At 65.4% G+C, this 57,671-nt stretch carries 45 protein-coding genes and 1 pseudogene (2 of these 46 cut by a window edge); 19 read left to right on the top strand and 27 right to left on the bottom strand.

Annotated elements, in window-relative coordinates; genetic code table 11:
* Nucleotides 1-773 carry the 3' portion of an MBL fold metallo-hydrolase gene (locus tag A6E15_RS14980; RefSeq protein ID WP_076147369.1) on the top strand. Its footprint begins 223 nt before the window's first position, so 773 of the gene's 996 nt are visible here — the last part of the coding sequence; its start codon lies beyond the left edge, outside the window; the stop codon is at nucleotides 771-773.
* Here A6E15_RS14980 and A6E15_RS14975 read toward each other — a convergent pair.
* The 3 genes from A6E15_RS14975 to A6E15_RS14965 all read right to left on the bottom strand — a co-directional run bounded on the left by A6E15_RS14975 (nucleotide 746) and on the right by A6E15_RS14965 (nucleotide 4,365).
* Nucleotides 746-1,735 (bottom strand): TIGR03617 family F420-dependent LLM class oxidoreductase, encoded by a 990-nt coding sequence (locus tag A6E15_RS14975; RefSeq protein ID WP_076147367.1) that lies wholly within the window; start codon nucleotides 1,733-1,735, stop codon nucleotides 746-748. The genes A6E15_RS14980 and A6E15_RS14975 overlap by 28 nt on opposite strands.
* Nucleotides 1,736-1,806: 71 nt before the next feature.
* On the bottom strand, nucleotides 1,807-2,745 hold the full coding sequence (locus tag A6E15_RS14970; protein ID WP_076147365.1) for a D-2-hydroxyacid dehydrogenase: 939 nt from the start codon (nucleotides 2,743-2,745) through the stop codon (nucleotides 1,807-1,809).
* 3 nt (nucleotides 2,746-2,748) lie between these two features.
* Nucleotides 2,749-4,365 carry a class I adenylate-forming enzyme family protein gene (locus A6E15_RS14965; protein WP_076147364.1) on the bottom strand — a complete coding sequence of 539 codons (1,617 nt, stop codon included), beginning with the start codon at nucleotides 4,363-4,365 and terminating at the stop codon, nucleotides 2,749-2,751.
* Between the two features lie 177 nt (nucleotides 4,366-4,542).
* Between A6E15_RS14965 and A6E15_RS14960 the strand changes: the two genes are divergently transcribed.
* Both A6E15_RS14960 and A6E15_RS14955 read left to right on the top strand, forming a co-directional pair.
* Nucleotides 4,543-5,691, top strand: a complete 1,149-nt coding sequence (locus A6E15_RS14960) for an acetyl-CoA acetyltransferase (protein ID WP_076147362.1) — start codon at nucleotides 4,543-4,545, stop codon at nucleotides 5,689-5,691.
* Complete coding sequence (locus A6E15_RS14955; RefSeq protein WP_076147360.1) at nucleotides 5,688-6,113, top strand: Zn-ribbon domain-containing OB-fold protein; 426 nt, start codon at nucleotides 5,688-5,690, stop codon at nucleotides 6,111-6,113. The genes A6E15_RS14960 and A6E15_RS14955 overlap by 4 nt, the downstream gene beginning before the upstream one ends.
* A gap of 19 nt (nucleotides 6,114-6,132) precedes the next feature.
* Here A6E15_RS14955 and A6E15_RS14950 read toward each other — a convergent pair whose 3' ends face one another.
* A complete protein-coding gene (locus A6E15_RS14950; RefSeq protein ID WP_076147358.1) occupies nucleotides 6,133-7,155 on the bottom strand; it encodes an FAS1-like dehydratase domain-containing protein in 1,023 nt (340 codons plus the stop codon).
* Nucleotides 7,156-7,616: 461 nt separating this feature from the next.
* Here A6E15_RS14950 and A6E15_RS14945 point away from each other — a divergent pair, with 461 nt between their 5' ends.
* The 8 genes from A6E15_RS14945 (at nucleotide 7,617) to A6E15_RS14910 (ending at nucleotide 17,772) form a co-directional block, all read left to right on the top strand.
* A complete protein-coding gene (locus A6E15_RS14945) occupies nucleotides 7,617-8,390 on the top strand; it encodes an SDR family NAD(P)-dependent oxidoreductase (RefSeq protein WP_076147356.1) in 774 nt (257 codons plus the stop codon).
* A 137-nt stretch (nucleotides 8,391-8,527) separates the two neighbouring features.
* Nucleotides 8,528-10,105, top strand: a complete 1,578-nt coding sequence (locus tag A6E15_RS14940; protein ID WP_076147354.1) for a class I adenylate-forming enzyme family protein — start codon at nucleotides 8,528-8,530, stop codon at nucleotides 10,103-10,105.
* 42 nt (nucleotides 10,106-10,147) lie between these two features.
* Nucleotides 10,148-11,443: an MFS transporter gene (locus A6E15_RS14935; RefSeq protein WP_076147352.1), complete on the top strand. Its 1,296-nt coding sequence runs from the start codon at nucleotides 10,148-10,150 to the stop codon at nucleotides 11,441-11,443.
* A gap of 90 nt (nucleotides 11,444-11,533) precedes the next feature.
* A complete protein-coding gene (locus A6E15_RS14930; protein WP_076147350.1) occupies nucleotides 11,534-13,078 on the top strand; it encodes a molybdopterin-dependent oxidoreductase in 1,545 nt (514 codons plus the stop codon).
* Between the two features lie 221 nt (nucleotides 13,079-13,299).
* A complete protein-coding gene (locus A6E15_RS14925) occupies nucleotides 13,300-14,715 on the top strand; it encodes an ABC transporter substrate-binding protein (protein WP_245800584.1) in 1,416 nt (471 codons plus the stop codon).
* 104 nt (nucleotides 14,716-14,819) lie between these two features.
* A complete protein-coding gene (locus A6E15_RS14920; protein WP_076147346.1) occupies nucleotides 14,820-15,773 on the top strand; it encodes a carbohydrate ABC transporter permease in 954 nt (317 codons plus the stop codon).
* Nucleotides 15,770-16,642, top strand: a complete 873-nt coding sequence (locus A6E15_RS14915) for a carbohydrate ABC transporter permease (protein ID WP_076147344.1) — start codon at nucleotides 15,770-15,772, stop codon at nucleotides 16,640-16,642. The genes A6E15_RS14920 and A6E15_RS14915 overlap by 4 nt, the downstream gene beginning before the upstream one ends.
* A gap of 44 nt (nucleotides 16,643-16,686) precedes the next feature.
* Nucleotides 16,687-17,772: an ABC transporter ATP-binding protein gene (locus tag A6E15_RS14910; protein ID WP_076147342.1), complete on the top strand. Its 1,086-nt coding sequence runs from the start codon at nucleotides 16,687-16,689 to the stop codon at nucleotides 17,770-17,772.
* Nucleotides 17,773-17,778: 6 nt separating this feature from the next.
* Here A6E15_RS14910 and A6E15_RS14905 read toward each other — a convergent pair whose 3' ends face one another.
* The 4 genes from A6E15_RS14905 to A6E15_RS14890 form a co-directional block, all read right to left on the bottom strand.
* A complete protein-coding gene (locus A6E15_RS14905; protein WP_076147340.1) occupies nucleotides 17,779-18,354 on the bottom strand; it encodes an RDD family protein in 576 nt (191 codons plus the stop codon).
* A 74-nt stretch (nucleotides 18,355-18,428) separates the two neighbouring features.
* Nucleotides 18,429-18,710, bottom strand: a complete 282-nt coding sequence (locus A6E15_RS14900; protein WP_076147338.1) for a hypothetical protein — start codon at nucleotides 18,708-18,710, stop codon at nucleotides 18,429-18,431.
* A 220-nt stretch (nucleotides 18,711-18,930) separates the two neighbouring features.
* The gene (locus tag A6E15_RS14895) at nucleotides 18,931-20,181 is read right to left on the bottom strand and encodes an acyl-CoA dehydrogenase family protein (RefSeq protein ID WP_076147336.1); all 1,251 of its coding nucleotides are present in this window, start codon (nucleotides 20,179-20,181) and stop codon (nucleotides 18,931-18,933) included.
* Nucleotides 20,182-20,316: 135 nt separating this feature from the next.
* Entirely contained in the window at nucleotides 20,317-21,465 is a 1,149-nt protein-coding gene (locus tag A6E15_RS14890; protein ID WP_076147334.1) for a thiolase family protein, read from the bottom strand.
* Between the two features lie 161 nt (nucleotides 21,466-21,626).
* Here A6E15_RS14890 and A6E15_RS14885 point away from each other — a divergent pair, with 161 nt between their 5' ends.
* Nucleotides 21,627-22,412 (top strand): SDR family NAD(P)-dependent oxidoreductase, encoded by a 786-nt coding sequence (locus A6E15_RS14885; RefSeq protein WP_076147332.1) that lies wholly within the window; start codon nucleotides 21,627-21,629, stop codon nucleotides 22,410-22,412.
* Nucleotides 22,413-22,448: 36 nt separating this feature from the next.
* Here A6E15_RS14885 and A6E15_RS14880 read toward each other — a convergent pair whose 3' ends face one another.
* The 3 genes from A6E15_RS14880 to A6E15_RS14870 form a co-directional block, all read right to left on the bottom strand.
* Nucleotides 22,449-23,885: an amidase gene (locus A6E15_RS14880; protein WP_076147330.1), complete on the bottom strand. Its 1,437-nt coding sequence runs from the start codon at nucleotides 23,883-23,885 to the stop codon at nucleotides 22,449-22,451.
* A gap of 160 nt (nucleotides 23,886-24,045) precedes the next feature.
* Entirely contained in the window at nucleotides 24,046-25,266 is a 1,221-nt protein-coding gene (locus A6E15_RS14875) for an acyl-CoA dehydrogenase family protein (protein ID WP_076147328.1), read from the bottom strand.
* A gap of 21 nt (nucleotides 25,267-25,287) precedes the next feature.
* On the bottom strand, nucleotides 25,288-26,925 hold the full coding sequence (locus tag A6E15_RS14870) for a long-chain fatty acid--CoA ligase (RefSeq protein WP_084177375.1): 1,638 nt from the start codon (nucleotides 26,923-26,925) through the stop codon (nucleotides 25,288-25,290).
* A gap of 191 nt (nucleotides 26,926-27,116) precedes the next feature.
* Between A6E15_RS14870 and A6E15_RS14865 the strand changes: the two genes are divergently transcribed.
* Entirely contained in the window at nucleotides 27,117-28,739 is a 1,623-nt protein-coding gene (locus A6E15_RS14865; RefSeq protein WP_076147324.1) for an acyl-CoA synthetase, read from the top strand.
* A gap of 21 nt (nucleotides 28,740-28,760) precedes the next feature.
* On the opposite strand, the gene A6E15_RS14860 is transcribed toward A6E15_RS14865, so the two are convergent.
* The 4 genes from A6E15_RS14860 to A6E15_RS14845 all read right to left on the bottom strand — a co-directional run bounded on the left by A6E15_RS14860 (nucleotide 28,761) and on the right by A6E15_RS14845 (nucleotide 32,693).
* The gene (locus A6E15_RS14860) at nucleotides 28,761-29,924 is read right to left on the bottom strand and encodes a CaiB/BaiF CoA transferase family protein (RefSeq protein WP_076147322.1); all 1,164 of its coding nucleotides are present in this window, start codon (nucleotides 29,922-29,924) and stop codon (nucleotides 28,761-28,763) included.
* 81 nt (nucleotides 29,925-30,005) lie between these two features.
* Entirely contained in the window at nucleotides 30,006-30,938 is a 933-nt protein-coding gene (locus A6E15_RS14855; RefSeq protein ID WP_076147320.1) for a ferritin family protein, read from the bottom strand.
* Nucleotides 30,939-31,008: 70 nt separating this feature from the next.
* Nucleotides 31,009-32,445 carry an APC family permease gene (locus tag A6E15_RS14850; protein ID WP_076147318.1) on the bottom strand — a complete coding sequence of 479 codons (1,437 nt, stop codon included), beginning with the start codon at nucleotides 32,443-32,445 and terminating at the stop codon, nucleotides 31,009-31,011.
* Nucleotides 32,442-32,693, bottom strand: a complete 252-nt coding sequence (locus tag A6E15_RS14845; protein WP_076148384.1) for a hypothetical protein — start codon at nucleotides 32,691-32,693, stop codon at nucleotides 32,442-32,444. The genes A6E15_RS14850 and A6E15_RS14845 overlap by 4 nt, the downstream gene beginning before the upstream one ends.
* A 191-nt stretch (nucleotides 32,694-32,884) precedes the next feature.
* Here A6E15_RS14845 and A6E15_RS14840 point away from each other — a divergent pair, with 191 nt between their 5' ends.
* Entirely contained in the window at nucleotides 32,885-33,622 is a 738-nt protein-coding gene (locus A6E15_RS14840) for a 3-hydroxyacyl-CoA dehydrogenase family protein (RefSeq protein WP_076147316.1), read from the top strand.
* 424 nt (nucleotides 33,623-34,046) lie between these two features.
* Here A6E15_RS14840 and A6E15_RS14835 read toward each other — a convergent pair whose 3' ends face one another.
* Both A6E15_RS14835 and A6E15_RS14830 read right to left on the bottom strand, forming a co-directional pair.
* On the bottom strand, nucleotides 34,047-34,844 hold the full coding sequence (locus A6E15_RS14835) for an enoyl-CoA hydratase/isomerase family protein (RefSeq protein ID WP_076147314.1): 798 nt from the start codon (nucleotides 34,842-34,844) through the stop codon (nucleotides 34,047-34,049).
* A gap of 509 nt (nucleotides 34,845-35,353) precedes the next feature.
* A complete protein-coding gene (locus A6E15_RS14830) occupies nucleotides 35,354-36,421 on the bottom strand; it encodes an anthranilate phosphoribosyltransferase (protein WP_076147312.1) in 1,068 nt (355 codons plus the stop codon).
* A 173-nt stretch (nucleotides 36,422-36,594) separates the two neighbouring features.
* Between A6E15_RS14830 and ahbB the strand changes: the two genes are divergently transcribed.
* The 3 genes from ahbB (at nucleotide 36,595) to A6E15_RS14815 (ending at nucleotide 38,957) form a co-directional block, all read left to right on the top strand.
* Complete coding sequence (ahbB, locus tag A6E15_RS14825) at nucleotides 36,595-37,635, top strand: siroheme decarboxylase subunit beta (RefSeq protein ID WP_076147310.1); 1,041 nt, start codon at nucleotides 36,595-36,597, stop codon at nucleotides 37,633-37,635.
* Between the two features lie 99 nt (nucleotides 37,636-37,734).
* A complete protein-coding gene (locus tag A6E15_RS14820) occupies nucleotides 37,735-38,334 on the top strand; it encodes a hypothetical protein (protein WP_084177374.1) in 600 nt (199 codons plus the stop codon).
* Between the two features lie 59 nt (nucleotides 38,335-38,393).
* Nucleotides 38,394-38,957 (top strand): hypothetical protein, encoded by a 564-nt coding sequence (locus A6E15_RS14815; RefSeq protein ID WP_076147306.1) that lies wholly within the window; start codon nucleotides 38,394-38,396, stop codon nucleotides 38,955-38,957.
* 96 nt (nucleotides 38,958-39,053) lie between these two features.
* Here A6E15_RS14815 and A6E15_RS14810 read toward each other — a convergent pair whose 3' ends face one another.
* From A6E15_RS14810 to A6E15_RS21465, 6 genes and pseudogenes are all read right to left on the bottom strand, one after another.
* Nucleotides 39,054-42,128, bottom strand: coding sequence for an FAD-binding and (Fe-S)-binding domain-containing protein (locus tag A6E15_RS14810; protein ID WP_076147305.1), 3,075 nt, complete (start codon nucleotides 42,126-42,128; stop codon nucleotides 39,054-39,056).
* Between the two features lie 341 nt (nucleotides 42,129-42,469).
* The gene (locus A6E15_RS14805) at nucleotides 42,470-43,351 is read right to left on the bottom strand and encodes a 3-hydroxyacyl-CoA dehydrogenase family protein (protein WP_076147303.1); all 882 of its coding nucleotides are present in this window, start codon (nucleotides 43,349-43,351) and stop codon (nucleotides 42,470-42,472) included.
* A 489-nt stretch (nucleotides 43,352-43,840) separates the two neighbouring features.
* Nucleotides 43,841-44,827: an asparaginase gene (locus A6E15_RS14800; RefSeq protein WP_076147301.1), complete on the bottom strand. Its 987-nt coding sequence runs from the start codon at nucleotides 44,825-44,827 to the stop codon at nucleotides 43,841-43,843.
* Between the two features lie 211 nt (nucleotides 44,828-45,038).
* Nucleotides 45,039-46,808, bottom strand: a complete 1,770-nt coding sequence (locus A6E15_RS14795; protein WP_175607287.1) for a Na+/H+ antiporter NhaC family protein — start codon at nucleotides 46,806-46,808, stop codon at nucleotides 45,039-45,041.
* A 199-nt stretch (nucleotides 46,809-47,007) separates the two neighbouring features.
* Nucleotides 47,008-47,772 (bottom strand): IclR family transcriptional regulator, encoded by a 765-nt coding sequence (locus A6E15_RS14790; protein WP_076147299.1) that lies wholly within the window; start codon nucleotides 47,770-47,772, stop codon nucleotides 47,008-47,010.
* A gap of 437 nt (nucleotides 47,773-48,209) precedes the next feature.
* Nucleotides 48,210-48,656: pseudogene (locus tag A6E15_RS21465) on the bottom strand (IS6 family transposase); the annotation flags it as partial.
* An 885-nt stretch (nucleotides 48,657-49,541) separates the two neighbouring features.
* On the opposite strand from A6E15_RS21465, the gene A6E15_RS14780 reads away from it, so the two are divergent.
* Nucleotides 49,542-50,684, top strand: coding sequence for a thiolase family protein (locus tag A6E15_RS14780; protein ID WP_076147297.1), 1,143 nt, complete (start codon nucleotides 49,542-49,544; stop codon nucleotides 50,682-50,684).
* Between the two features lie 163 nt (nucleotides 50,685-50,847).
* Here the strand turns inward: A6E15_RS14780 and A6E15_RS14775 are convergent, their stop codons facing one another.
* The 4 genes from A6E15_RS14775 to A6E15_RS14760 form a co-directional block, all read right to left on the bottom strand.
* Nucleotides 50,848-51,987, bottom strand: a complete 1,140-nt coding sequence (locus A6E15_RS14775; protein WP_076147296.1) for an acyl-CoA dehydrogenase family protein — start codon at nucleotides 51,985-51,987, stop codon at nucleotides 50,848-50,850.
* 129 nt (nucleotides 51,988-52,116) lie between these two features.
* On the bottom strand, nucleotides 52,117-53,685 hold the full coding sequence (locus A6E15_RS14770; RefSeq protein ID WP_076147295.1) for a class I adenylate-forming enzyme family protein: 1,569 nt from the start codon (nucleotides 53,683-53,685) through the stop codon (nucleotides 52,117-52,119).
* Between the two features lie 174 nt (nucleotides 53,686-53,859).
* Complete coding sequence (locus tag A6E15_RS14765; RefSeq protein WP_076147294.1) at nucleotides 53,860-56,010, bottom strand: TRAP transporter permease; 2,151 nt, start codon at nucleotides 56,008-56,010, stop codon at nucleotides 53,860-53,862.
* Nucleotides 56,011-56,022: 12 nt separating this feature from the next.
* Nucleotides 56,023-57,078, bottom strand: a complete 1,056-nt coding sequence (locus A6E15_RS14760; RefSeq protein ID WP_076147292.1) for a TAXI family TRAP transporter solute-binding subunit — start codon at nucleotides 57,076-57,078, stop codon at nucleotides 56,023-56,025.
* 353 nt (nucleotides 57,079-57,431) lie between these two features.
* Here A6E15_RS14760 and A6E15_RS14755 point away from each other — a divergent pair, with 353 nt between their 5' ends.
* On the top strand, nucleotides 57,432-57,671 hold the 5' portion of the coding sequence (locus A6E15_RS14755; protein ID WP_076147290.1) for an acyl-CoA dehydrogenase family protein. 924 nt of this gene lie beyond the right edge of the window; only the first 240 of its 1,164 coding nucleotides appear in the window; its start codon is at nucleotides 57,432-57,434; the stop codon falls past the right edge of the window.

The following is a 57,671-nucleotide window of genomic DNA, read 5'->3' as shown; positions in this document are numbered from 1 at the left end:
CCCACCCCCACAGCGATCACATCGGACAGGTGCCGCTGTTGCGCGAGGCCGGCGCGACCGTCTACGCACCCCGGCCCGTCCTCGAGCAACTCGAGCGCGACCCGGCCGACCTCGCGGCGGGGATCCGCGAGATCGGCCGGTCGGCCGGGTACCGCGGCGAGGCAATCGAGCGCGAGACCGAACGCGCGAAAGCGTCCCTCGAGCGCAATCGCCGGCTGCTCGAGCCCGAGGCGGCGGTGCCGTTCCCGTTCGACGAGTCGGTTACCGTCGCGGGCCGGGAGTTCGACCCGATCCACACGCCCGGCCACCAGGTTCACCACGCCAGTCTGGCGACCGAGGTCAACGGCGAGCGCGTCCTCTTCTCGGGGGACGCGCTCATCGAACCGTTCCGACCGGGCGCGATCAACGTCGGCCTCGACTACGGTGCCTACGACGCCGTCGACGACTTCCACCGCGCGATGGACCGGCTCGAGGGCCGTGCGATCGACCGGGCTTTCCCCGGGCACGGCCCGGTCTTTACCGACTACGAGGAAGCCATCGAGAGTACGCGGTCGGCTCTGGAGTCGCTCACGGCCGAAACCCTCGAGGCGGTCAGCGCCGTCGGGCCGGCGACGCCCCTGGAGATAACCCGGCACCGCAGCGGCGAGGTCCGGCATCCCGCCCAGTTGCTCGACACGCTCGGGGCGCTCGGCACGCTCGAGGGCCGGGGCAGAATCGAGTACGAGGTCCGCGACGGCGCTCGCTACTACTCGTTCAGGAAGGCCTCGCCGTGATCGAGCGGGAGGACGACCCGGTCGGCGATCCCCCCGTAGACCGCCCGCGCCTCCGCGAGTAGTTCCTCGGGCGGCGCTTCGATCGCGAACGTCGACACCATCTCGTCGGTCACGAGGCCGGCCATTTCTTCCCACTTCCCGTCCGTCGAGAGATCGTGTAACTCCTCGCCGACCGAGCGCCAGCCGTGGTGTTCGAGGACGTCGTGGTAGGTTCGCGTACTCCCGTAGAAGGCGATTCGACGGCGCACCTCCCGGCGGGACCGCTCGCGTTCGTCCTCTGTCTCGCCCGTGACGACGAACGGGCTCGCGGAGAGCGAGACGTCCTCGAGGGACCGCTCCCCGCGGTCGGCCCCCTCGGCGACGGTCGGCGCGATGACGTCGTCGGTGTAGCCGGGGGTATTGAAGACGTGCATGTCCAGTCCGTCGCAGAGCTCGCCCGCGAGCCGGATGTTGTACTCGTTGACGCCTGCGATGTAGATCGGGATCTCGGGATGGTCGATCGGCCCCGGATTGAAGTTGTCCGTCATCAGCGAGAACGAGTAGTGGTCACCCTCGTACTCGAGGTCGGCTTCGCCCTGGAACGCGTCGAAGATGTGCCGCAGCGACTCGACGACCTCGCGCAGTCGCGGCCCGGGCGACTCCCAGTCGACGCTGAAGCGGCGCTCGTTGTGGCCTTTGACCTGCGTGCCGATGCCGAGGACGAACCGGCCGTCGGTGTACTGTGCGAGGTCCCAGGCGGTGTAGGCCAGCGCCATCGGGCTGCGGGTGAAAGAGAGCGCGATTCGTGTCCCCTGCTGGATCTCCTCGGTCCGGTCGGCGATCACCGGGTGCGGCAGGAACGCGTCGTTGTCCATCTCGGGGGTCCAGACGCCGTCGAACCCGAGTTCCTCGGCGCGGGCGGCAGCCGCGCCCGAATCGTTCGCCAGTTTCGGTACCATCGCGTCGATGCGAAGGTCTGACATACCCGATGGTCGACGGGTCGACCCTTCAATCTATGGACGGGTACGGCCGCGAGCGGACCGGAAAAAAGCGCTCAGACGACGCGGTTCTCGAGGGGGTCACCGTCGCGGAACCGATCGTAGTTCCGGAGGAAGACGTCGGCACAGCGCTCCCAGTAGTGGGGCGTGCTGCCGGCCATATGCGGCGTCACGAGGACGTCGTCGCGGGCCCACAGCGGCGACGATTCGGGCAGTGGCTCCTCTTCGAAGACGTCAAGCGCCGCGCCGCCGAGGTCGCCCGCCGCGAGCGCGTCGACGAGCGCCGACTGGTCGACGATCCCGCCGCGGGCGATGTTGACCAGCACCGCGTCGTCGGGCAGCGTCGCGAGGGCGTCGGCATCGAGCAGCCCCCGCGTCTGGTCGGTCAGCGGACAGGCGACCACGAGGTAGTCGCTCGCGGCGAGGACCGACTCGAGGCCGTCCGGGCCGTAGATCTCGTCGACGCTCTCGGGCGCGTCGGTCGGGTCCCGCTTGGTCCCGACCACGCGGGCGTCGAACGTCCGGCAGTAGTCGGCCACGTTCGAGCCGATCGCGCCGACGCCGACGATCCCGACGGTTCGGTCGCCGAGTTCACCACCGAGGTAGCGCTCCCACTCGCGTTCGCGCTGCTGAGCGATCGCGCGGTCGAACCCGCGCTCGAAGTGAAGCAGGTACCCCAGGACCTGCTGGCCGATCGGCTTCGCGTGGATCCCCGAGACGTTCGTCAGCGCCACGCCGCGGTCGGCCAGCGCGTCGTGATCGAAGCGGTCGGTCCCGGCGCTGAGCGCCTGTACCCACTCGAGTGCGTCGGCCGCCGCGAGTACCTCGTCGGGGAGCCGGTGGATGACGAGGGCCTCGGCGTCGGCGACCGCCGCCGGAAGGTCGTCCGCGTCCTCGACGTGTTCGAGGTCGATCTCCGGCCGGCGCTCGCGGATCTCGTCGGTGACCAGCGGCCCGCCGCCCGCGAGGACGTGCGGGGAGACGACGACGGTCACGCGTTACTCGTCCCCCTCGCCGTCCTCGAGTTTGTACTTCTGGATCTTGCCGGAGGTGGTCCGGGGGAGTTCCTCGATGAACTCGACCTCGCGGGGGTGTTTGTAGGAGGCGACGTTGTCGAGGAAGTACTCCGTGATCTCCTCGGCCGTGACGTCCTCGCCGGGTTCGACGCCCGGTGCGGTGACGACGAACGCTTTCGGGACCTCGTTGCGGCGCTCGTCGGGAATCCTGACCACGGCACCCTCGGCGACGGCCTCGTGTTCGGCCAGCAACTCCTCGAGTTCGCTGGGGTAGATGTTGTAGCCGGCCGAGTTGATCATGTGTTTCTTCCGGTCGACGATCTCGTAGTAGTTGTCCTCGTCGCGGCGGGCGATGTCGCCAGTCCGGAACCACCTTCCGGAAGACGAGTCTTCCGACTCCCCGCTCGCTTCGCTCGCGGGGACGTCGTCGGTGAAGGCCTCGTCGGTCGCCTCGGGCATTCCGTGGTAGCCCTTCATCACCTGTGGCCCCCGAACGAGGAGTTCGCCTTCCTCGCCGATGGGGACCGTCTCCCCGCTCGAGTCGACGATCTTGGCCTCGGTCATCCGGGTCGGCTGGCCGATCGTGCCGTGGCGCAGGCCGAACGTCGAGTTGCGCTGGGAGTGGGTCGCGCCGTTGGTCTCGGTCAGCCCGTACCCCTCGGCCATCTCGACGCCGGCGGTCTTCTCGAACTGCTCCTGGACCGCGACGGACATCTTGGCTCCGCCCTCGCCGGCCGACTCGAGGCTGGTCAGGTCGTACTCGCCGAAGTCGTCGCTGTTGATCATGTCGACGTACATCGCGGTGACGCCGACGTAGTGGGTGATCCCCTCCTCCTCGATCAGCTTCATCGCGGCGTCGCCGTCCCAGTTGGCCGCGCTGCGCAGGTAGACGCTGCCCCCGCGCACCAGCGGCTGCCAGGCGGTGTGCGTGAAGCCGGTGATGTGATACAGCGGCAGCCAGACGAGGCTCTTGACGGCCTCGCCCTCGAGCGCCTGCTCCTGTGCGAGGACGGAAAACGTCTGGGCGCGGAAGTTGCGGTGGGTCAACTGGACGCCTTTGGGTTTCCCGGTCGTCCCCGAGGTGTACGGCAGCAGCGCCACGTCGTCGTCGGCCCGCTCGACGAACCGCTCCTCGCCGCGGACGTCCGCGAAGGCGTGGACGTCCTCGCCCTCGCCGTCGACCGAAATCACGACCGGATCCCAGTCGATCGTCTCGAGGGCCTCCTCGAGGTAGGGTTCGAGGGCCTCGTGAGTGAGGACGGCCGCGGCCTCGGTGTCCTCGAGCTGGTAGGTCAACTCGCGCTTGCGGTACTGGGGATTGACCGGCGAGACGATCACGCCGGCCTTGAACGCGCCCAGCGCGCCGATCAGGTACGGCGGGCAGTTCGGCAGGTACTGGAGCATGATATCGCCCGGCTCGAGCCCGAGGTCGGCCAGCCCGCCGGCGAAGCGCGCGCTCTCGGCTTTGAGGTCGTCGTGGGTCAGCGTCGTCCCGTGGTACTCGATCGCCGGTGCGTCGCCGTGTAGCCGAACCGTCTCGTCGTGAAGTCGCGCGACGTTCCCCTCCCTCGCACTCTCGGTAACGCTTGCCAAATCCATGCCACACAATATCATTGAGTGATATAAAATAGTATCTATCACTAGACAGCGGGTCCGTCGACACGACGGCTCTCGGTACGGCGTGACACGACCTATGTTATCTCCTACCACAACTTATTTGCGTTCGCTCGAGATATCGGGAGACGATGATACGACCGGTCCGACGGAGGGATACCCGTGGCTGAACCGATCCTCGCGGGCGTCGCCGAGAGCGACCTCGGCGAGACGCCCGACCGGAACTGGCTGGACAACGCCGCCGTCGCGACGGTGCGAGCCCTCGAGGACGCCGGCTGTTCCCTCGACGAGGTCGACGGCGTCGCGGTCGCCGGCGGCGACGACTACATGCCCGCGCTGGTGCTGTCGGAGTACCTCGACCTCGACGAGCCCTCGTTTCTCGAGGGGACCGAGATCGGCGGCTCGTCGTTCGAACACTTCTGTGGCCACGTCCGCGACGCGATGGCCCGCGACGAGGCCGACGTCGTGGTCGTCGCCTACGGCTCGACGAGCAAGACCGGCCCCGGCAGGGACCAGTCGCTCGAGGAGACCCACCCGATCGACGGCTTCGTCCGCCCGACGGGGCTGTTCCGGCCGCCGGGGGCCTACGCGATGGCCGCGCGCCGGCACATGCACGAGTACGGTACCACCGAGGAACAGCTCGCGGAGGTCGCCGTCGCGACCCGCGAGTGGGCCGCGATGAATCCCAAGGCGGCCCAGCGGGAGCCGATCACGGTCGACGACGTCCTCGAGTCCCGGGAGATCGCCGAACCGTTCAACCTGCTCGATTGCTGTCTCGTCTCGGACGGCGGGGGCGCGGTGGTCCTCGTGAGCGAGGAAAAGGCCGCGGAACTGGGCGTGCCCGAGATCGCCGTCGCGGGCGTTGCCTCGACGAGTACCCACCGCCAGGACGTCAGCGAGATGCCCGACATGACGACCACCGGGGCCGCGGTAACCGGCCCGAAGGCCTTCGATCAAGCCGGAATTACCCACGACGACGTCGACGTCGCCGAGATCTACGACTCGTTTACCTACACCGCTTTAGTCACCCTCGAAGACCTGGGCTTCTGCGAGAAGGGCGAAGGCGGCGAGTTCGTCTCGGGCGGGACGACCGCGCCGGGCGGCGAACTCCCCATGAACACGCAGGGCGGTGGGCTCTCGTACTGTCATCCCGGCCACTTCGGGGTCTTCGTCCTCATCGAGGCCGCCCGGCAGCTCCGCGGCGACTACGAGGGCGACCGGCAGGTCGACGACGCCGAGGTCGCCGTCGCCCACGGTACCGGGGGATTACTCTCCTCGAGCAGCACCGTCGTCCTCCGGAGGGAATCATGACGGGGCGCATCGAGGACCGCCGCGAGGAGTGGGACGGGCCGGTCCCGGTCCCGACCGGTGCGACGGCTCCCTTCTGGGCGGGTACCCTCGAGGGCGAACTGCGCTATCAGGCCTGTGACTGCGGTCACCGCCAGCTGTACCCGCGGGCGGTCTGTACCGCCTGCGGGGCCGAGGACCCGCCGTTCGAGGCGAGCGAGGGCGTCGGCACGATCTACACGTACACCGTCTGCCACGTCCCCGGCGAACCCGGCTTCGCCGAGCGGACGCCGTACGTCGTCGGCGCGATCGACCTCGCCGAGGGGCCGCGCCTGCTCGCACTGCTCGACGCCGAGCCCGACGACCTCGAGATCGGTGCTGCCGTCGGGGTGCGGTTCTGGCAGGTCTCAGAGGACGCAGCGATTCCGGTGTTCGTACCGGAGTAAAAGTTCGTACGCGTCTTTTTTACTCGAGGGCGGCCGTCGCCGTCCCGGTCAGCAGCGTCTCGCCGTCGGTCGTCCGGGCCTCGAGTTCCGCTTCTACCGTTCCCTCGTTGATCTCGGCGACCTCGCCGCTCGCGACGACGGTGTCGCCGGGGAAGACCCGGGACTGGAACCGGACGCCGAAGCTCCTCACGTCCCGCAGGTCGAACCAGTTGGCGACGACCCGCGAGGTGACGCCGGCGGTGAACATCCCCTGGCCGAAGACGCTCTCGTTGCCCGCCCCCGTCGCGTAGGGCTCGTCGTAGTGGATCGGGTTGAAGTCGCCGCTGGCTCCGGCGTACTTGACGAAGTGCTTTCGCTCGAGGTCCGCGACGACGACCGTCGGACCGGCGTCGCCGGGCTCTATGCCGCCGACCGTCCGGACCCGCTCGAACTCGTCGACGGTCGGCGAGGGCGTCGCGGGATCCGCTTCGGCGGTACCGCCGTCGGGCTCGGCCGGCTCGCCGTCGCTCGCGGCTCCGTCGGCGTCGTCCTCGGCCGCGCTCTCGTCGCCGTCGTCGATCGCGCCCTCGGTTTCGATCGCCGTCGAGCGGTCGGTCAGGACGAGTTCCCCGTCCCGATCCCGGTACTCGGTCTCGAGGACGGCGAAGGTCATCGTCCCCGCCCGTCCCCCTTCGCGCTGGAAGACGTCCGCGAGGGTGGTCGTCCCCTCGAGGACGTCGCCGACGTAGACGGGCCGTTCGTACTCGTGGGCCTGTTCGCCGTGGATGACGTACTCCGGCTGGAAGGCGAGCTCGAAGCCCTTGCCGTCGACGTCGGCGGGGGTGTACTGCGGGAATCGGGCGACCTGCGAGTAGGTCAGCGGCGCGGGAACGCGATCGTGGCCCCGCTCGGTGGCGACCGACTCGTCGCGGAAGACGGGATCCTCGGCGGTGATCGCCCGCGCGAACTCCTCGACTTTGCCCGGCTCGACCCGGAACTCCTCGGCCGTGACCGTGGTGTCGCCGACCATCGCCTCGAGTTCCTCGATCGGTCTATTCGGCATGGTGTCCCTCCGTGGCTTCTGGGGCGGTCGCGGGCCGGTCGATCGTCGCGTCGCGTCGTACCTCGGTGCTGTGTCCGCGCTTCATTGCCGCCATGGTTTGGGGACATCTGACATAACAGTACCCTTCTCGGACGCCTTCACGACGATCGCTCGAGCGCCCGCACTGCGGTCGAGCTGTCGGTGTCGGGGCCGCCGTCGATACCGAAGTGACGACCGAGATTCCGCCGTCGCGGCGACACGGCGCGCCACGCCCTCCCCAGCCGATTGCGGTCCTCGCTCCCCGACTCGCGGCGTTGCCGTTCGCAACGCTCGGTCGGGCGACAGCGTGCCCCACCGCCTGCCGGCCGGTCGAATAGCTTATACCGGCGGTCGATGAACACGGACACGCTCATGGCAGTGACTATCACACTCGCGTATGGAGAACGGTCGGGAGAACGAACGCGTCTCGCGGAGGGCGACCGATGACGGTCGAGCAGTTCAGCGTCGACGGGCAGACCGCGATCGTCACCGGCTCCTCGAGCGGGATCGGGAAAATGATCGTCGAGCGGTTCGCCGACGACGGCGCGAACGTGGTCGTCACCTCGCGGGAGATGGAGAACGTCCAGCCGGTCGCGGACGCGATCAACGAGAGCGACCGGCCGGGCGAGGCGATCGCGATCGAGTGCGACGTAACGGACCGCGACGCGGTGCAGGACCTGATCGACGAGACGGTCGCCGAGTTCGGCGGGCTCGACATCCTGATCAACAACGCGGGGGCGAGCTTTCAGGCTCCGCCCTCGGAGATCAGCGAGAACGGCTGGAAGACCATCGTCGACATCAACCTGCACGGGACCTTCCACTGCTCGCAACTGGCCGTCGAGTACATGCGCGACAACGGCGGCGGCCGGATCGTCAACTTCGCCAGCGTCGCGGGCACCCGCGGCTCGAAGACGATGAGCCACTACGGCGCGGCCAAGGCCGGCGTCGTCAACTTCACCACCTCCGCGGCTGCCGACTGGGCCGAGGACGGGATCTGGGTCAACTGCATCGCGCCCGGACTGGTCGCCACCGAGGGCGTCCGTACCCAGATGGGCGTCGAGGACGACGCCGCGGAGATCGCCCGCACCACGCCGGATCGAACCATCGGCAAACCCGAAGAAGTCGCCGACCTCGCGCAGTTCCTCGCCAGCCCCGCCTCGTCGTACATGGTCGGCGAGACGATCGAGATCAAGGGCATTCCCCGCCTCGGCGAGTAACGAAGAGTCTCCCCGAGTCCCCCTCGAACCCGCGGTGGCCTCGCAGACGGCCCCGGCCGCGTGGAACGGGCCCGAAACACGAACCGTGTTACCAGTACCCGTATACTTTTCAGGCCGAACGACAAATCAGGGCCAATATGGAGCTCGATATCGTCTCCGCGGAGACGCTCATGGAGTCGCCCTACGACGGCAACGTCGCGAACCTCCTCGAGCGAGCGGTCGCGGAGCATCCCGACACGATCGCGATCGAACACGCCGGCGAGACCATCACCTACCGCGACTTCGGCGACCGCGTCGCGCGGTTCGCCGACGGCCTCCGGGAACTCGGCCTCGCGGCCGGCGACCGGGTCGGCGTCTACATGCCAAACGGCATCGACTTCTGTACCGCCGTCTGGGCCTGCTGTCACGCCGGGATCATCGCCAGCCCGCTGAACCCCGAGTACCGCCGCCGCGAGATCGAGTACCAGCTCGACCACGCCGACGCCGAGGCGGTACTCGTGGAGGGGTCGGCCGACGAGTACGTCCGCGAGGCCGTCGCCGACCTCGAGACCGAGATCGTCAGCGCGACGGCCGGCAGCGATCACCCCTCGCTGCCGGAGCTGGGTACCGACGCCGAGGCGGCGCTCGTCGACCGGGAAGACGAGGACGTCCTCCTCCAGCCCTACACCTCGGGAACGACGGGGAAGCCGAAGGGCGTCCTGTTGACCCACCGCAACTTCCGGGTCCAGATCGCCCAGGCCGTCTCGAGTTACAGCGCCAGCCCGATCAAAGGCGACGGAATCATCGTCCTGCCGATGTATCACATCACGGGGATGATCGGGATGATGGCCTCGCTGTGTGCCGGTCGGACGCTCCACTTGCTTCGACCCGACCAGTGGGACCCCGAACTCGTCCTCCGGAAACTGGACGAACACGACATTCCCTCGTTCGTCGGCGTCGCCGCGATGTTCGTCGACCTGCTCGAGGCCTACGACCCCGACGAGTACGACCTGTCGACGCTGGTCCGGGCCGGACAGGGCGGGGACAAGCTCCCGCGGCCGACCCGCGAGGGGTTCGAAGAGGCCCTCGACGTACCGCTTACCGAGGGATACGGGCTGACCGAGACGACCGCGACGAGCCACACGATCCGGTGGTCGTCGCTCGGCAATCGGCCCGGCAGCGTCGGCCAGCCGGTGGGTCACACCCGGTCGAAGGTCGTCGACGAGGACGGTGAGGAGGTCGATCCCGGCGAGGAAGGCGAGATACTCATCGCCGGCTCGCAGGTGATGAAAGGCTACTACAAGAATCCCGAGGCCAACGAGGAGGTCTTCACCGAGGACGGCTTCTTCCGGACCGGCGACATCGGGACCCGCGACGAGGACAACTACTACTACATCAAGGGCCGCGAGAAGGAGATGATCCTGACCGGGGGGTACAACGTCTACCCCCGCGAGATCGAGGACCTGCTGTACGACCACCCCGAGATCCACGAGGCCGCGGTCTTCGGCGTTCCCGACGAGCGCCGCGGCGAGACCGTCGCCGCCGCGATCACGCCCGCGGAGGGCGCGGAGATCACCGCCGACGACGTCGAGGCGTACGTCCTCGACGAACTCGCGCCCTACAAACATCCCCGTATCGTCGAGATCCGTTCTGAACTCCCCAAGACCGGCAGCGGAAAGATCCGCAAGACGAAGTTGCGCGACGAGATCGCCGACGAACGCGGGCTCGAACCGTGAGTGTCTTACACACGGGCGCTCGAGTCGTCGACCACTGCCAGCATGTCTGAGGAGGCCACCTACTCGACGGGGGAGATCCGGACGATCGCGCTCGCGGTCATCGCGGGCGTCTTCTTCGGCGGCGTCGCGACCGGAGTCGCGTTCCCGACGCTGCCGTTGCTCGACGAGAAGCTCGTCATCTCGGCGGTCATGCTGAGCGTGATCCTCTCGGCCAACCGGATCGGGCGGCTGTTCATGAACACGCCCGCCGGGACGATCATCGACCAGTACGGCGCGCGGACGCCGATGATCTTCGGCCTGTTCACGCAGGCGCTCGCGCCCTTTGGCTACATCGTCGGGCTCAAGACGCCGCCGACCCACCTCGGGACGGTGCCGCTGCTGGGAGACGTGTCGCTGCCGGGGCTGGTCTTCGTGCTGGCGCGGCTGTTCTGGGGGGTCGGCAGCGCCTTCGTCTTCATCGGCGCGTTCGCGACGATCACCTACGTCACGACGGCCGACAACCGCGGCCGCTGGGTCGGCTACATGCGCGGCGGCCAGTCGCTTGGCTTCCCCACCGGCCTCGTCGTCGGCGGCGTGTTGACCGATCTGGCCAGCATGCAGACCGCCTTTCTCGCGGCGGGCGTCCTCGCGCTGGTCGCCGGCATCGTCGCGACGCTCGTCCTGCCCGACGTCCACGGCGGTGCCGACGGGGGCAGAGCCGCCAAGCTCCGGGAGGTCCCCGCCCTGCTCGCGGGCAACCCGACCGTCGTCCTGATCGGCTACGGCAACTTCGCCGTCCGTTTTCTCTGGGGCGGGATCATCCTCTCGACGCTGGCCCGCTACGCCAGCGACTACGGCCTCGAGCTGTCGGCGCTGGGCGCGGCCGGCATCAGCGGGATCGTGATGGGACTGGGCGTGATCACCTCGGGGTCCATGACGATCGTGACCGGCTGGATCTCGGATATGGTCAGCGATCGGACGCTGCTGACGGTCCCGGCCTTTCTCGCGATGGGCGCGGGCTTTCTGGTGATCGCCTACGTACCGACCATCGAGGCGCTGCTCGGGGCGATCGTCCTCGTCGGTGCGGGGATGGGGTCGGCTGCGCCCGCACTGCTCGCGATCATGGGCGATCTCACGCCCGGCGACGAACTCGGGCGGATGGGCGGCGTCTATCAGGTGATGGGCGACGTCGGGCTCAGTCTCGGTCCCCTCGTCGCCATCCCCGCGGTGGATCTCTGGTTCGGCTACCAGTTGACCTACGTCCTCTGTGCGGCGCTCGTCTTCAGTTGCCTGACGATCGTCTCGCTGCCGCTGCTGCGCAACCCCGAGGTCTCGCGGGCGGGCGTGAAAGCGGATTGAGGCCGCCGGGGGCTCGGACCCGTAACCGTCCGTCCCTACACACGTGCGCGAAGCTTTCATGTTCGGGCAGGAGTATTGCTAGATATTACCATGGTGAGGTCACGCGTACGGAGGGCGGTCGTCCGGGTGCGGCCGTGGCTGCCCGCGGTCGCGGTGGCGCTCGCTGCGGGACTGGCCGCCGTCGGTGGATCGTATCTGGCCGTCGGTCGGCGACCGGCGTTCGTCGTGACGCCGTTCGACCGGCTCGTCGTCGCGCTCAGCCCCGACGCGCTCGTCACCTTCGCGATCACCCAGCTCGGGACCCTCGGGCATCACCTGGCGTTTCTGACGGCCATCGGAGTGGCGTGTGCGACCCTCGGGCTGGCCACCCTGCCCGGTGTGGCGGTTCTGCTGGGGAACCGGCCGGAACTCGGCGCGCTGGACCGCGGGCTCGGCATGGCCGTCGTCGGCGTCCTCCTCGGACAGGTCCTGCCGGCCGCGCTCGCGTTCGGACTGACGCGGTCCCGGCCGTCGGCGCTCGGTGCCGCAGCCGGGGTTGGGATCGTCCTGCTCGTAACTGCCGTGGCGGCCGCCCTCGCCGTCGGCGCGGATCGTCCCCTCGGCTCGCTCGAGCGACGACGCGTCCTCGGCTCGCTCGGGGCGGCGATCGGCGTGAGCGCGCTCGCCGTGTTCGTCCGCGGCTCCGGCGAGGAGTCGTTCCCCTCACCGCTCGAGATCCCCGAGGACGCCCGACCCGAGGTCAGAGACGCGCTCACGCGCGCGAAAGAGCGATCGTTCGAGGTGCAGGGTCTCGAGCCGCTCGTCAGTACGGACTTCTATCAGGTCGACATCGGTAACGTCGATCCCGACGTCGACCCCGGGGAGTGGTCGCTCTCGATCACGGGGGCGGTCGCCGAGGAGCGAGAGTACGACTTTGGGGACCTCGAGTCGATGACGCTGGAAGACCGCTTCGTCACGCTGCGGTGCGTCGGCGACCGGCTCAACGGCCGCCAGATGGACACCGCCCTCTGGAGCGGCGTGCCCGTCGCCGACCTGCTCGAGGCGGCGGGTCCCGAGGGCGACCGGGTGATCCTGCACGGTGCCGACGACTACTACAACGAGTTTCCGATCGACGCGCTGTGGCCGGGGCTGTTGGCCTATCGGATGAACGGCCGGCCGCTGCCGCGAGCACACGGGGCCCCGTTGCGCGCGCTCGTGCCGGGCCACTGGGGCGAGATCAACGTGAAGTGGTTGACGGAGATCGAGGTCCGGGACGAGGACACCATGGGCTACTGGGAACACCGCGGCTGGCACGGCACCGGGCCGGTCGAGACGGTCGCCAAGCTCTGGCAGACCAACTATCTGGGAAGCGGCCGGTACGAGGTCGCCGGGCACGCCTACGCCGGCACCAGGGGGATCGAGACCGTCGAGGTGTCGACCGACGGCGGCGACACCTGGACCGAGGCCGAACTCTCGGAGCCCCTGCCCGGCGACGACGTCTGGCGACAGTGGCGACACGAGTACGGGGCCGGCGGGCGCCACGAGGTGATCGTCCGGGCCCGCGACGGGAACGGGGCCCTCCAGATCCCCGAGGAGGACGGCCCGAAGCCGGACGGGGCGACCGGCTGGGTGTCCGAAACCGTCGGCCCGCAATGACCGGGCGGGATCGGGGTGTTCCCCGATCGAACACCGGCAGCCGTCCCGTGACCCGTCCGCGTTCGCGTCCCACACTTATACGAAATTTTATGATAGTCGTCTGGGGAGACGGCTAACGGAGGCGCTTCGGGTGAATACCCTGCATAAACTGGTGGAAAAAACATGAACGTTTATATGGGAGTAGCAGGATGTTAGCAGTGGACAAGAGTGATTGTGAACCAATGACACGGGATTCCATCAACAGGCGACGGGTGCTTACGGGTGCAGGTGTAGGGATCGCTGGGGCAATGGCCGGTTGTCTCGGTGGCGGCGGCGGTGACGACGACGTCCAGTTCCTCACGGACTACTACAACGACGCGTGGCAATCGGTCTGGGACGACCTCGAGCCCCAGTTCGAGGACGAGACCGACATCCCCATGTCTATCGAGGAAGCGGGGATGTCCGGGAGTCAGGAGTCGCGGCTCTCGCAGCTGATTCAGGCGGGCAATCCGCCGGAGGCGAACACCTCCACGTTCGACCAGGTGGCCGACATCTGGGAGACGGACCAGCTCGAGACCGTCAACGACGTCGTCTCGTCGATCGAGGAGGTAAACGGCGAGGTAAACACCAACGCGTTCCTCGGTGAGGACGACAACTTCTACCAGATCCCGCACGGACTGTACGTCTCGAACTTCCAGTACCGGGCCGACGTCTACGACGACCTCGGACTGGACGAGCCGGAGACGTTCAGCGACGTCCTCGAGAACGCCGAGGCGATCAACGACGCCGGCGGCCAGTGGGAGGACATGCGCGGGTACGGGCTGGCAGGGGCGCCGACCGGCAAGAGTCAGGACGAAATGCTCGTCCTGCTCGCGAGCGCGGGCATCTCCGGCATCGGGCTCCGTTGGCAGGACCCGGACGCCCGCGACGAACTCGAGATCTGGTGGCCCGAGGAGACGGTGATCGAGGTACTGGAGTACGTGGACGAACTCTCACAGTACTCGCCCGATCCGACGAACATCGGGTGGGCCAGCTCGCTCAGCAGTTGGGTGCAGGGGAACTACGGCCAGTGTTACCACCTCAACGCGTGGCCGGTCGGCGTCACCGCACAGACCGCCGAAGCAGAGGACAGCGACGCGCTGCGTTCGGTCGCCGAAAACACCGAGATCATCGCGTACCCGATGCAGGACGGTGTCGATCCGAGCGAGAACTGGCTGTCCTCGCCGGCCCCCGACGGCTACCACGTCTTCGCGAACTCCGAGCGGCCGGGCGACACCAAGGAGTGGTTCGAGTGGCTCTACGCCGATAGCATGGAGCGTACCGTGAGCTTCTACGAGACGGACCCCGGTCGGTTCCTCCCGACCTACTCCGACGTCCTCGGCTCGGACGCGTTCCAGAACCAGGACATCTTCCAGGCACATCCGCACCTGCTCGAGAAACTCCAGTACGTTCAGGACGAGATCTGGGGCAACCACTACGACAGCGTCGACGAGGCCAACACCTCCTCGCCGGTGTCACTGTACATGCAGCGACAGTGGTTCTACGGCGAGATGATCAACCGAGTGGTCACCGACTCGATGACTCCACAGGAGGCCTACGACTGGGGCTACGGGCAACTCGAAGAGGCCTTCGCAGAGGCACAGGACACGTTCGGATAATCGATGCCGACCGGCCGATCCGCTTTCGTCCGTGTGAGCGTCGGAGCGAATCGTTCATAACCAACCGTGGGATTAACATACATGCACGCAGAGGAAATCTAGATATGGCCAGTGAAACCGGAGAATCGATACGGCCTGGCAGGGCGTACATTCCGTGGGACGACCTGCCGGTAAAGCGGGAGACGGTCGCGGGAATCGGGACCGTACTTCCGGTCGTCGTCCTGTACTTGCTCATCGCGGTGCTTCCAGTCGCGTTCGCGTTCTGGGCATCGTTACACGAGATCCACACGCTCAATCCGGAGTGGCAGTGGGCCGGCCTCGCGAACTATCGGGAGGTCCTGAACATCTCAACGTTCTGGGGCTCGCTGTGGCGGGGGATCGTCTACATGGTCGGCAGTACCCTCCTCCAACTCGGCGTCGGGCTCTGGATGGCGCTGGTGCTGAACCGCATCACCCGCGGGCAGAAGCTGCTCACCGCGGTGGTCTTTACGGCCTACCTGATCCCGACGATCATCGTCTCGCTGGTGGCGCTGCGGGTGTTCGATCCGGCCGGTGGCGTCTTCCAGATGATCGGCTCCGACTGGCTCGGACTGTGGGGCGGACGGGAGGCCCCGCTGGGTTCCCGCGACTGGGCGATGCGGCTGCTGATCCTCATCGGGACCTGGAAGTTCGCCGTCTTCGTCACCATCTTCACGCTCGCGCAGTTGCGCGCGATTCCCGATCGGTTCTACGAGGCGGCCAAGGTCTGTGGCGCGAACCGGTGGCAGATGTTCCGCGACATCACGCTGCCGCGTCTCATGGGGATCGTGACAGTCGTCGTCTTGCTCCGGTCGGTCTTCATGTTCAACAAGTTCGACATCATCTGGCAGCTCACCGAGGGCGGCCCCGGAAACGCCACGACGACGCTGCCCGTGCTGGCCTACAAGACCGTCTACACGGACCAGGCCTACGGCCTCGCTAACGCGATCGCCGTAGTTATGTTCCTGTTCCTGCTGGCGTCGGCGATCATCTACTTCCAACTCTTCAACCCCAGCGAGGAGGTGGAGACGACGACATGAGTCAAAGCGAACCACCGGGAGGCGTCTTCGGCCTCTCATACGACGGCGAGACGCGCGTCATCGAAGCACTGAAACTCGTCAGCACCGGGATCATCGTTCTCGTCGGTGCGTGGCCGATCTACTGGATGACCCAGTTGGCCTTTACCGAGTACGAGACGGTCGAGGACGCGGTCACCGTCTTCCCCGCGCCGGACATCTTCACGCTGGACAACTTCAACGTCCTGACCGAGCCGGAGATGTACACCTACATGTTCAACACGGTCGTGGTGGCTATCGGGACCATCGTGACGGTCGTCCTCGTCTCGCTGCTCGCCGGTTACGGCCTCGCACGACTGGATTTCCCCCAGAAGGAGAACTTCGCTCGAGTCCTCCTGATCGGCTACCTCTTCAGCCCGATCGTCATCGGGATCCCGCTCTATCAGATCTGGCAGAACATCGGCCTGCTCGGGACTCGCTTCGGGCTCATCATCGCCCTGTCTGCGATCTCGATGCCGTTCGCGGTCTGGCTGATGTGGAAGTACATCATGACGATCCCGGAGGCCCACGAGGAGGCCGCCTGGGTCGACGGCGCGTCCCGGTGGCGGGGCTTCCGCGACGTCGTCGTTCCCCAGTGCCGGCCGGCGATCATCGCCGCGGCGCTGTTTGCCTTCGCGCTCGCGTGGAACGACTTCACGTTCGCGCAGATCCTCCTGCCCCAGACCGACACCACGACGTTCGCGCCCGGTATCCTCCGGGCGATGGGACAGGCGCAGTTCCTGCCCCAGGCCTACCTGATGGCGATTTCACTGGCCATGACGCTGCCGCCGCTGCTGTTTGCCTACTTCATGCAGAGCTACCTGCTGAAGGGGTTCCAGGTCAGAGCCCTCTGAGAGTGCATCACCTTTACAACCAACACCACGAGACATACCAACATATGCCAGATATCGAGATCCGGAACCTGACGAAAGTGTACGAGGAATCGGGCAACAGAATCGTCGCCGTCGACGACGTCGACCTCACCATCGAGGACGGCGAGTTCGTGACGCTGGTCGGTCCCTCGGGCTGTGGCAAGACCACGACCCTTCGCTGTGTCGCGGGACTGAACAAGCCGACCAGCGGGACGATCACGTTCGGCGACCGCGACGTGACCCAAAAGCCCGTCCAGGAACGCAACATCGCGTTGCTCTTCCAGGACATCGCGCTCTACCCGCACATGAGCGTCCAGGAGAACATGGCCTACGGGCTCAAGATCGCCGGCTTCTCCCGCGAGGAACGGATGGCCCGCGTCGAGGAGGCCGCCGAGTTGCTCCAGATCACGGACCAGCTACAGAAGATGCCCGCGGACCTCTCGGGCGGCCAGCAACAGCGGGTCGCGCTCGGCCGATCGCTCGTGCGGGACCCGGAGATCTTCCTGTTCGACGAGCCCATGTCGGACCTAGACGCCAAGCTCAAGGCCGAACTCCGGCCGGTCATCGAGAAGGTGACCGACGAGATCGGCTGCCCGACGCTGTACGTGACCCACGACCAGGAGGAGGCGATGACCATGTCCGACCGCGTCGCCGTGATCAACGACGGCGAACTGGCACAGGTCGCCCCGCCGAAGGAGGTCTACGACGAACCGGCCTCGCAGTTCGTCAGCCAGTTCATCGGCCAGCCGTCGACGCAGTTCTTCGAGGGCAACGTCGGCGCGGTCAACGGCACCGTCGAACTCGACGTCGGCGGCTACGAGTACGACCTCGCCCGCGACGGCCTCGAGGGCTGGGCCGGCGAGGACGTCCGCGTCGGCCTCCGGCCACAGTACATCCAGGTCAGCGACGACCCCGATGTCGGTATCCCGGCGTCGCACCTGTTAGACGAACCGCTGGGCGATGCGACCCACAGCTTCTTCGACACGGAGTTCGGCGAGATCGTCGTCGTTACCGATCCGGACTTCGACGGCAACGGGAAGGAGTACAGCCTCGTCTTCGACGACGAGTACATTCAGCTGTTCGACGACGATTCCGGCGTCCGGATCGCCTGATACCGGTTAGTTCTTTTCGTCGCAGTTCGCTCGAGCGGCCGCGCTCGTGTCCGCGTCGGCAGCCACCGCCGTCTCGAGGTTCGCCGGTGCCGTCGAGCGAACGACGATCGTGCCGGCGGCGAGATCGCCGACGCGTCGGCCGTCGGTCACCAGCGCCGAGACGAGCCCGAGTACCAGCGGCGGGACGCCGAGTAGATCGACGTACAGACCGAGGTTCCGGACGGCGCTGGCCCGGAGCGTACACTCGCGGCCGTCCGCCATGACGACAAGTAGGCCGCGGTTTACCTTCCCGGGCGTCCGCCCGTAGCGCCACTCACAGACGAACGAGTAGGTGACGTAGAGCGGCAAGAGTGCGACCAGCGAGAGGAAGACGACGTATCCTCCGAGCGCCTCGTAGGACTCACTGAAGACCACGCTCGCGGCGTAGATCAGCGGGAACTCGAGGAGGACGTAACAGACGAACAGGTCGATCGCCGCCGCTCCGGCGCGGGCGAGCAACACGTCCCGGTCGTCCGCGGTGTCGACTCTCGGAGCCGGTTGTCGCCGGGTCGGGAGGAACCCGTCCAGCGTCCAATCGATCACGGTGCGACCGCCTCGGCGTTCATGCGGGAGTCATTCAGTAGCGGACGGGAAATAGCTGCCGTCGTCCGACCGCGTTACTCCATCCGGATATCCGTCCGCAACGTCACGAGGAAGTAGGCGAAAAGAGCGAGCGTGATTCCGCCGAACACCTGCGAATCGATCGAGAGGTAGCCGTCGATCTGGTACAGCAGGACGCTGGTGACCGCCAGCACGAGGACGGCACCGAGCGTCCGCCACCGCTCGAGCGTCTTCTCGACGGCGATTCCTGCCGTGGACTTCTCGACCGCGTCCGACGCCTTGCGGATGTTCTCGAGCCCCGCGCTATCGGATTTGCGTGATGTGGTATCTCCACTCATATAGTGTCGTTATTCCCACCGAGGAGTAAATATCTATGGGTGTAGGTGACACGGTTTCGACGTCGGAGCCGCGCGCAAATACGGGCCGGCCGACGACTCGGCGTTGGCGCTCTCGATATCGAGACGACGGGACGAAACCGCCGACGGCGACACCCCTCGAGTTGCCGCCGTCAACGTGTCATGGGAACCGGCGGTGAGACCGGCGCGCTCGACGCGAGCGTTACTCTTTGAGTTCGTCGTGTCGCAGGTTCTCGTCGAACTGGAGGGTGTTCTCGATCTCGGTCTCGTCTACGTCCTCGAACGCCCAGCGGGCGATCGAACGGCGGTGGACCTCGTCGGCCCCGTCGACGATACGGAACGCGCGGACGTTCTCGTAGAAGTGTGCGATCGGGATGTCCTTCCCGATCCCGTTGCCGCCACAGCACTGCAGCGCGAGGTCGATCGTATCGTTGGTGACGTTCGCGGTGAACATCTTCGACATCGCGACCTCGATGCGCGCGTCGCTGCGGTCGAGTTCGCGCGCGGCGTGGCGAACCATCGTTCGCGCTGCGTGCAGGCGGGTTTCGGCGTCGGCGATGCGGTGGCGCAGCGCCTGCTTGTCCTCGAGTTTCGTGCCGAACGCGTCCCGCTCTTGGAGGTAGGCCTTCGCGATCTCGAGCGACCGCTGGGCCATTCCGGAGTAGCGCATGCAGTGGGTGAGCCGGCCGCCGCCGAGTCGCATCTGGGCGATGCGGAACCCGTCGCCTTCCTCGCCGAGGGTGTTCTCGACGGGGACGCGAACGTTGTCGAACTTCATCTCCGCGTGACCGCCCTTGCGCTCCGTGATTCCGTGGCCGCCGAGGTGATCGACGTTGCGGACGACCTCGACGCCGTCGGCGTCGCGCGGTACGAGGATGATCGAGGCACCCTCGTAGGGATGGGCGTCCAGATCGGTCCGGACCATCGCCAGATAGTAGTCCGCACCCAGCCCGTCGGAGGTCCACCATTTGTGGCCGTTGATAACCCACTCGTCGCCGTCCTTGACGGCGGTACTCTGGAGCATCTTCGGGTCGGAGCCGGCACCGACCTTGGGCTCGGTCATCGCGAAGGCGGTGGAGATCTCGCCCTGCACGAGCGGGCGCAGGTACTCCTCTTTCTGTTCTTCCGTGCCGACCATCTCGAGGGTGTGCATGTTCCCCTCCTGGGGTGCGTTGGCCCGGATCGCGATCGCGCCGATCAGCGAGCGCCCGACCTGTTCGAACGACGGTAGCATGTCGCTGAAGTCGAGTCCCTGTCCACCGTACTCCTCGGGGACCTGCGGCGCGAACAGGTCGCGCTCCTTGGCCATCTCCCACATCTCGTGGATCTCGTCCATGGAGATCGTCTCACCCGTCGCGAGCGCCTCTCGCTCGCGCGGAATGACGACTTCGTCCATGAAGTCCTCTACGCGGCCCGCAACCTCCTTCGCTTTCTCGGAGTCGTGGTACTCCATATCACCCATAACCACATACAGCATTGTAAAGCTATAGGTAATGAAACGCATACACTGGCAACTAAAGTGCGGAGAATCGACTACGCGTTCCGAATGACGCCCGCTTCGGTCCGGCTCCCGCCGGGAGTCGCCCACTCAGACCCGTTCGAGGATCGTCGCGACGCCCTGGCCGAAGCCGATACACATCGTCGAGAGCGCGGTCTCCTGACCGGTGCGCTCGAGTTCGTGGGCCAGTTTGGTCAGCAACATCGCGCCGGTCGCGCCCAGCGGGTGACCGTGGGCGATCGCCCCGCCGTTGACGTTGACGTCCTCCCAGGACGCGCCGGTCTCCTCGAGCCAGGCGGCGACGACCGAGGCGAAGGCCTCGTTGACCTCGAAGAGGTCGATGTCGCCGACCGACATGTCGGCTTTCTCGAGGACGTTCTCCGTCGCCGGGATGGGGCCGCGAAGCATCGTGACGGGGTCGACGCCGACGACCTCGGTCTGGACGATGCGGGCCATCGGCTCCCAGCCGTGTTCTTCGGCGGCTGCTTCGCTCGCGATCAACAGCGCACAGGAGCCGTCGACGATCCCCGAGGAGTTACCGGGGTGGTGAAAGCCCTCGCCCTCCTCCCGGAACGACAGCGGGAGTTCGGCGAGCGTTTCCTCGTCCGTGCCCGGCCGCGGGTGTTCGTCCCGTTCGACGACGATCTCCTCGCCGTCGAGTTCGGTCTCGACGGCCGCGATCTGGTCGTCGTAGCGGCCCTCGTCCCAGGCCCGCTTCCAGCGCCGTTGGGAGTCGGCGGCGATCTCGTCGAGTTCCGAGCGCGTGAGGCCGTAGTTCTCGGCGATGCGCTCGGCTCCCTCGCCCTGCGTGGTCAACTCGTCGAAGTACTCGAAATACGTGTCGGTCGGCGCGTCGCCGTCCGACCCCATCGGCACGCGGGTCATGTGTTCGACCCCGCCCGCGATGAGGACGTCGTGCTGGCCGGCCATGACGTTCGCCGCGGCGAAGTTCGCGGCCTGCTGGCCCGACCCGCACATCCGGTTCAACTGGACGCCGGGGACGACGTCGCCCCAGCCGGCGACCATCGGCGCGAGTCGGCCGACGTTCAGCCCCTGTTCGTCGACGGGTGTGACACAGCCGTAGATGACGTCCTCGATCGTCTCCGGCTCGAATCCGTTGCGCTCGCGCAGGGCAGTGAGCGGTTCCGCGGCCAGGTCCTGCGGGTGCGTGTCGCTGAACGACCCGTCGCGTTTCCCGAACGGCGTCCGGACGGCATCGACGATGACTGCGGAGTTCATGACGTGGACTTGAGTATTCTGCGATCCATCATAGAAGTTGTGCATAAATTCGTGATCGACGGTGCTGGACTCTTTTCGTGGCGCTCAGGTTCGCGGATCGACGTGTCGAGTGGTACCTCTCCACAACGATTAAATCAGATCGTGTAGTATTCGCTCGGGCGATGGATTTCGGACTACAGGACCGGACCGCCGTCGTCACCGGCGGGGCCGGACGCATCGGAAGCGCAGACTGTCGACTGCTCGCCGACGAGGGCGCGGACGTCGTCGTCCTCGACGTCGATGGCGAGGGCGCGACGGCGGTCGCCGACGAGATCAACGAGACCGCCGGAGGCGGCGAGGCGATGGCACTCGAGTGCGATCTCACCGACCGCGAGGACGTCGCCGACTCGATGGCCGAGGTGCGCGACGCCTTCGGCGGCGTGGACGTCCTCGTGAACAACGCCGCGATGGTCGACGCCCGCTCGCGCGTCGGCGACTACGACGACGGCGTCTGGGACCGCGACGTGGAGATCAACCTCACCGGCACCTACAACATCAGCAAGGAGCTGTTCCCGCGGATGTGCGAGCGCGGCTGGGGACGGATCGTCAACATGTCCTCGATGGCCGGCTGGTACGGCGGTTTCGGCCAGTTTTCCTACTCCGCGACCAAAGCCGCCATGATCGGCGTCGGCCGGACGATGGCCCTCGAGGGGGCCCAGTCGGGGGTCACCTCCAACGTCATCGCGCCCAACATCGTCGTCGGCGACTGGGCCGATATGAGCCCCGAGGAACTCCGGGAGAACGTCGACGAGTACTACGCCCGCATCGCCGACGCGACGCCGATGCGCCACCTCGGGACCGAGGAGGACGTGGCCAACATGGTCACCTACCTCTGCTCGGAGCAGGCGAGTTACGTGACCGGACAGGTGATCGGCGTGACCGGCGGGATCGACCTGTTCAGTTTCTAATCGCGGGTCGAGCATGCGGCGGCGACGCTGCCGGTCTCACGCGGGGTACGCGTCGTGCCACGGTCGCTGTCGTTCGACGGCGGCGCTGGCCGCGATAACGTCGTCGTCGGCGTGTCGCCGTCCCGCGAGCTGCATCCCGACGGGGAGCCCGTCGGCGAAGCCGGCCGGGACCGAGGCCGCCGGCTGGCCGGTGAGGTTGAACGGTTGGGTGAGGACCCAGCCCCGGTACGGCTCGATCTCGGTGCCGTCGATCGCCGCCGGCTCGTCGCCGTGGGGAAACGGCGTCGTTGCGCAGGTGGCCGTCGCGAGGAGGTCGTACTCCGCGAACAGGTCGGCCAGCCCGTCGAGGACGCGCGTCCGGACCACGTCAGCGCGTTTGTATTCCCGCGTCGACGGCTCGTCGACGTCCAAGACGAGATCGACGAGGTACGGCCGCAGGCGGTCCCGGTCCTCGCCGAACGGGTCGAACCCCTCCGCTCTGAGGTTCTCGAGCAGCGATCGCCATCGCACCGTCGCCATGGTGTAGTAGGCCTCGAGGATCGCCTCGTTGTCGTGTCCCAGGTCCGGATCGACCCGATCGACCGTCGCGCCGGCGCGCTCGAACGCCGAGACCGCGTCCTCGAGGACCTCGCGGACGGCGGGGTCGACCGGATAGATCCCCATCCCGGGGCTGAAGGCGATCTCCAGCTCGTCGATCGGCCGGTCGACGGCGTCGCGGTAGGACTCCTGCTTCGGGACCGAGAACGGATCCCGCGGGTGGACCCCCGCCATCACGTCCAGCGAGAGCGCCGCGTCCTCGACCGTCCGGGCCAGCGGCCCGTTCGTGGAGAACGGGGTGTGACTGGCGAACGCGTTCGGCCGGCTGACGTTCGGGATCACGCCCTGCGTGGGCTTCAATCCGTACACGCCGCAGAAACTCGCCGGAACGCGAACCGAGCCGCCGGCGTCGGAGCCCGGCGCGAGCGGGACGAGCCGGTCGGCCAGCGCCGCGCCGGCCCCGCCGGAGGAGCCCCCCGAGACGCGGTCGGGATCGAACGGCGTTCCAGTCGGCCCGGCGACGCGGTTATCGGTCGTGACGCCGAGCCCGAACTCGGGCGCGTTGGTCTTTCCGACGACGATCGCGCCCGCCGTCTTGAGCCGAGCGACGAACGGCGAGTCCGACTCGGCGACCCGGTCCTCGAAGAGCAGGGAGCCGGAGGTCGTTCGGACTCCTTCGACGTCGTCTAAGTCCTTGATCGCGACGGGGACGCCGTGTAACGGCCCGAGCGGTTCGCCCTCGTCGATCGCTCGCTCCGCGTCTTCGGCCATCTCGCGGGCCAACTTGTCGGTCACCGTGACGAAGGCGTTCGTCCGCTCGTTCCGTTCGCGGATCCGCTCGAGGACGTCGTCGACGACCTCGGTCGGCGAGTACTCGCCGTCGCGGATCGCCCGCGCGAGCCCGGTGGCAGTCCTGTCTGTGGGTGGAGTTACCATGATCTGTGATATCAGCGTACCGGATGAAAAGCGTTCGTCTCGGCGAACCACGGTTCCGGACTCGAGACGAGTCACGTCGGTCGCGAGGGGCGGAGAGCCGTCGGCGATCGCCGACGACGGCAGTGGTGGGATAGCGCGGCGGCGACTCGGACGGCCGGTCTCACTCCGTGATGCCCATCGTCTTCGCGATCGTGTTCAGCTGGATCTCGTCGGTCCCTTCGACGATCCGCAGGACCCGCGCCTGATGGACCAGATCCATGTACGGGTTCTCCTCGGCGAGCCCGTTCGCGCCGTGGACCTGTACCGCCGCGTCGGCGACCTCCCAGAGGACGTTCGTCGCGAACCACTTCAGCACCGACGAGTCCATGATCGTCCGCTCGTCTTCGGCCATCTTCCAGGCGAGTTTCAGTCCCGCCGCGTCGGCCGCGTAGGTCTTTGCCCGTCCCTTGGCGAGCTTGGCCGAGACCTGCTGGAAGTTCCCGATCGGCTCGCCGAAGGCCTCCCGCTCGGTGACGTACTCGCCGGCCTCGGAGAGCAGGTACTCGCTGTACCCGACGGCCTCGGCACCAAGCTCGAGCCGCCCGAGCGAGAGAAACTCCATCGCGGCGTAGAAGGCCTCGTCGACCTCGCCGAGGACGCGGTCCTCGGGGACTCGCACGCCGTCCAGTACGATCTCGGCCTGTGACCCCTCCGCGCCGACGGCGTTGTTGTACGAGCCGATCTCGTACTCGTCGCGCTCGACGATGAAACAGGTGATGCCGCCGTAGCGGCCGACGTCCTCCTGGGGCGTCGTCCGGGCGAACAGCTGGACGAAGTCGGCGTAGGGCGCGTTGGTGATCCACTGCTTGCGTCCGTTGATGAGCCACTCGTCGCCGTCTTTCTCCGCGGTGGTCTCCATGTTCGGCGAATCCGACCCCACGCCGGGCTCGGTCTGGCCGAACGCCGTCGACTTCTCGCCGCGGACCACGGGCTTGAGGTACTTCTCGCGCTGGTCGCCCTCGGCCTGCAACAGCAGGGGTTTCGGCCCCTCGGGCCCGGCCAGGACGTAGCGCTCGAGGCCGCCGCCGTGGCTGGCGAGGCGTTTCTTCGCCCGATACCAAGTGACTGGCGAGATGCCGTCGCCGCCCGCGTCTTCGGGCAGGTTCATCGCGTAGAAGCCCGCCTCGGCAGACTTCCGCCGGATCTCCTCGCGGGCCTCGAGCAGCTCGTCGGTCCACCGGCCGTTCTCGTGGTGGCCCTTTCGGGGGTTCGTGTAGGTGTCGCCCAGCTCCTCGACGATCGGCTCGACCTCCCGTGCGACGAACTCGTCGATGCTCTCGAGGATCAGTCCGGTCTCGTCGTCGGTGTCGAAACTCACGCCGCCTATGGTGTTTGCTACCATGTGAAATATCGATGGGATCGCCTACTGCTGTGGTGCCTGCTCGTCGTCTTCCGCCTCGAGGACCACGTCGAACTGGTCCCGGAGCGTCTTCTTGTCGAACTTGCCCGTCGAGGTCTTCGGAATCTCGTCGACGATCTCGTAGCCGTCGGGCAGCCACCACGAGGGGAACGTCTCGGCGAGGTGGGTCTCGAGGTCGTCCGCCTCGACGGTCGCGCCGTCCCGCGGCACCACGACCGCCATGGGTCGTTCCTGCCAGCGCTCGTGGTCGACGGCGATGACGGTGGCCTCGCTGACGGCCTCGTGGCCGATCAGTTCGTTCTCGAGCTGGACCGAGGAGATCCACTCGCCGCCGGACTTGATGACGTCCTTGTCGCGGTCGACGACGTCGATGTACCCCATCTCGTCGCGGGTGGCGATGTCGCCGGTCCGCAGGTAGCCGTCGTCGGTAAACGCCTGCTCGTTCTCCTCGGGCCGATTATGGTAGCCGTCGGTCACCCACGGGCTGCGGACCTGCAGTTCGCCCATCGTCTCCCCGTCGGCGGGGACCTCCTCGCCGTCGTCGTCGATCACCCGGGTCTGCATCCCCGGAACGGGGATGCCGGCCTTCGCGCGGTACTCGTATTGCTCGTCGCTGGGCAGTTCCGCCGTCTCCTTTCGGAGCGTGCTGAGCGTGCCAAGCGGCGAGGTCTCGGTCATTCCCCAGCCCTGGAGGATCGGCGCGTCGTACTCCTCGTCGTACTTCCGGATGAGCGACTCCGGCGGCGCCGACCCGCCGACCGTCAGCCGGTCGATGTTCGAGATGTCGACCTCGGGGTTCTCGTCCAAGAACTCCGCCATCTCGAGCCAGATCGTCGGCACGGCCGCGGAGAAGGTCACGCCCTCCTCGTCGATCAGCCGGGCGATCGTCTCGGGGTCGGTGTGGACCGAGGGGAAGACCTGCTTTGCACCCACGAGCGTCGCGCCGTAGGGGAGCCCCCAGCCGTTGGCGTGGAACATCGGCACGACGGGGAGAATCGTGTCGCGCTCGCCGATCCCGTTGGCGTCGACGTGGCCGCCCATGATGCTGTGGAGGTACATCGCCCGGTGGGAGTAGGCGACGCCTTTCGGCAGCCCCGTCGTCCCCGACGTGTGACACATGCCGTACTCGGCGTCCTCGTCGATGTCCGGCCACTCGTAGTCGGTCGGCTGGCCCGAAAGCAGCGACTCGTAGTCGGTCACCGGCTCGAGGTCGGTCTCGGGCACTTCGTCGTCCAGGACGACGTACTGCTCGACCGTATCGAGGTCGTCGGCGTTGGCTTCGACTTTCTCGATGAGCCCGGGATCGACGAAGATCACGCGGTCCTCGGCGTCGTCGATCGTGTGGACGAAGTGGTGGTCGGGCAGTCGCATGTTGCACATGTGGATCGACCGCGCCGAACACGCCGGCCCGAAGTAGAGCTCGTAGTGGCGGTAGTGGTTCGTCGCGACGACGCCGACCCGGTCGCCCCGATCGAGGCCGAGGTCGTCGAGCGCGTGCGCGAGTTGATTGATCCGGTCGTAGGCGTCGGCGTACGTGTAGCGATGCACGCTCCCGTCGGGCAGTTTCGTCACCAGCTCCCGATCGGGAAACAGGTCGACCGCCCGCTCGAGTATCTTGTCAAGTGTTAACTGGACACCCATCATGGTCGTCGCCACTATTCTGTCCAGTAACTTATGATTTGGGGCAGGCGAACCGCCCCGAGACGGCGAGAGAGGTCGCGACCGACCGACGGCTCGTCGCGGCTCGCTCGAGCGCGTATCGATATATTCCGCTCGCACTCTCCTGTCAACTCGAGCGAAGAATTATAGGCTCATTCGTGGTGTGGTTCATCATGTCATATGACACCGTCTACGAGGCCGTCTCCGACCGGTACGAACCGGGGCTGGGATGGGACGAACACGCCCACGTCGGCGACGAGACGTCGCTCAACGTCGCCGAGGAGGCGCTGGGACGCCACGCCGAGTCCGACGAGACCGGCCTTCGCATCCGGGACTTCGAGACCGGCGAGACCGCGACGTATTCCTTCGCGGCCCTCGCGGCGGCCGCGAACCGGGTCAGCAACTACCTGCTCGATCACACCGAGCGCGGCGACCGCGTCGGCGCGATGCTCCCGACGCGGTTCGAACTCTACGCCGTCGTCTTCGGGACGATCCAGGCCGGACGGATCTACCTGCCGCTCGCGCCGGTGTTCGGCCCCGACGCGTTGAACTACCGCCTCGAGGACTCGGGCGCGACGACACTCGTCACGACGAGCGAGGGCTGTGACGCCGTCGACGGCGACCTGTCGGCGCTCGAGCGCGTCGTCGCGATCGACGGCGGTTCGGTCGAGGGCGACGTGACGGTCGACGAGTACGACGCCGTCCGCGCGTGTGACGACGCGTTCGAGGCCGTCGAGACCCATCCGAACGACCCCTACTCGCTGACGTACACGTCGGGGACGACCGGGCCGCCAAAGGGCGTGCCGACGAGCCACCGCGGCCCGATCGAACTCTACGCCTACACCGAGTACGTCGTCGATCTGCGGCCGGACGACGTCTACCTGGTCGCGGCGTCGCCGTCGTGGTCCTACGGGCTCACCATGGGCACGATCATGTCCGGCATCCGCGGGACGGCCATCGGCTGCTACCGCGGACAGTTCGACCCCCGCGCGTTCTTCGAGACGCTCGAGGCGTGGGACGTCGACAACGCGATGATCCCGCCGACGGCGCTCAGACAGTCCCGGGCCGCCGGGATCGACCTCGAGGCGTGGGACGTCGATCTCCGGGTGCTGCTGTCGGCCGGCGAGTCGCTGGACGAGGAGACCGTCTCCTGGTGCGAGGACGGACTGGGCGCGCCGCCCCAGGACGCCTACGGGCTCACCGAGGGCGGGATGGTGATCTGCAACTACGCGTTCGACGACTGGGAGGTCCGGCCCGGGAGCATGGGGAAGGTCACCCCCGGCGAGGAGGTCGCGCTGTTGGACGACGACGGCAACGAGGTCGAGCGGGGCGAGATCGGCGAAATCGCGATCAGGCGCGACGAGGACGCACGGGGAGCGTACTGGGGCCGTCCCGAGGCGACCCTCGAGACCTTCACCGGTCCCTGGCTCCGGACCGGCGACCTCGCCCGGCGAGACGAGGACGGCTACTACTGGTACGTCAGCCGGGCCGACGACGTCATCATCTCGGCGGGCTACCGGATCGGCCCCGCGGAAGTCGAGGAGACGCTGCTCGACCATCCGGCGGTCGAGGAGGCCGCCGTCGTCGGGGCGGACCACGAGACGCGCGGCCAGATCGTCAAAGCCTACGTCACGCTCGTCGGCGACCGCGAGCCCGCCGCGGCGCTCGCGGACGAACTGCGCGAGTTCGCCCGCGCGGAACTCTCGAAACACGAGTACCCCCGCGAGATCGAGTTTCTGGACGCGCTCCCCAAGACCGCCAGCGGGAAGATCAAACGCGCCGCGCTCGCGGAGTGAGCCCGCCGCCGTCGTGATTGGTCACAGGATCGCGCCCGCCTCCCGAAGCTCGTCCCGATCGGCCTCGTCGTACCCCACTGCGGCGAGCAGTTCGTCCGTGTGTTCGCCGTGGCCGGGCACCGACTCGTCGTGACGCTCGGGGAGGGCCGATCCGACCGCGGGGAAACCGACCCGCGGCGGCGCGTCGTCGGGTCGTTCGACCAGCCCGCGGGCCTCGAGCTGTGGATGCTCGAGCGCCTCGGCGGGCGTACAGACCGGTCCAGTCATCGTCTCGTCGCTCAGTTCCGCGAGCCAGTCGTCCCGCGTGCGGGTCGCGAACAGGGACTCGAGTTCCTCGCGGACGGCTTCGAGTTCGGCCGGATCGTCCGTTCCGTGCAGGTCCGTCAGGTCCTCGCGGCCGACCTCCTCACAGAAGGCCGTCCAGAACTTCGGCTCGAGGGCCGCCAGCGTCAGATAGCGGCCGTCGGCGGTCTCGTAGACGTCGTACCAGGGGACGCCACCGGTCAGTGTCGTCTCGCCGGGACGGGGATCGTCGCCGGTCAGCGCCCCGTGGGCGACCGCCTGCGAGAAGGAGGCGACCACGTCGGTCATGGCCACGTCGACGTACTCGCCGCCGTTGCCCAGTTCCCGCGAGAGCAGGCCGCCGACGATCGAAAACGCCGCGAACAGCCCGCCGCCGAGGTCGCCGATCTGGTAGCCCGGGAGCTGCGGGGCCGCCGCCTCGTCCTCGCGGGTCATATCGAGTAAGCCGGCCACCCCGACGTAGTTGAGGTCGTGGCCCGCGCGCTGGGCGTACGGGCCGGTTCCCCCGTAGCCCGACAGCGAGCAGTAGACCAGTTCCTCGTTGTACTCGACGAGCGTCTCGTAATCGATCTCGAGTCGGTCGGCGACGCCGGGGCGGAACTGTTCGAAGACGACGTCGGCGTCGGCGACGAGGTCGTAGAACGCCTCGCGACCGCCCTCCGATTTCAGGTCGAGCGCGACGCTTCGCTTGCCGCGGTTGACGCCGTCGAACAGCGCGCCGACGTCACGCTCGGTCGTCGGCGGCGTATAGCGGGCGTAGTCGCCCGCGTCGGTGTCCTCGACTTTGATCACGTCGGCGCCCGCGTCGGCGAGCAGTTGCGTCGCGTACGGGCCCGGTAACAGGCGCGACAGGTCGAGTATCCGAACGGAATCGAGCTGCATGGTACCACGTTTCGATCCGGTCCCAAAAGTCTACTGTCGGTCGGGGCCGCGGCCCCGCGGCCACGACCGGACGCGAATCGCTCAGTCGTCGCCCTCGAGCGCCACCAGGTCGTCGACGTCCGGGATGTCGGCCGCGGCGTCGGTGATCTGTTGCATCCGGTCGGCGTGTTTCTCGATCGCGTACTCGGCGAGCTTGCCGGACTCGAGGCCCCGGCGGTCGGCGGGGTCGTCGGGCTGGAACCGCTCGTCCTCGGTGATCCCCTGAACGAGCGGGAGCAGGTCCTCGACGGTCTCCTCGATGAGGTGGGGGTCGACCCCCTCGGCGATGAGCTTCTTGAGCTGGTTCATCCCGAAGCCGACGTGCCGGCCCTCGTCGCTGCGGATCTTGGTGAAGCCCTGGACGAGCCCCGGAAGGTGTGGCAGCCCCTCGAACTCGCCGCCGTAGGAGGTCTGCATCCCGTAATAGCCAGTCTGGGCGAGGATTCCCTCCACCGTGAGGTGATAGTGACAGTACGCCGTCGCCCTGTTTTCGGGCGTGTCCTCCTCGAGCAGTCGGAACTGCGCTTTCCGGTTGCGGTCGAACAGCTCGATGTAGGGGTCGTTGAACCACCGCCCGTGGCGCGGGTTCGATCGCTCCCAGCCGAGTTCGTCCTCCACGGTCCAGACGACCTCCCGCCAGTAGCGGTCGAAGAAGTCCGCGTGCTTGGCCTCCTCGTATAGCTGGGTCGTCAGGAACAGCTGATCGTCGATGTCGTCGAGGACGGCCCCCAACGGCGCGAGGTCCTCGGTGACGGCGTCTTCCCCCGCGCCGAACTTCGCGATGCCGTTGAGGGTCCCGTACCACGATTCCCGGTCGTAACCGTCCGTCTCCTCGATGAACGCGAGCAGGTTCTCGACGTCTCGCTCGAGGTCGATCTCGCCGGGGTCCCAGTGGCGCTCGACCGCGTTGCGGTAGTAGCGGTTCGATCGGGACTCCCGATCCATCATCTCGGTTGGCGTGTACTCAGTTGCCATATCACATACTACTCGTCGCGGCTATTAAATGTGCAGTCCCTGTCACTCGGTCTCGAGTCCGCTCGAGCGATCAGCTGTCGCCTTCGCCGGCGTCCGCTCGCGGTGGATCCCCGTTCGCGTCATCCGAGGCCCGTTGCGCCTCGCTCTCCTCGATACGCTCGTGGCGGTCGAGGGAGGTCATCGTCCGGTAGGTCTCGATCCGGTCGGTCTTCGCGAGCCGGTAGCGGTAGTAGCCGTAGGCGACGACGAACCAGCCCACGAGGACGACGCCGACGATCGGCCGCTGGAGCAGCGTGACGATCCAGAACGCGCCGGTCGCGACGGCCCCGCCGAGGACCGCGAGGAGGAGCCCCCGGTAGCGCCGGAGTCGGAACGGGGCGTTGGCGTAGTGGGCGGGGAACTCCCGGGGCAGGTTCCAGAGCCCGATCGCACAGAAGAAGTACGCGGTGAGGCTGGCCAGGCCGATGAACACCGAGAGCCCCACGATCTCGTCCGCGATCGGGACGAGCAGGAACGGCGGGAGTCCGAGCAGCGCGACGGCGTAGTGGGGCGTCTCGAACCGCGGATGGATCCGCGCGAGCGACGCGGGGAGGATGCCGTCGCGGCTCGCGCGCATGAGCGTCCGGGAGAAGACCAAAAGCGTCGTGTTCACGGTCGTGACGACCGCGAAGACGGCACCGGCGGCGACGACGTACTCGCCCCACCACGGAAGAAATCGCGTGGCGGCCATCGCGAGGTCCGCCTCGGCTCCCAGTTCGGTGTAGGGAACGACGCCGACGAGGACGACGATCAGCGCCACGTAAAACAGGGCGACGATCCCGATGCCCAGCCCCAGCACCAGCGGGATCGTCCGGCCGGGGTTCTCGATCTCCTCGCCCAGTTCGACCAGCAGTCCGAAGCCCAGGAACGGGTAGAACAGGGCGACCACCGCGAGCCCGAACGCGCCGTAATCCGGGACAAACGGCGCGTAGTTCGCGGCGTCGACCGCGGTCGCGCCGGGGACGATAAAGGTCAGGAGCGCGATCACGAGCCCGGCGAAGAAGACGAGCTGGACCTGCGCGACCACCCTGAGCCCGATCAGGTTGACGAGCAGGACGAACGCCAGCAGGACGTAGATCAACGGCGTCGACGGGACGTCGACGAAGATCCGGGTGTACTCCGCGAAGCCGGTCGCCGTGATGAGCAGAGACGCCCACGCGACCAGCGGGATGGTAAACGGGACCAGAAAGCCCCAGTACGGCGCAGTCAAACGAGAGATATAGACGTACAACCCACCGGCGACGGGCATCGCCGACCCGAGTAGGGCGTTGTAGAGGACGACGAACGACGCCGGGATCGCCGCGAGGAGGATCGCCACTACGAGCGACGGTCCCGCGGTCCCCGCCAGCGGCCCCGGCAAGACGAATATCGGCACCGAGATCGCGTTCCCGACCAACAGCGCGAGGACGCCGACGATCCCGATGCTCGAGGAGAGCGTCGCCGCGTCGGCGTCGCTGGACTCGCTCATTCCGCCGTGGCTCGATCGGCCCGCCGGCGTCGGATCGCGGCGTCGCGGATCCGCCGACCGAGGGCGAACCCGACGACGCCGCCCAGCACGGGCGCGACGGCGAGCAGCGCCGGGACCGTAACCAGTGGCACGACGATTCCGAGCCCGAGACCGACCACCAGCCCGCCCTCGGGGTACTGTGCCGCGGCGACCGCGCGCTCGATGTCGTCCATCTTCGCCGGTTCGTCGCGGTACTCTCCGATTGCCATGTAATGTCCCACCATACCATGGGTAAAATAGCTTCTGGACGTTGACACTGCCTGCAGCGGCGTCGCCGACGTCCTCGGTCGCCATCAACCGCGGCCGAGAGCGGCTGGCGGCGCGACCGGATCGTGGTCGCTCCACTGCCGATGGTTCCGGGTTGACAAGAACTAAGTCGATTCTCGTGAAGGTTGGTGACATGGCACAAAAGAGCGCTGCCGTCGTCGGCGGCGGCATCATGGGCGCCGGTATCGCACAGGTACTCGCACGGAACGGCTACGAAGTGAGTGTCCGCGAGATCAACGAGGAACTGGCCGAGAAGGCCCGTGAGCGCGTTATCTCGGGCAACTACGGGCTCGAGGACGCCGTCGAGGGCGGCTATCTCTCCGAAGAGGAGAAAGGCGCGGTCTTGGAGCGGATGACGTTCACGACGGACCTCGATGCGGCGACCGACGGCACCGACTTCGTCATCGAGGCGGTCACGGAGGATCTGGCGATCAAGGGGCAGGTCTTCCGCGATCTGGACGAGGTGACCGCCGACCAGCCGCTGTACTCGAACACGAGCGGGTTTGCCGTCACGTCGATCGCCAACGCCGTCTCCGACCCCTCGCGGGTCGCGGTGACGCACTTTTTTAACCCGGTCGCGGTCATGGACATGGTCGAAATCGTCCAGGCACCGGAGACCGACGAGGCGGTCGTCGAGCGTGCCGAGCAACTCGTCGACGAACTCGGGAAGACGCGTGTCACCATCGACGACGACCCCGGCTCCTACGGCTTCCTTGCCAATCGCTGTCATGCGGCGATGCGCGAGGAAGCCCAGAAGATCGTCGACGAGGGGATCGCCACGAAAGAACAGGTCGACAAGGCGCTCGAGGACGGGTACAACCTCCCGGTCGGCCCGTTCTCGCTGGCCGGCATCGGCGAGGAGTGGGACTGAGGCAACTCTTTCACCACTCGAGACTCTCTTCGTTTCGGAGTAACGAATCCGTCTGTGGTGGCGCGCGCCGTTCCGCGGCGAGCCGACGGTGAGCCGCGGATCGACGTTGCGCGAGGGATGAGCGAGCGACGTTGGAGCGAGCGAATCGGCTGGGGAGGGCGTGGCGATTCCGTGCCGCCACGGTAGCAGGACGCTCTCCGTTGTCGGATCGAACCGCCTTCAACGTCCGATCTTCGACTGGGAACAGCTGCTATCGTGGCAACTGGAAACTCCGCATCCATCCCAGCCGATTCGCTCGTTACACTCGCGACACCCTCGCGCAGCGTTGCGTCGCGGTTCGGTCGTCACTCACCGCGACACAGCGCGCGCCACCGCAGGCCGGTTCGTCGGGTGGCGTAAAACGGAAGCTACCGGTCCGAAGCCGTTACTTCCCTTCGAACTCGGGCTCGCGGTCCTCGGCGAACGCCGCCGCGCCCTCCGCGTGGTCCTCGGTCTTGAGCAGCTCCTGGAAGAGCGAGCGGTCGTAGGCCAGCCCCTCCTCGAGTCCGCTGTGGACGGCCATGTCGGCGGATTTCTTGATCGACTGAATCGCGAGCGGTGCCTGGCCCGCCAGATCGGTGACGAACGCGTCGACCTCCTCGTCGAACTCGTCGTCGGCGTAGACGTGGTTGACGATGCCCTCCTCGCCCGCGCGTGCCGCGGAGATGTGGTCGCCGGTCATCGCGAGTTCCTTCGCGACCGCGGGGCCGGCGATCTTCGTCACGTACTGGACGCCGCCGGCACCGGGCAGGATGCCGAGGTTGACCTCGGGGAAGCCGAACGTGGAACTCTCGCTGGCCAGCCGGAAGTCACAGGCCAGCGCGGTCTCCAGGCCGCCGCCCAGACAGTAGCCGTCGATCTTCGCGACGACCGGCGCCGGGAAGTCCCGGATGACGTCGTAGTGGCTCCGGGCCGAGGTGTCGCCGGCCGACTCGTCGGAGAAGCCGCCGATGTCCGCCCCGGCACAGAAGGCCTTCTCGCCGGCCCCCTCGAGGACCACCGCGCGCAGAGCGACGCCGTCCGCGCCCTCGGTTTCCGCCTCGAGCAACTCGAGGCCCGCGACGATGTCGTCTCTGAGCTGGGCGCTCAGCGCGTTCAGCGCGTCCGGCCGGTTCATGGTCAGCGTACCGATGCCGTTGTCTTCGTCGAACTCCACTAGGACTGTCTCGAGTGATTCGTCCATGGGTGACGGTCACGGTCACCGATCAAAAAGGTGTCCCGTTTCACACCGCGACCGGCGGACGACCCGGGTCACTGGTAGACACGCGCCGCCGCCGGCACCATCGAGTCCCGACTCGAGTCCGCGTCGGTTGCCATCGCCTCGAGCGGCGGCATTTCCGACTCGTCAAAGACATAATGTAAATGGTAATATCCGGAAAAGGTACTAGAGGTTACACAACCGTGCGTTCTCGGGATGACGTAGAAAACCGCTCCAGCGGCCTTCGAGGTGGTTCGATTCAGCGATAGCGCCAGAACACCTGGTATCGGTCGCAAACGGGCAGAGCTGCCAGCCGAACCCGTATCGCGCCGTTACACGCGCGAAATCGGGAGTCGTTGTCGTCTAACGGTGGCGCCGATATATACAGCCGAGTAATTGCTACGGTATGTGATCTCTTCCGAACGCGGTCGATAGGTCGACCCGACGACTCACTCTGTCGGATCGAAACGATCGGCGAGCGGCCCGGCGTTCGGTTAGAACGCCTGCAGGTCCTCGAGGACGGCCTGTGCGCTGCCGTCGGCGATGACCTCGCGGGCCCGCTCGAGGCCCGCGTCCAGGCTGTCGACGTCCTGGCGGGCGTGCATCCGGAACGCGCCGTTGAGCGCGACGGCGTCGGCGAAGTGGTCCTCGCGCTCGCCGGAAAGCACCTCGGCAGTGATCGTCGCGGAGTCGGCCGCCACGTCGTCGACGGCGAGGTCCTCGCGTTCCATCTCCATGCCGTACTCGGCGGTCTCGATCTCGTAGTCGTCCAGTTCCTCACCCCTGCTCCACTCGGCGACTTTCGTGTAGCCGGGGCGGATGTCGTCGTACCCCTCCATCCCCTGGAAGAAGATGGCCCGCGAGTAATCGAGTCGCTCGCTCTCCCGGATGAGGTCGATCATCTTCCGCGCGAACGCGAGGTGGTAGAACGAGCCCAGGTGGACGTCCGCGTTCGCCGGGTTGGCCACCGTCTCGATCGTGTTGACGAACGTCCGGACACCCATCTCGTCGCGGCGGTCGAAGAGGTCGTCGATTCCGGGGTTGAACGCGGGCTGGTAGTAGAAGCCGAAGCCGGTCTCGTCGACCATGTCGGCGCTCTCGTCCGGCTCGAGTGCCGTGCGGATACCGAGTTCCTCGAGGACGTGTTTGTACGGCGTCGCCTTCTGGGAGGGGACGCGGTCCCCGGAGTGGACGACGACCGGCGTCCCGGCCGCGGCGGCGACGACGCCGGCACCGACGCCGAGGATGGCGGAGGTGTCCTTGCCGTCGTAGTTGGCGCCGCAGTCGACCGGATCACACTCGGGTTCGGCGGTGACGACCGACGCCTCGCGCATGACGTCGGTGTAGGCCGCCAGCTCCTCGGAGTTGTTGCGCTTCCAGCGGTTCGCCAGCCAGAACGCACCGAGGGTGGTCTCGTCGGGTTCGCCGGCCAGGATCCGCTGGAAGGCCTCGCGAGCCTGCTCGCGGTCCATGTTGTCGGCCGATTTGGGGCCGGAACCGACTACCTCCGTCATCAGGCGTTTCAACGGCCAGTCGCCGAACTCTTGGGATGCCTGCGCCATAGCTGGGGCTTCGGACGGACACCGCAAAAATCCCGCGTTTCCGGTCTTCCCGTGGCCGTCAAACGACGGGTCGCCGTCGCTCGAGCGCTGTGACTCCGCGGGCGCTCGTTCGCCGCTCCCGGCCGCCGAGACGACCCGAAAACGATACGGTCCCCTTCTCCCTAGAACGACCAATGAGTGCTCTGTCGGGGAACTGGCGCGACGCCATCGACGACGTGGACGCGGCGCTGATCGACGGCTATCAGAGCGGGTTCCCGATCGAGGAGCGCCCGTTCGACCGCGTCGGTGCCGACCTCGGGATCGACGAGTCCGCCGCGGTCGACCGCGTTCGAGCCCTCCGAGAGGCGGGGATCGTCCGCCGGTTCGGGGCCGTCCTCAACCCGCCCGTGATCGGCTCCTCGACGCTTGCCGCGATCCAGGCCCCCGAGGATCGCTTCGACGAGATCGCGGCCGTCGTCAACGAGTACCGGCAGGTCAACCACAACTACGCCCGCGACCACGAGTGGAACATGTGGTTCGTCGTCACCGCCGGCTCCCGCGAGGCCCGCGACGAGATCCTCGCCGAGATCGAGTCTCGAACCGGCTGTGCGGTGTTGAACCTGCCGATGCTGACCGACTACTACATCGACCTCGAGTTCCCCGTCGTCAACGCGGACCGCTTTGCACGAGAGTCCCTCGAGGACCGCACCGACTCCTCGGCGACCCGGATCAGCGAGTCGGCGACGGGCGATCTCTCCCCGCTCGAGGCCGATCTCCTGCTCGAGATCCAAGACGGCTTTCCCCTCTCTGCGACGCCGTACCGGGACATCGCCGCGGCGCTCGACGCCGCCGTCGAGGACGTCCTCGCGGCCGTCGAACGCCTGCTCGCGACCGGCTGTATCAAGCGGATCGGCTGCGTGATCAACCACGTCGCCACGGGCTTTGACGCCAACTGCATGGTCGTCTGGGACGCTCCCGACGACGACCTCGACGCGTGGGGCGAGCGGGCGGGCGGGTTGCCCTACGTCACCCTCTGCTATCACCGACCCCGCCGGCCCGAGCAGGACTGGCCGTACAACCTGTTCACGATGATCCACGGCCGCGATCCCGAAGCCGTCGACGAGAAGATCGACGAACTCGCCGCCGACTACCTCCCCGTCGACCACGAGCGGCTCTACTCGACCGAGACGCTCAAACAGACCGGCGCGCGTTACGACGACCTGCTCGGCACGTAGCCGGGCGCATCGACCGCTCTCGTCGCCGACACCGCCGCTCGAGACCGCCTCGAGGCGCGGGAAACGTATTTCCCTTCTCGTCCCTTACGAAGGGTCACAATGATGGCGACGACCCACGCGCTGTTGGGACTGGCCCTGGCGCTGCCCCTGGTGGCGGTCGCTCCGGACCTCGCGCCGGCCGCGTTCCTCGCGGGACTGGTCGGCGGGGTGGCTCCCGACCTCGACCTCTACACCGGGCACCGGAAGACCCTTCACTACCCCGTGTACGGCTCCGTCGCGACGGTGCCGGCGGTCGTCCTCGCGGCGCTCGTTCCCACGCCCCTGACGGTCGCGATCGCCGTCGGTCTCGCGGCCGCGGCGCTCCACGCCGTCGCCGACGCGGCCGGGAGCGGCCTCGAGTTACGGCCCTGGCAGGGGACCTCCGAGCGGGCGGTCTACAGCCACTATCACGGTCGCTGGGTGCGCCCGCGGCGGTGGGTCCGGTACGACGGCGCGCCCGAAGACCTCGGCGTGGCCGGGGTCGTGGCCGTGCCGCTCGTCGCACTCGGCGACGGCCCCGTGACTGCCCTCGCGGTCGGCCTCGTCGCGGTGTCGGCCGTCTACGTCCTGTTGCGGAAACCGCTCGCGACCGTCGCCGAGCGACTCGTCGCCGCCCTCCCGGCGTCGGTTCGACCCTACGTCCCCGCGCGGTATCTGTGACGCGAGGGCCGTACGACTGAACGACATTTTTATCAGTCAGTACTTCAACCGATTCCGTAATGAACGGAGAGCGAGCGGCCGAACGCGGCGTCCGAGCAGGACTCGTCGCCGTACTCGTGGCGGGCGTGCGACGACGCGATCCGGGCGCGGTCGTCAACGCCGTCGTCGCGTTCGCGGCGACGTACGCCCCCGATGTCGTCGAGCGCGTCTTCGGACTCGAGTTTCGACCGTGGCAACGCGCGTACGTCGACGGCGCGATGCTCACCCACGCCGTCGGCATGCTCGGCCCCTACGACGACGTCTGGTGGTGGGATCACGTGACTCACGCTCATTCGTCGACGCTCGTGGGCAGCGCCGCCTTCGCGGCCGCCCGTCGTCGCGGTGCGGATCCTCGCCCACGCGTCGTCGCCGCCGTCGCCATCGCTGGCCTCTGCTGGGAACTTCTCGAGTACGTTATCCACGCGACGGCAAAGCGCCTCGGGCTCGAACCGGTACTGGTCACCTACGGCAAACGCGACACCGCGTTGGATCTCGTGTTCAACTTCGTCGGGGCCATCGTCGTCCTCCTGCTGGGCGATCGCGCACTCGAGAACTTCGCTCGGACGCCCGGGACCGACGACTGATCTGAACTCCCCCCGGATACGGACTACTGAACGTCGGTTCCGGTGCAACCGCGACCGCCCGACGGCCGAACCGGGACCCCGTTCCGGCGGCCCGTCTCACTCGAGCGCCTCGGCGACGACCTCGATCGGCGTCGGCGGCTCCGCGGGGGCGTCCGGCCGGTTCTCGAGTTGCGTGCGACAGGACGCGCCGGGAGCGACGACCCGATCTCCGGGACTGTCCTCGACTTGCTCGTAGAGGATGTCGGCGATGGCGTCGCTCATCGACGCGTGTTCGGACTCGTAGCCGAAGCTGCCGGCCATCCCGCAACAGCCCGAATCGAGCGGGTCGACGGCGTAGCCCGCCCGGCGAAGGACGCCGACGGCGTGGTGGTCTTTCGCGACCGACTTCTGGTGACAGTGGCCGTGATAGACCAACTCGTCGGTGGTCGCCCGTTCGTCGAACGCGATCGCCTCGTCCAGCCGGAAGGTATCGAGGTACTCGCAGACGCCGTACGTACCGCCCGCCAGCCGCTCGGCGGCGTCCGAGCCGAGCAGATCGCGGTAATCGGACTGGAACATGACCGCGTCGGAGGGCTCGACGACGACCACGTCCCAGCCGTCGGCGACTCGCGGCTCGAGCGCGTCGACGTTCGCCCGCGCCGCGTCCCTCGCTTTCTCGAGAAACCCCTTCGAGAACGCCGGCCGGCCAGTGTCGCCGACGTCGTCGGGGACCGCGACGTGGACGCCCGCGGCCTCGAGGACGCGGACGGCCGCCTTCCCGGCCTCGGGGTGGCTGTAGTTGGTGTAGGCGTCGGGGTAGAGGACGGCCTTGCGGGTCGCGCTGCGCTCGCTGATTCTCGCGCCGCCTCGCTCGTGGAACCAGTCCCGGAACGTCTTCGCGTGAAACGTCGGCAGCGGCCGGTCGGAATCGATTCCGAGGGTCGCCTCGAGGGCCGTCCGAGTACCCGGAAGCTTCGGGAAGACGTTCGACAGCGGCGCGAGCCGGCTCCCCCACTTCGAGAGGGTCGCGACGTTGGCGAAGAGCCGATCGCGGATGCTCGCGCCGTTTCGCTGGTGGTACGCGTGGGTGACCTCGGCTTTGAGCTTCGCCATGTCGACCTCGCTGGGGCAGTCGATGGCACAGCCCTTGCAGCCGATACAGAGGTCCATCACCTCCTCGACGAACTCGTCGGAGACCGCACCGTCCGGATCGAGGTCGCCGCTCATCGCCTGTCGAAGCGCGTTGGCCCGGCCGCGGGTGGCCGTAACCTCCTCGTGACTCGCGCGGTAGGTCGGACACATCACGCCGCCGGTCGTCGACTGCTCGCCCCGACAGCCGCCACAGCCGTGACAGAGTTCGACCATCCCCTGCATCCCGTTGTCGTCGTCCCATTCGAGGGTCGGCTCGAAGCCGGCGTCGAACTCGTAATCGGGATCGAACCGCAGGTTCTCCCGGAGGTCGGTCGGCTCCGCCTCGCGGAAGACGACCTGGCCCGGATTCAGGATCCAGTCGGGGTCGAACGCCGTCTTGAGGTTCCGGAACGTCTCCCAGAGATCGTCACCGTAGCGCTTGTGGTTCCACTGAGTGCGGGCGCGGCCGTCGCCGTGTTCGCCCGAGACGGAGCCACCTAACTCGACGACGAGATCCGTCACGTCGTCGGCGATACCGTGGAACTGCTCGAGGCCCACCTCGGTCTTGGTGTTTACCAGCGGCCGGACGTGAAGCACGCCGGGCCCGGCGTGGGCGTAGAAGCTCGCGTAGGTGTCGTGGGCCTCGAGGATCGCCTCGAAGCGCTCGACGAACTCGGGGAGCCTCGCGGGTGGGACCGCGGTGTCTTCGATGAACGAGATGTGTTTCGCGTCGGTCGTCCGCGAGAGCAGGATCGGGAGCCCGGACTTGCGGAGCTTCCACAGTTTGGCGCGCTCGTCGTCGTCGTAGGCCTCGAGCGCCGCGAGCGCGAGGGGCTCGGCGTCGCTTTCCGGTGCGGCGTCGGCCGGCTCTCCCGCCGTCGTCGTCGACGGAACGCGGTCGGCCAGCAGACCCGCGACCTGCTCCTCGCCGTGGTCCGTGTCCGCGGCGTAGAACTCCACGAGCAGGACGGCGTTGGTCCCCTCGGGGAGGATCTCGGTGACGGGGCCGAACTCCGCGGTGTCGCGAGCGAGGTCGAGTAATACGTCGTCCAACACCTCGACCGCCGCGGGGTCGTGTGCGAGGATCGGCTCGACGTCTTCCATCGCCTCGTGGAGGTCGCGGTAGCAAAGCAGGGAGACGGCCTTGGTCTCGGGGACCGGCTCGAGCGAGACCGTCGCCTCGGAGACGATCGCCAGGGTACCCTCGCTGCCGGCCAGCAGCCGCGCGAGGTTGACGGTGCCCGGCTCGCCCGCGTCCTCGCCACCGGGTAGCTCGTCGCCGCGGGCCTCCGCGACGAGCCGATCCAGGTTGTAGCCCGAGACGTTACGCTTGAGGTCCGGATAGGCCTCCGCGATCAGGTCGGCCTCGTCCGCGAGGATCCGCTCGACCTCGGCGTAGATCCGGGCTTCGAGGTCGCCGTCGGGGTCCGCTCGCTCGCCGATCTCCTCGAGGGTCACTTCGCCGAACTGCGTGACGGTACCGTCGGCGAGGACCGCTTCGACGTCCTCGATATAGGCGTCGGTCTTGCCGTACTGCAGCGAGTGAGCGCCCGTCGAGTTGTTTCCGATCGCGCCGCCGATGGCGCTCTTGTCGCCCCACGCGGGGTCGGGGGCGAACTTGAGATCGTGGGGGGAAAGCGCCTCGTTCAGCGTCCCGAGGATCGTCCCCGGCTGGACCGTCGCGGTCCGGGCCTCGGGATCGATCTCGCGGATCTCGTCCATGTGTCGCGTGAAGTCGAGCACGACGGCCCGGTTGACTGCCTGGCCGGCGAGGCTCGTCCCCCCGCCCCGCGGGAGGACCGGAATCTCGCGTGCCGCGCAGTACTCGAGGATCCCCGACACGTCGGCCGTCGACTCGGGGAAGGCGACCGCGATCGGGGTCACCTCGTAGGGGCTCGCGTCGGTCGCGTACAGCTCCCGGGAGTAGGAGTCGGCCCGCACGTCGCAGTCGACGAGCGCCTCGAGGTCCGCGACCAGCGCCGGCCGGTCGACATCGTCGCTCCGGTAGTCGTAGTTCGCGCGCCGGTCGGCGGCCGGGTCAGCGCTCGGCTCGAGGAACATACGGTCTCTTTGCACAGGCACGGCCAAAAGCGCCCGCATTGGCGACAGTACCGTGGCTCGATGGCGAAACTGCAGGTCACGAGTCGATGGGAAGCGGCCGGACGGCGGCTCTCGAACCGTCCGGCCCGCACCTGGGAGAGAGGTACCGGGAGTGGTGACCGAGTCGAAAAGTGGCCCCGTCGTTTTCCCACGTGCGCCCCCGGGGCCGCCGTCCGATCTCACGGACGGTACTTCCACGTACGGGCGACACCGCAACAAGCGATCTGCCTAACTGGTTGGGGATCCGGGCGCGCTCGAGCGGCGACCACTGCGGCCCGCACACCGCGGCCGTCCGATCGCCGTTACTCGTCCCAGTCGCCGCTCGTGCCGACGCGCTCGCCGTCCTCCCAGACGTAGTAGCCCTCGCCGGTCTTCTTGCCGAGGTTGCCCGCTCGGACCTTCCGGCGCAGGGATTGGGGCGGCTTGAACCGCTCGCCGAGTTCCTCGCGGAGGTGTTCGGCGATGTGCAGACGGACGTCCAGCCCGACGTGGTCGGTCAACTCGAGCGGGCCCATCGGGTGGCCGTAGCCGATCTCCATCCCCTCGTCGATGTCCGCCGGGCTCGCGACGCCCTGTTCGACCATCCGGATCGCCTCGAGGCCCAGTGCGAGGCCGAGCCGCGAGGTCGCGAAGCCGGCCGTGTCCCGGACGACCACGTCCTCTTTCTCGATCCCACGGACGTAGTCGACGGCGACCTCCTCGGTCCGTTCGTCGGTCTGCTCGGCGATGACGATCTCGACGAGGTCCATGATGTGCGGCGGGTTGAAAAAGTGCAGGCCGACCGCCCGTTCCGGCTTCTCGAGGGCGCTTGCCATCTCGGTCACCGACAGCGAGGAGGTGTTCGACGCGATGATCGTGTCCTCGCCGGTCGCGTCCTCGACGTCCGAGAACACCCGCTGCTTGAGGTCCATGTCCTCCGGCACCGCCTCGACGACCAGATCGGCGTCTTCGACCGCCGCCTCGAGGTCGGTCGTTCCCTCGATTCGCTCTAAGGCCGCCTCCATCTCCGATTCGGTGAGCTTGTCCCGGTCGACCCCGCCCTGGAGGTTCTCGCGGATCCCCTCGAGGCCGTCCTCGACGAGGTCGTCCTCGATGTCGCGGAGGACGATGTCGTGGCCCGCCGTCGCGGAGACCTGTGCGATTCCGTGTCCCATACTCCCGGCTCCGAGAACTGCGATTTGCATGTTCGAACCCACAGACGATGCGATCAAAAGCGTTCCTATCACTCCCCAGTGGCCAGCCGCCGACGCCTCCCCGCGGCCGACTTATGTCGATGACAATAATTCTTGTCTTCTGGTTAAAAATAGGTACTATATGACATCTGAAATTATACGATCAATAGGATGAGGCACCCATTGGAAGTAGTATACTCCCTCGACTAGCAGCGTTTGCCACTAAATACCGGTCTTCTGCCGCGCTGTACTCCGAGTGGTTCACAGTGACTCGGTCGACGATTCGGGACCGTTTCGACTCGAGCTAGCTACGATGATATGTGTGAATCCAGTGTATTATCGCTCAATTACAGTTCAGATCATTGCGACCATCGAATGCGTCCTCGTCACTCGCGGTCGGGTTTGCCAGCGTTCGCTTGGGGTCGTCGACCACCAGTCGTTATCTGGCTCAGTACATGTGCTTTCGATCATCACTTCAGATCGCTATTTTGAAAAATTCTGTCACGCATATCCATGTCCGTCGATTTGGCTGGAATCAAACGCATCTAAAACCGTATCTCCTGATTGCTGTGACAGAGCGACCAGGAGTTTGATTCGGGCCTTGTGGGCCGGAAGGTTCGATGCGAACAGCACGCCCTCTTCCTCGAGAGTTGCGCCACCGCCTTTGGAACCGTACACTGGCGAGACGACGCCGTTGCGACACCGCGTCGAAATAACGACGACAACGTCGTTATCAACGGCGTCACCGATGGAATCTGCAACGTTTGCGGGAACATTTCCGAGTCCAAGTGCATCGACGACGATTCCATCGACGCCGCGATCGATGGCGTGACTGATCTGTCTCCCGTCGGTGTCCGTCGATGTCGATACGATCTCGACGGTCGCCGTGATCTCTCGTGTGGGGAGTGTCACCGATAGGCTCTTGGGTCGACGGTAGAACCAGAGACCGTCCGGTGTTCGATCGGCGACCGGTCCGTAGTTGCCCGAACCGTACGCGTCGGGATTGCTGCTATGTTCTTTCGTCACTGGTCGCGCTGCGTGAAGTTGGTCGTTGAAGAAGACGTAGGCACCCGTCCGAACGTGGTCGTGACTCGCTGCCGCGAGGGCTCCGTAAATGTTCGCCGGCCCGTCGGGACTACGGCTATCGTACGGTCGTTGTGCGCCAGTGAGGACGACTGGGACGTCGACGTCGAGTACGAGGTCGAGGTAGTACGCGGTCTCTTCGATCGTATCGGTCCCGTGGAGGACGACGACTCCGTCGATATCGTCGTCGACGGCTCGTACACGATTACTCAGTGTCTCGAGGTCGTCGATTGTCAACTCCGAACTCGGGGCTTGCGTGAGTTGCTCCAGTTCGATATCGACGTGTTCGAACGTCTCCGGATAGGCCTGCACTAACTCCTGTACTGACTCGGTCGGGACCGTCCCGGTGTCGCTCGAGGTACTCACGATCGTGCCGCCGGTAGCAATGACGTACACAGTCGACATACGTCGTACTGCCCGAACAAAACCTATATCGATTGTGATTGATATTGGCCACGACGATCCCTTCTTAGCAAGGGAATCCCGCCGTTTACTGCACGAAGAGTATCTCGACGAATCGTTCGTGTTGGCTCTGGTACCTTGACGAGACGTATCTGGACACACTTCCGCTCCTTTCTTCACTAAAAACGCTGAGACGGACGTACCGATCCTCGCCCTAGAAGCCGAGGGTCATAAACCCGAATACCAGGCAGAGATAGGCGATAACGATCCCGACTGCGGTCAGCGGGATCGATTCAACGAAACTGTACCGTCCGTTGACCCGCGTTCCGTCGGTTTTCCCTCCGTTTTCGATCGCGTCGACGTCGATTTCACCCTTGTCGATGGCTTCGGTAGTCGGCATGACTTCGGGCAGATTCTTGCGGCGAGCATCGAACTTGTTCAGCGCGATGACAGCGCCCGCAGTGAGGACGACTGATAGCGGGAGTAACACCAGCGGCGACGTCACACCGACTGCGTACAGGAGCAACATTAGGACCGTCACGCCGGCTGCGGTCATGGCGAACGGAATCTGTGTCGTCACGTGATCGATGTGGTCCGAACCGGCGAAGATCGACGACATGACGGTGGTATCACTGATCGGTGAGACGTGATCACCCCAGATCGCGCCGCCGAACAGCACTCCCATGAGAACCGGAAGGATCGACAGTCCGGACATTTCGTAGCCAAGCGGAATCGCGAGCGGGGTCAGAATAGCCATGGTCCCCCACGACGTTCCCGTCGTAAATGCGATGAACATCGCCGCAAGGAAGATCAGCAGCGGTAGGAACGAGCCGGGGATGCTACTGTCGACCATGACGTCAACGATATACTGGGCGGTTCCGACCTGCTCAGCGGCGTGACCGATACTCCACGCGAGGACAATGATCGCGGCCGCGATCATCATCGTCTTGAACCCGCTAATCACGGTATCGCTCGCTTCCTCGAGGTCCATGGTTCCGAATCCGACGGCACCGAGCATGCCGACGGCCATGAACGCGAACGAACCGTATAGGAGACCGAGTGCAACATCGGTTTCCTGGAACGCAGTCGCGATATCGACACCGGACTGGTGGCCGCCACCGAGCCACCACATCGAGACGAGTCCGACGACCAGCAGCGACAGAATCGGCGCGAAGAAATTGATCAGCGTCGGGTTCTTCTCGCTCGGCTCACCGACGTCGGTCGTGATGTCCGAGAGCGGCGTCGCGTCGTCCCGGCGAGTTTTCTTTTCTTTGCGCGAACGCCACTCCGCGTCCAGCATCGGACCGTAGAATCGCTGCGTAATCGAAATGAACCCGACCATAAAGAACGCCAGGAAACAGTAGATGTTCCATGGAATGCTCTGAAGGAAGAGTCCGAATGCAGTGATGCCGACTTCTTCGGCGGTGAACCGGGCGGCTTCGAACCCAACGATGATCATCGATACCTGGTACCCGATCCAGTTCGAGACGGGTCCGAATGTCGTCACCGGCGAAGTCGTCGAGTCCAGCACGTAGGCGTGCATCTCTCGAGAGGTATTGTTTTCCTGAGACAATTCACGAGTCGCGTTTCCGGTCACGATGGTGCTCGTATACGAGTCAAAGAAAATGAAAATCCCAATGAGCCACGTGAGGATCTGCGAGTCTCGTGCCGTGTTCACTCGATGACCGATCCAGTTCTGGAGCGCGATGATCCCGCCTGACTTGTAAATAAACGCGGCACCAGCGCCCATGAACATAATCAGGATCAGAAACTTGGTGTCAAACGGTGATCTGACGACCTCGACGATCCAGTCCATTGATAGCGCTGTTGCTGCGATCGGATTCCAGTCGGCGATCAGCAACGCACCGATCCATACCCCGGCGAACAACGACACGAGTACCTGGCGCGTATACATCGCGAGTGCGATCGCGAGAATCGGCGGTGCTAGCGCTAGTGCCGCAATCGGAAGGGATTCGTATGACATACACACCCACTGTTTGAGTTGTACTATTTTAATCTTTTGAAGGAAAATCGGGAGAGCGCGCAGATGGGTGCATGTAGTGCCGTTCTCTACGGGATATTCAACGGATATCGCTGGAAAATCTATACGTACACCATTCAACTTGCCCGTATCGCGGCTACAATCGATCGATCATCGACTCTCCCGTCGATCTCGGGGTCGATTACAGGAGTTCCTGTGAGACCAGTTCTGTCTCGAAATTCGGGACGACTCGCTGCAGGATATCGGGAAATTCCTGGTGGAGGTCGGCGTCTTCGATCCGGTACGCTGGACCGGAGATGGTGAATCCGCCGATGACGGCCCCATTGGGGCCCTCGGCGACGACACCGGCAACGCGTTTGCCCGGAATCGACTCTTGATCGTTGATCGCGTAGCCCCGTTCCCGGATGCGCTCGAGTTCGGCATCGAGTTCCCCTCGTGACGTGATCGTCTCCTCAGTCAGTTCCGGGAAGCCCCACCGGTCGTCGATTTCGTCGATGCGTGACTCCGGCAATCGAGCGAGGATCGCCTTTCCGATGGCCGTCGTATGCATGTACTCGTAGTTGTTGAGCCGAGAACTCGGCTTGGCGGAACTACCGACCGAATCAAATAGCGTCACGATGCGCCCATTCTCCTCGATTCCGAAATCGGATTCCTCGTTCGATTGCTCGGCGAGTTCGATGACGTACTTGCCCGCCAGTTCGTATACTTTGCTGCGGTTTCGAACGTACATCCCGATGTGATAGAACCGCGCCCCGAGTCGGTATTCGTCGCCCTCGGAGGTGACGTAGCCGTGTTTTGCGAGGGTATAGAGGTGTTTGTAGACAGCACTCTCGGATAACTCGAGTGCCGCCGCGAGTTCTGCTGGCGTTGCCCCGTCGAGTTCCTGAATCGCCTCGATTATTGCTAACGATGTTTCGGTCGTCGTCAGAAGTTGGCTCCCAGTCATATTTTCTCCGTACGTTTGAGCCCCTATAAATCCATGTATAATAGAATCGCTGCCATTCAGCATAGCGACAACCCACGATGACATCGATAGTTGTCCCTCCCTTGCTCGGTACGAGTAGTCTGAAGATCGTGCGTCGTGATTTGTCGCTTTTCCGCTTCTTGGGAGAAATTGGCCGTCTTCGGTATACCATCCAAATCGTTGAACCGGCAGACGGGTAATTTGTCTTCCCTGCCCCATCGCTTCGACCCACTACTATTACACCCATATATATGTAAATATATCCGCCCCGACCAACCGAAGAACTGCGCTAGGAACAATTCCATGTATGAAAGAACAAACTCACGACCGGAGTGGGCACAGTCCGAAATCAGATACCACCCTAATTTGTATTTGTGTGTATTCAGTAACCGCTCTCGGTATCGACAACTGGGCATTATCTAGTTCTGTACCTCCTCGACTGGGGTTTTCAATCGAGACTTCAACACGGTCGTTGATGGTTATAGTAGTGTCTGAACTGCTCAAGGCTCTCTCGGATGATTGCCCGACTGCTCACTCACAAATTGTGGAAGCGGTGACTCTCATTTTGAGAGTGTGGGGCTACTTTCCGATGCGGTTTCGATCGACATAGTTGATCCGGCCACTCGAACCGACCCAAAGAGGGCAGTCCGATAGCCGAATCGACTGACGAGAAACTCTGCCTTGGAAAAATCGTTTTTTCGCGGAGTTTCTGCAGAAGTTCAGCTGCCGGTCCGTATCATATTGACCAACTAACACAACGTTGAGAATCAACTTTGTCTCGATGTCTATTGCAACATACAACCAAGACTACTCGTCGTTGATCTTGATAGCGGTTCATCAACAGCGACCTGCGATGGTGTCGCCGTCCCAGATCAATTACTACCAATTTTATATATAATATCTAATTCATATATTTTGTATCGAGTTACAAAGTCGATAATAGATAAGTAGCGACGAAAAGCGGATCGACAGCTGATAACTGGGAACCAGTCGGGTCATATCGAACCGTATGAGGTCACAATCAGGCCGATATTATCGAACTGACTCCACGTAGCTATCGATCCTGAAACGAACGCTTCCCCTATGAAATGCTTATCTCGACGCGTACCGTCATGTTTGTGGGAATAATTCTGAACGAATTCGAAGCGAAATGCGATGGCGGAGACGCCGTGTTCTCGTCGATTCAGAACTGTGGCTCAACGCAGACTCTCTGGTCACGGACTCCGATTTCGATGCGAAAAACACGGATATCGAACCGCTATTGGACATCATTTCTGATATATGAATCCATAACTACCAGATCAATTACTTTTAGAGGCACTAGTCCGGCAACCGATGGAGAATCGTAACATGTCTGTCGGTACCGATAGAAATAGCTAGTCTAAACAACGCCTCTCCGAGAGCAAGAGCGTCCAACTGATCGCCGACCGGTACGTGGCGAGCGAACCGCAGCGGTAATGGCGATCGACAGTACTGTTATCACCGGAGAATCTACAGGGTGGCCGAACGGAGTCGCTCGAAGGCAGAAGTGGCTGGCATTCTCTGCCGGTTGTGCGAGCCAAACGGTCATTTACTTCATCCCGTTGCTGTCCTATAGTAGCAACTGCAACGATTGACATACTGATCGCAACGCTGTTGTGCGAGCAGGTGTGCAATGACTTTCAGTTGCTACTTACCGGTTCGCCGTTCAGGCCGCCGATGCGGCGAGAACGGTGCGTCTTTACCGCTGTAGCGAGAGGGAACAGTTACCAATGAGCGATCGCCAGCCAGTCGTCGTGCAGGCAGTCAGAACTCCGCAGGGGAAACACGGTGGCGTCTTCGCCGAGACCGGCAGCGAGGAGCTGTCGGTACCGCTCGTCGACGAGATGCTCGAGCGGACGGGCCTTACCGGCGAGGACGTCGACGATATCCGGTGGGGGTGTGCCAAGCAGGTCAACGAGCAGAGCAACAACATCGCGCGGGTGATCGCCCTCCTGTCGGAACTGGGCGAAGGGGTTCCCGGCACCACGATCGACCGGCTCTGTGCCTCCTCGGCGGAGGCGATCATGAGCGCAAGCGACGCCGTCCGGGCGGGCCAGCGCGACGTGATCGTCGCCGGCGGCGTCGAGAACATGTCCCGCAACGAGCGCCGGAAGGGGATCGACTCCTACGACGGCATCGCAGAGCAGTACGACGCGGCCGGGCTCGCGATGGGCCAGACCGCCGAGAAGGTCGCTGAGGAGTTCGACATCAGCCGGGACCAGCAAGACGAGTACGGTTCCCGGAGCCAGCAGCGCGCGGTCGAGGCGACCGAGGCGGGCACGTTCGACGCGGAGATCGTCCCGATCGAAACCGAGGACGGCACGATCACCGAGGACGAGGGTCTCCGTCCCGGCACGACCAAAGAGAAGATCGCCGGTCTGTCGCCCGCCTTCGAGGAAGACGGCACCGTCACCGCCGCCAACGCCTCGCAGGTCTCCGACGGCGCCGCCGGCGTCCTCATCACGAGCAAGGAGTTCGCCGAGCGTGAGGGCCTCGAGATCATGGCCGAAATCGAGGACCACAACGTCGCGGGCGTCGATCCGACGATCATGGGGATCGGCCCGGTCCCCGCGGTGCGGGGGATCTGGGAGCGCAACGGCCGGTCGGCCGACGACTACGACCTCGTGGAACTCAACGAGGCGTTCGCGAGCCAGACGATCTACTGCCGGGACGAACTCGGCTTCGACGACGACCGGTTCAACGTCAACGGCGGCGCGATCGCCATCGGCCACCCGCTGGGAGCTTCCGGTGCGCGCCTCCCGGTCACGCTGATTCACGAACTCCAGCGCCGCGGCGGCGGGCTGGGGCTCTCGACGATGTGCGTCGGCTACGGCCAGGGCGCGGCCGTCGAGTTCCGCGTGCCCGAGCAGTAGCGACGCCGCTCCGTTCGCGACCGGCCGTTCACCGGTTCTGATCGGATTTCGTTTCCACCGGCTAATCGTCCTCGAGAGCCGTTAGACGGTTGTCTCGGCGGTCGGCAAACACCGCGAAAAAACAGCGTGGATCCGCGGTCGAAGCCGCGATCGTCGGACCGGTCTAGAGGATCTGGTCGGCGATGATGTTCTTCTGGATCTCGCTGGTGCCCTCGTAGATCTTCGTGATGCGGGCGTCGCGGTAGTAGCGCTCGGCGGGGTAGTCCGTGACGTAGCCCGAGCCGCCGTGGACCTGAATGCCCTCGTCGGCGACTTCGACCGAGATTTCGGAGGCGAAGTACTTCGCCATGCTCGAGTACTGCGCGGCGATGTCCTGATTCTCCTGCTCGACCTGGGTCGCAGCGCGGTAGGTCAGCGAACGGGCGGCCTCGACCTTGGTGGCCATCTCGGCGATCTTGTGCTGGATGGCCTGGAAGTCCGAGATCTTCTGGTCGAACTGCTCGCGCTGGTTGGCGTACTCGATGGCGGCGTCGAGCGCGCCCTGTGCGGCGCCGACCGCCTGAGCGGCGACGCTGGTGCGGCCGGAGGCGAAGAACTCCATCAGCTGGTAGAAGCCCTTGTCGACCTCGCCGATGACGTTGTCCTCGGGGATGCGGACGTCGTCGATGACGACCTCGGCGAGGTCCGAGGCGCGGATCCCGAGCTTGTTGTCGATCTTGTCGGTCGAGACGCCGTCGCGGTCCATCTCGACGAGGAATGCGGTGATGCCCTTGTGGCCCTCGCCGGGGCTGGTCTTGGCCATACAGACGCCGACGTCGGCGACGGTTCCGTTGGTGATCCACATCTTGTTGCCGTTGAGGACGTACTCGTCGCCGTCCTTCTCGGCGACCGTTTCGATGCCGGCGACGTTCGAGCCGTGGGCGGGCTCGGAGATCATCGAACAGGAGGCGGTCTCGCCGTTGGCGATCTGGGGCAGCCACTCCTCTTTCATCCACTCGTCACCGAACTCGATGATCATGTCCGTCCCGAAGCCGGCCGAGCCGACGGCGCTCCCGATCCCGGGGTCGGCGCGCCAGAGTTCCTCGGTAACGATCGTCGAGGAGATCTTGTCCATCCCGGCCCCGTCGTACTCGAGCGGGATGTTCGGCGCGACGAAGTCGTATTCGGCGGCTTTCTTGCGGAGCTCCTCGGGATATTTCCCCTCCTGGTCGTGTTCCTCGGCGACCGGCTTCATCTCGTTTTCTCCGAACTCGCGGACGGCCTCGCGGATCGCTTCGTGCTCGTCTGACAGCTGGAACGTCATAATAGGTTGCTTGGGGTCGTCTTACAAAGTAGCTTCGGATGTATTCCCCGGTTGGTTTTGGTAACTCGATCGCCGGACCGCGGGTCGAGATGGAAACCGATGCCGGTAGTCGAGGCGCGACTCGACCGTCTACTGCTCGCTCTCGTCCTCGCCGCGGAGTTCGAACTTCTGGACCTTTCCGGTCGTGGTACGGGGTAGTTCCTGGACGAACTCGACCTCGCGGGGGTGTTTGTACTCCGCGAGGTTCTCGAGGCAGTACTGCTTGATTTCTTCCGGCGTCACCTCGGCGTCGGGCGTCGTCACGACGAACGCCTTCACGGTCTCGCCGCGGCGCTCGTCCGGCACCCCGACGACGGCGGCGTCGGCGACGTCCGGATGCTCGAAGAGGAGTTCCTCGACTTCGCGCGGATAGACGTTGTAGCCGCCCGTGACGATCATGTGCTTCTCGCGGTCGACGACGTAGAAGAAGTCGTCCTCGTCCCAGTAGCCGATGTCGCCGGTGTGGAACCAGCGCTTGCCGTCCTCGTGGGTGAAGGCCTCCTCGTTGGCCTCCGGCAGGCCGTAGTACTCCTTCATCACGTTAGGGCCGTGGATGACGAGTTCGCCGGTGACGTCACGCAGGTCGGCCTCTTCCTCGTCGATCGGTCCCTCCTCGACGCGGGGGACCGTCTCGAAGTCGTCGTCGACGATCTTCGCCTCGACGCCCTCGAGGGGCTGGCCGATGCTGCCCTTCCGGCGGTTCTCGTTGGTGTTGGCGTGGGTGACCGGGCTCGTCTCGGTCAGGCCGTACCCCTCGTTGAGCTGGACGCCCCACAGCTCCTCGAACCGCTCTAAGACCTCCAGCGGGAGACTCGAGCCGCCGGAGTTGGCAAAGCGCAGGGATTCGAACTCGTAGCGCTCGGCCTCGGGGTGGTTGATCATGTCGTTGAACATCGCGGGGACGGCGAACATGACGGTGATCTCGTCGTCCTCGAGCTGGTCCATCACCTCGGTGGCGTCCCACTTCGGCACCGGGTGGTAGGTGCCGCCGCTGTACATCGCACCGTTCATGACGACGGACATGCCGTAGATGTGGAACAGCGGGAGCGTCCCGATGAGCCGGTCGGAGGCCTGAAAGCCGCCCGGCGGGATGACGGCGTTGGCCCGCGTCGTAAAGGCGAGGTTGTGATGAGTCAGGAGGACGCCCTTCGGCGTGCCCGTCGTCCCGGACGTGTACGGCTGGACCGCGACGTCGTCGTCGTCGCGGTCGACGACGGCTTTGGTGTCCTCGGCGAGGAAGTCGTCGAACTCGGTCGCGCCGTCGACGTCGGCCCCGACGCTGACGACCTGTTCGACGTCCGTGTCGTCCCGGACCTCGAGGACGTTGGGAACCAGATCGGCGAGCGCGACGACGGCCTTGGCCTCGCTGTCGCCGAGCATGTGACTGATCTCACGGGCCTTGTACTGGGGGTTCATCGGGACGATGATTCCGCCGGCACGCAGGGTGCCGTAGAAGGCCGTGACGAACTGCGGCAGGTTCGGCAGGTAGATACCGACGCGGTCGCCCTCGCCGATGCCGCGGTTCTCGAGGGCCTGTGCGAACTGTCCGGCCCGCTCCCAGAACTCGGCGTAGCTCAGTTCGGTCCCTTCGTACGCGATCGCGGGCGATTCCGGGTTCGCATCGACGGTCTCTACGACCTCCGTCACGAGGTTTGTCATACCTTGTGTATGGTTACCCGGGTCGCAAAAGGGTTGTCACTCGGCGAGCCGATTTATTTCGGTTGTCTCGAGCGCCGAGCGATCCGGATTGCTGTAGGGTTCCCGGTGCAACCGCCGCCCGGGTCGCGGTTGCGCCGGCAATGACGGACCCGTGTGAAACGGCGTCGGAATCGGCTAGTCGCCCTGTGGCGAGGACGACTTGGTCCGCTCCAGTGCCGCCTCGTGGTCGTAGCCGGCAACGAGGTTCGCGTACCCGAGTCCGGCGAAGATCGCGAGTCCGCCGACGAGTTGGATTCCAAGATCGATTGTCGGAGTCGTGGTCAGTAGCGGGGCGATGAATGCTCCACCGAACATCGCGGCGAGGGCGGCGACGAGATAGAGTACTCGAGCTGGAACGGACAGCCAGTGTGCGCCGTCGAATCCGACGGTCACGACGACCAGTGCCGTCGTCCCTGCCAGCACGAGTGGAAGCGCAATGATCGTTTCGGGGATCGACCAGTAAATGAGGCTGTTGTTCGTGATGAACGCAAAGGGGATCACGAAGCCGGGTGCGCCGATCCGAAGCGCCTGCACGCACGACCGGGGAAAACTCGAGTCGGCGATGCTCGAACCGATCGCGACGGAGACTGCGACCGGCGGCGTAATCGCCGACAGCATCGCGAAGTAGAACACGAACATGTGAGCAGTGATCGGCGGAATACCGACGGCGATGACGCTCGGGACAATCAGCATGGCGACGAGGATGTACGCCGCCGGCGTCGGCATGCCGAGCCCAAAGAGGATGCTCGAGATCATGGCCATCACGAGCAAGAAGAAGAGGACTCCGCCAGCGAGAGACACCATCTGCTGGCTGATCGCGCCCGCGAGACCGGTACCCTCGACCATCCGCAAGATGATTCCGAGCGAGCCCAGAATGCCGACCAGTGGTGCCATCTCCACGCCGCCCTGCTTGAAGCCGTCGAGCGTCTGCTTGGTCGTTCCAAGAACGCTCCAGCCGATATCGCCGAGCGACACAGCGTCAGTGTTGGCCTCGAGAGAGCCGTTCGAGACTCCGACGTCAAGGACGTCGACGAGGACGTTCCGGACGTACATCACGCCGACGATGGTAATAATCGTATACAATCCCGCCGCCAGCGGCGTGAACCGAAGGATGACGAGCGTGTACATCAGGACGGCAAGCGGGATCACAAAGTGCAGTCCGCCCAGTAGGACGGTGTAGTCGAACGGTTGGATCTCGTCGGTCGTCCAGCCGAACTTCAATACGAGGAGGTAGACGGCGACTCCGACGCTGAGATAGAACAGCGCCGCGGGAATGATCCCGGCGCGGATGATCGTCAGATAGGAGACGTTGAGGATGTCGGCCATCAGGAACGCCGCCACGCCCATCACCGGCGGGAGCATCTGTCCGCCGCTCGAGGCGACGGCCTCGATGGCGGCCGCGAAGTCCTTGCGGATGCCTTGATCTTTGATCATCGGGATGGTAAAGGAGCCGGTCGTCGCCGTGTTCGCTGCGGCGCTGCCGGTGATCGATCCCATGATCATGCTGGCGACGACGGCGATCTGGACGACGCCGGTTCGGAGGCTCGTCCCCATTTCCCGGCCGACATCGAGTACGTAGTCGAGCGCCCCGTAGGCCTTCGCAATGCCGGCGAACATGATGAAGATCGCTACCCAGGTCGAGCCGATACGCAGGATGAAGCTGTACGTCCCCATCAGCCCAATGGCACCCTCGCGGGAGATCCGGGCAATGCTCATGCCGCTATGGTTGAAGATGCCGGGTAGCAGTGGGCCGACGAACGCGTACACGAGCGAGAACACGATGACGGACGTAAAGATGTAGCCGAACGCTCGACGCGTTGCGTCGGTCAAAATGAGGATGATACCCAAGCCGACGAGGATATCCAGCGTCGTGTACCCGACCGTGTAGGCGGATTGGAGTCTGCCGAAGTTGAAATGCACGTACCCGGTCACGAGCAGCGATGCGATCGCGATCGCGACGGCGATCACTGCGAGGAGTCGGGCGCCGTTGCGACGGACCGCCGGCGAGTCGGGAACGATCGTGTTCGAGATGCGTCCCGTAAACGGTTCCGCAACGAGATACTCTTTGGCCTGCATCAAATAATAGAGGGCCAACCCGATTCCAAGAAAGATGTTCGCGTATACCATCGGCTCCGGGAACCGAAGCGTCCGCGCGTAATCGATCGTCAGGACCGTCAGCGCGACGCCGAAGAGATAGATGAGTCCGGTAAGGACATCGACGACGCTGAGTTCACGCGGCGACGGGAGGGTATCCCGAATCCGATCTCGAGGTGTAGCAGCACTCATGGTGTGTTCTCGCTATTCCTCACCGCGAACGAAGTCGTCGGACCACAGTCCCTTCTCCTCGTAGAAGTCGGCCGCGGCCGGGTGGAACGGGAAGTCGTCGTACATCCGCGTCGTCCACCACTCGTCCTCCATGTAGTACCCGAGGTACGGATGGTCTTCTTTCATCGACTCGCGGTACTCGTACATCGTCTCGAGGAAGCTGTAGATGTAGTCGTACTCGTGATCGTTACGCACGACGAAGTTGTACGGAATGTTAACTCCCATCGCCTCGTCAGGGGCGTGTGCGTACCCACTCAAGCTGTCCCGGGTCATGTCGATCGGCTCCATCGGGACGCCGGCGTTGCTCTCGAGTTCGTCGACGGCGTCGTCGGGCCACTCGAGGACACGGGTGTCGACGGTCTGTTTCATCTCTTGAATCCAGGAGGCCTCGAAGTCGAAGTTCGAGATCGTCACGACGCCGACGTCGAGTTGGCCCTCCTGCATCGCCCCGGCCTGCTCGCCGTAGCTGACGCTTATCTGCTCGTAGTCATCGGTAACGGTGCCAAGCGCCTCGGTAAGCGTCTCTCGGGTACCCGACTCACCCGGCGTCGGGGACACCCGGGCACCGGATTCGATATCGGCGATCGACGTCCAGTCGTTGTTGGTCACGAACAACCACGGGAGGTCGTTGTAGTGGAAGATCTGATTAGGGGTGTAGTCGAGGGATCCGTAGGGCTCGTTGCCGTTCAGGATCTTCCGAGCCGATCGATGCTGGATCATCCCGATATCGGCCTCTCCGCGGCCGAGTCGACCGATGTTGTCTTCGGTACCCTGACTCGGCTGTGCCTCCACGTCGAGATCGTCGGCGTTCTCGTCAACCGTCGCGGCGATCCCCTGACTGGCCGCGTAGGTTCCCGTTTCCGATTCCGCCGTGACGATCGTGAGCTGTGAATCATCGCCACTGCCACCACCGACCCCCTCGTCGAGAGAGTCGAGACAGCCCGCGAGTGCGGCTGTGGTGCCGAGTCCAGCGGCGAGGAACGTTCGACGATTCGTGCGGTTACCAATTTGGTTGCTGTCGTCTACCATGGTATACACCGTTATAGTATCTGCTCTTAAGTATAACGATATGAGCCAATCACCGGGCCGTCATTTTCGTCTGTAATTTGCCCGTGTGCAAAACAACTACCGCACTGTGTAGGTCGAGAGCTAAATCCCGAAAAAGACACTGATTCGGTTCGACGGAGTTGTCGATCTGTTGACCCTCTTGACAGCGCCTTCGACATGGCTGCCGCCAACACGAGCAGCCGTTCGAGCGGATCTTGGTACGCTGATTCCATGGGCCGCTGTCCGTCGAACGTGCTGACTCTCCGTTGTTCGACGTTCGTTCACGTGACAAGCGGTATCGCAATACCTATTGTGCCATTCCCGTAGGTCTAGGTATGCTGGATTTCGTTCAGCTCGAGGAAGATCTCGACCAGGAAGAGCGGATGATCCGGGACACGGCCCGGGAGTTCGTCGACGAACACGTCAAGCCCGACATCGGCGACCACTTCGAGGCGGGGACGTTCCCGAAGGAACTCATCCCGAAGATGGGTGAACTCGGCTTCTACGCCCCCAATCTCGAGGGCTACGGTTCGCCGAACGTCTCCGAGACGGCCTACGGACTCCTGATGCAGGAA

The organism is Natrinema saccharevitans (assembly GCF_001953745.1).
GTDB lineage: Archaea > Halobacteriota > Halobacteria > Halobacteriales > Natrialbaceae > Natrinema > Natrinema saccharevitans.
The sequence above is the reverse complement of the archived record's forward strand: the minus strand, read 5'-3'. Positions and strand labels throughout refer to the sequence as shown.

Coding starts and splice junctions, on each gene's coding strand:
- A6E15_RS14945 (WP_076147356.1), top strand. CDS start 7,617: ATGACGGTCGAGCAGTTCAGCGTCGACGGGCAGACCGCGATCGTCACC.
- A6E15_RS14930 (WP_076147350.1), top strand. CDS start 11,534: ATGGTGAGGTCACGCGTACGGAGGGCGGTCGTCCGGGTGCGGCCGTGG.
- A6E15_RS14820 (WP_084177374.1), top strand. CDS start 37,735: ATGATGGCGACGACCCACGCGCTGTTGGGACTGGCCCTGGCGCTGCCC.
- A6E15_RS14900 (WP_076147338.1), bottom strand. CDS start 18,710: ATGAGTGGAGATACCACATCACGCAAATCCGATAGCGCGGGGCTCGAG.
- A6E15_RS14770 (WP_076147295.1), bottom strand. CDS start 53,685: ATGACAAACCTCGTGACGGAGGTCGTAGAGACCGTCGATGCGAACCCG.
- A6E15_RS14875 (WP_076147328.1), bottom strand. CDS start 25,266: ATGGTAGCAAACACCATAGGCGGCGTGAGTTTCGACACCGACGACGAG.
- A6E15_RS14790 (WP_076147299.1), bottom strand. CDS start 47,772: ATGACTGGGAGCCAACTTCTGACGACGACCGAAACATCGTTAGCAATA.
- A6E15_RS14855 (WP_076147320.1), bottom strand. CDS start 30,938: ATGGCAACTGAGTACACGCCAACCGAGATGATGGATCGGGAGTCCCGA.
- A6E15_RS14805 (WP_076147303.1), bottom strand. CDS start 43,351: ATGCAAATCGCAGTTCTCGGAGCCGGGAGTATGGGACACGGAATCGCA.
- A6E15_RS14870 (WP_084177375.1), bottom strand. CDS start 26,925: ATGGGTGTCCAGTTAACACTTGACAAGATACTCGAGCGGGCGGTCGAC.
- A6E15_RS14830 (WP_076147312.1), bottom strand. CDS start 36,421: ATGGCGCAGGCATCCCAAGAGTTCGGCGACTGGCCGTTGAAACGCCTG.
- A6E15_RS14885 (WP_076147332.1), top strand. CDS start 21,627: ATGGATTTCGGACTACAGGACCGGACCGCCGTCGTCACCGGCGGGGCC.
- A6E15_RS14850 (WP_076147318.1), bottom strand. CDS start 32,445: ATGAGCGAGTCCAGCGACGCCGACGCGGCGACGCTCTCCTCGAGCATC.
- A6E15_RS14775 (WP_076147296.1), bottom strand. CDS start 51,987: ATGACGTTCCAGCTGTCAGACGAGCACGAAGCGATCCGCGAGGCCGTC.
- A6E15_RS14880 (WP_076147330.1), bottom strand. CDS start 23,885: ATGGTAACTCCACCCACAGACAGGACTGCCACCGGGCTCGCGCGGGCG.
- A6E15_RS14815 (WP_076147306.1), top strand. CDS start 38,394: ATGAACGGAGAGCGAGCGGCCGAACGCGGCGTCCGAGCAGGACTCGTC.
- A6E15_RS14795 (WP_175607287.1), bottom strand. CDS start 46,808: ATGTCATACGAATCCCTTCCGATTGCGGCACTAGCGCTAGCACCGCCG.
- A6E15_RS14765 (WP_076147294.1), bottom strand. CDS start 56,010: ATGAGTGCTGCTACACCTCGAGATCGGATTCGGGATACCCTCCCGTCG.
- A6E15_RS14940 (WP_076147354.1), top strand. CDS start 8,528: ATGGAGCTCGATATCGTCTCCGCGGAGACGCTCATGGAGTCGCCCTAC.
- A6E15_RS14760 (WP_076147292.1), bottom strand. CDS start 57,078: ATGGTAGACGACAGCAACCAAATTGGTAACCGCACGAATCGTCGAACG.
- A6E15_RS14965 (WP_076147364.1), bottom strand. CDS start 4,365: ATGGATTTGGCAAGCGTTACCGAGAGTGCGAGGGAGGGGAACGTCGCG.
- A6E15_RS14895 (WP_076147336.1), bottom strand. CDS start 20,181: ATGGAGTACCACGACTCCGAGAAAGCGAAGGAGGTTGCGGGCCGCGTA.
- A6E15_RS14890 (WP_076147334.1), bottom strand. CDS start 21,465: ATGAACTCCGCAGTCATCGTCGATGCCGTCCGGACGCCGTTCGGGAAA.
- A6E15_RS14860 (WP_076147322.1), bottom strand. CDS start 29,924: ATGCAGCTCGATTCCGTTCGGATACTCGACCTGTCGCGCCTGTTACCG.
- A6E15_RS14935 (WP_076147352.1), top strand. CDS start 10,148: ATGTCTGAGGAGGCCACCTACTCGACGGGGGAGATCCGGACGATCGCG.
- A6E15_RS14920 (WP_076147346.1), top strand. CDS start 14,820: ATGGCCAGTGAAACCGGAGAATCGATACGGCCTGGCAGGGCGTACATT.
- A6E15_RS14800 (WP_076147301.1), bottom strand. CDS start 44,827: ATGTCGACTGTGTACGTCATTGCTACCGGCGGCACGATCGTGAGTACC.
- A6E15_RS14910 (WP_076147342.1), top strand. CDS start 16,687: ATGCCAGATATCGAGATCCGGAACCTGACGAAAGTGTACGAGGAATCG.
- A6E15_RS14865 (WP_076147324.1), top strand. CDS start 27,117: ATGTCATATGACACCGTCTACGAGGCCGTCTCCGACCGGTACGAACCG.
- A6E15_RS14955 (WP_076147360.1), top strand. CDS start 5,688: ATGACGGGGCGCATCGAGGACCGCCGCGAGGAGTGGGACGGGCCGGTC.
- A6E15_RS14810 (WP_076147305.1), bottom strand. CDS start 42,128: ATGTTCCTCGAGCCGAGCGCTGACCCGGCCGCCGACCGGCGCGCGAAC.
- A6E15_RS14950 (WP_076147358.1), bottom strand. CDS start 7,155: ATGCCGAATAGACCGATCGAGGAACTCGAGGCGATGGTCGGCGACACC.
- A6E15_RS14975 (WP_076147367.1), bottom strand. CDS start 1,735: ATGTCAGACCTTCGCATCGACGCGATGGTACCGAAACTGGCGAACGAT.
- A6E15_RS14840 (WP_076147316.1), top strand. CDS start 32,885: ATGGCACAAAAGAGCGCTGCCGTCGTCGGCGGCGGCATCATGGGCGCC.
- A6E15_RS14845 (WP_076148384.1), bottom strand. CDS start 32,693: ATGGCAATCGGAGAGTACCGCGACGAACCGGCGAAGATGGACGACATC.
- A6E15_RS14780 (WP_076147297.1), top strand. CDS start 49,542: ATGAGCGATCGCCAGCCAGTCGTCGTGCAGGCAGTCAGAACTCCGCAG.
- ahbB (WP_076147310.1), top strand. CDS start 36,595: ATGAGTGCTCTGTCGGGGAACTGGCGCGACGCCATCGACGACGTGGAC.
- A6E15_RS14925 (WP_245800584.1), top strand. CDS start 13,300: ATGACACGGGATTCCATCAACAGGCGACGGGTGCTTACGGGTGCAGGT.
- A6E15_RS14835 (WP_076147314.1), bottom strand. CDS start 34,844: ATGGACGAATCACTCGAGACAGTCCTAGTGGAGTTCGACGAAGACAAC.
- A6E15_RS14915 (WP_076147344.1), top strand. CDS start 15,770: ATGAGTCAAAGCGAACCACCGGGAGGCGTCTTCGGCCTCTCATACGAC.